This window comes from Streptomyces smyrnaeus, from assembly GCF_017676345.1.
Lineage (GTDB): Bacteria > Actinomycetota > Actinomycetes > Streptomycetales > Streptomycetaceae > Streptomyces > Streptomyces smyrnaeus.
In genome coordinates, this window is record NZ_JAFFZM010000001.1 from 509,391 (window position 1) to 565,582 (window position 56,192).

Annotated in this window: 51 protein-coding genes (1 of these 51 only partly in view); 30 read left to right on the forward strand and 21 right to left on the reverse strand. The window is 71.9% G+C overall.

All coding sequences use genetic code 11. From position 1 onward, the window contains the following. A protein-coding gene (locus JW613_RS02250; RefSeq protein WP_209208972.1) for an AMP-dependent synthetase/ligase crosses the window boundary here: on the reverse strand, positions 1-507 show its 5' portion. 1,332 nt of this gene lie to the left of the window's left edge; the window shows 507 of its 1,839 coding nt (coding positions 1-507); it begins with the start codon at positions 505-507; its stop codon lies off the left edge, out of view. A 165-nt stretch (positions 508-672) separates the two neighbouring features. Here JW613_RS02250 and JW613_RS02255 point away from each other — a divergent pair, with 165 nt between their 5' ends. Next, positions 673-1,497: a MerR family transcriptional regulator gene (locus JW613_RS02255; protein ID WP_245224784.1), complete on the forward strand. Its 825-nt coding sequence runs from the start codon at positions 673-675 to the stop codon at positions 1,495-1,497. A 21-nt stretch (positions 1,498-1,518) separates the two neighbouring features. Here the strand turns inward: JW613_RS02255 and JW613_RS02260 are convergent, their stop codons facing one another. The 4 genes from JW613_RS02260 to JW613_RS02275 all read right to left on the reverse strand — a co-directional run bounded on the left by JW613_RS02260 (position 1,519) and on the right by JW613_RS02275 (position 7,473). Then, positions 1,519-3,705, reverse strand: a complete 2,187-nt coding sequence (locus JW613_RS02260) for a 3-hydroxyacyl-CoA dehydrogenase NAD-binding domain-containing protein (protein ID WP_209208973.1) — start codon at positions 3,703-3,705, stop codon at positions 1,519-1,521. A 67-nt stretch (positions 3,706-3,772) separates the two neighbouring features. After that, positions 3,773-4,987: an acetyl-CoA C-acetyltransferase gene (locus JW613_RS02265; RefSeq protein WP_209208974.1), complete on the reverse strand. Its 1,215-nt coding sequence runs from the start codon at positions 4,985-4,987 to the stop codon at positions 3,773-3,775. Between the two features lie 93 nt (positions 4,988-5,080). Beyond that, positions 5,081-6,223 (reverse strand): acyl-CoA dehydrogenase family protein, encoded by a 1,143-nt coding sequence (locus JW613_RS02270; RefSeq protein WP_209209212.1) that lies wholly within the window; start codon positions 6,221-6,223, stop codon positions 5,081-5,083. A gap of 32 nt (positions 6,224-6,255) precedes the next feature. Then, positions 6,256-7,473, reverse strand: a complete 1,218-nt coding sequence (locus JW613_RS02275; protein ID WP_209208975.1) for a CaiB/BaiF CoA transferase family protein — start codon at positions 7,471-7,473, stop codon at positions 6,256-6,258. A gap of 210 nt (positions 7,474-7,683) precedes the next feature. On the opposite strand from JW613_RS02275, the gene JW613_RS02280 reads away from it, so the two are divergent. From JW613_RS02280 to JW613_RS02295, 4 genes are all read left to right on the forward strand, one after another. After that, positions 7,684-8,199 (forward strand): DUF1203 domain-containing protein, encoded by a 516-nt coding sequence (locus tag JW613_RS02280; RefSeq protein WP_209208976.1) that lies wholly within the window; start codon positions 7,684-7,686, stop codon positions 8,197-8,199. 172 nt (positions 8,200-8,371) lie between these two features. Beyond that, positions 8,372-9,265, forward strand: a complete 894-nt coding sequence (locus JW613_RS02285; protein WP_209208977.1) for an SIS domain-containing protein — start codon at positions 8,372-8,374, stop codon at positions 9,263-9,265. A 124-nt stretch (positions 9,266-9,389) separates the two neighbouring features. Continuing rightward, entirely contained in the window at positions 9,390-10,262 is an 873-nt protein-coding gene (locus JW613_RS02290) for a class II fructose-bisphosphate aldolase (RefSeq protein WP_209208978.1), read from the forward strand. Then, positions 10,249-11,052: a DeoR/GlpR family DNA-binding transcription regulator gene (locus JW613_RS02295; RefSeq protein WP_307865755.1), complete on the forward strand. Its 804-nt coding sequence runs from the start codon at positions 10,249-10,251 to the stop codon at positions 11,050-11,052. The genes JW613_RS02290 and JW613_RS02295 overlap by 14 nt, the downstream gene beginning before the upstream one ends. A 98-nt stretch (positions 11,053-11,150) precedes the next feature. Here JW613_RS02295 and JW613_RS02300 read toward each other — a convergent pair whose 3' ends face one another. Then, positions 11,151-11,690, reverse strand: coding sequence for a hypothetical protein (locus tag JW613_RS02300; protein ID WP_209208979.1), 540 nt, complete (start codon positions 11,688-11,690; stop codon positions 11,151-11,153). Positions 11,691-12,000: 310 nt separating this feature from the next. Between JW613_RS02300 and JW613_RS02305 the strand changes: the two genes are divergently transcribed. Next, a complete protein-coding gene (locus JW613_RS02305) occupies positions 12,001-13,551 on the forward strand; it encodes an acyl-CoA synthetase (protein WP_209208980.1) in 1,551 nt (516 codons plus the stop codon). 48 nt (positions 13,552-13,599) lie between these two features. Here the strand turns inward: JW613_RS02305 and JW613_RS02310 are convergent, their stop codons facing one another. After that, positions 13,600-14,808: a beta propeller repeat protein gene (locus tag JW613_RS02310; protein WP_245224786.1), complete on the reverse strand. Its 1,209-nt coding sequence runs from the start codon at positions 14,806-14,808 to the stop codon at positions 13,600-13,602. Between the two features lie 145 nt (positions 14,809-14,953). Between JW613_RS02310 and JW613_RS02315 the strand changes: the two genes are divergently transcribed. Next, on the forward strand, positions 14,954-16,729 hold the full coding sequence (locus tag JW613_RS02315) for a CoA transferase (RefSeq protein ID WP_245224788.1): 1,776 nt from the start codon (positions 14,954-14,956) through the stop codon (positions 16,727-16,729). A gap of 18 nt (positions 16,730-16,747) precedes the next feature. Here the strand turns inward: JW613_RS02315 and JW613_RS02320 are convergent, their stop codons facing one another. Together JW613_RS02320 and JW613_RS02325 are read right to left on the reverse strand one after the other, a co-directional pair. Next, positions 16,748-17,269 (reverse strand): hypothetical protein, encoded by a 522-nt coding sequence (locus tag JW613_RS02320; RefSeq protein WP_209208981.1) that lies wholly within the window; start codon positions 17,267-17,269, stop codon positions 16,748-16,750. Positions 17,270-17,338: 69 nt separating this feature from the next. Then, positions 17,339-17,908 carry a glycoside hydrolase family 25 protein gene (locus JW613_RS02325; protein ID WP_099885273.1) on the reverse strand — a complete coding sequence of 190 codons (570 nt, stop codon included), beginning with the start codon at positions 17,906-17,908 and terminating at the stop codon, positions 17,339-17,341. 277 nt (positions 17,909-18,185) lie between these two features. Here JW613_RS02325 and JW613_RS02330 point away from each other — a divergent pair, with 277 nt between their 5' ends. From JW613_RS02330 to JW613_RS02345, 4 genes are all read left to right on the forward strand, one after another. After that, positions 18,186-18,611 carry an OsmC family protein gene (locus JW613_RS02330; RefSeq protein WP_099885272.1) on the forward strand — a complete coding sequence of 142 codons (426 nt, stop codon included), beginning with the start codon at positions 18,186-18,188 and terminating at the stop codon, positions 18,609-18,611. Positions 18,612-18,708: 97 nt separating this feature from the next. Next, complete coding sequence (locus tag JW613_RS02335; protein ID WP_209208982.1) at positions 18,709-19,590, forward strand: Fpg/Nei family DNA glycosylase; 882 nt, start codon at positions 18,709-18,711, stop codon at positions 19,588-19,590. A gap of 45 nt (positions 19,591-19,635) precedes the next feature. Beyond that, positions 19,636-20,865: a saccharopine dehydrogenase family protein gene (locus JW613_RS02340; protein WP_209208983.1), complete on the forward strand. Its 1,230-nt coding sequence runs from the start codon at positions 19,636-19,638 to the stop codon at positions 20,863-20,865. An 18-nt stretch (positions 20,866-20,883) separates the two neighbouring features. Further along, the gene (locus JW613_RS02345; protein ID WP_209208984.1) at positions 20,884-21,297 is read left to right on the forward strand and encodes a VOC family protein; all 414 of its coding nucleotides are present in this window, start codon (positions 20,884-20,886) and stop codon (positions 21,295-21,297) included. 9 nt (positions 21,298-21,306) lie between these two features. Here the strand turns inward: JW613_RS02345 and JW613_RS02350 are convergent, their stop codons facing one another. Further along, a complete protein-coding gene (locus JW613_RS02350) occupies positions 21,307-21,741 on the reverse strand; it encodes a YchJ family protein (RefSeq protein ID WP_209208985.1) in 435 nt (144 codons plus the stop codon). Positions 21,742-21,854: 113 nt separating this feature from the next. On the opposite strand from JW613_RS02350, the gene JW613_RS02355 reads away from it, so the two are divergent. Next, positions 21,855-23,549, forward strand: coding sequence for an L-lactate permease (locus JW613_RS02355; protein ID WP_209208986.1), 1,695 nt, complete (start codon positions 21,855-21,857; stop codon positions 23,547-23,549). 97 nt (positions 23,550-23,646) lie between these two features. Here JW613_RS02355 and JW613_RS02360 read toward each other — a convergent pair whose 3' ends face one another. After that, positions 23,647-23,850, reverse strand: a complete 204-nt coding sequence (locus JW613_RS02360; RefSeq protein ID WP_030405997.1) for a cold-shock protein — start codon at positions 23,848-23,850, stop codon at positions 23,647-23,649. A 234-nt stretch (positions 23,851-24,084) separates the two neighbouring features. Next, the gene (locus JW613_RS02365; RefSeq protein WP_209208987.1) at positions 24,085-25,077 is read right to left on the reverse strand and encodes a multicopper oxidase domain-containing protein; all 993 of its coding nucleotides are present in this window, start codon (positions 25,075-25,077) and stop codon (positions 24,085-24,087) included. A gap of 206 nt (positions 25,078-25,283) precedes the next feature. On the opposite strand from JW613_RS02365, the gene JW613_RS02370 reads away from it, so the two are divergent. Continuing rightward, complete coding sequence (locus JW613_RS02370) at positions 25,284-27,791, forward strand: ThuA domain-containing protein (RefSeq protein ID WP_209208988.1); 2,508 nt, start codon at positions 25,284-25,286, stop codon at positions 27,789-27,791. After that, on the forward strand, positions 27,788-29,761 hold the full coding sequence (locus JW613_RS02375) for an OmpL47-type beta-barrel domain-containing protein (RefSeq protein WP_209208989.1): 1,974 nt from the start codon (positions 27,788-27,790) through the stop codon (positions 29,759-29,761). The genes JW613_RS02370 and JW613_RS02375 overlap by 4 nt, the downstream gene beginning before the upstream one ends. A gap of 95 nt (positions 29,762-29,856) precedes the next feature. On the opposite strand, the gene JW613_RS02380 is transcribed toward JW613_RS02375, so the two are convergent. Both JW613_RS02380 and JW613_RS02385 read right to left on the reverse strand, forming a co-directional pair. Next, complete coding sequence (locus JW613_RS02380; protein ID WP_209208990.1) at positions 29,857-30,399, reverse strand: TerD family protein; 543 nt, start codon at positions 30,397-30,399, stop codon at positions 29,857-29,859. Between the two features lie 65 nt (positions 30,400-30,464). Then, positions 30,465-31,109: a TetR/AcrR family transcriptional regulator gene (locus JW613_RS02385; RefSeq protein WP_209208991.1), complete on the reverse strand. Its 645-nt coding sequence runs from the start codon at positions 31,107-31,109 to the stop codon at positions 30,465-30,467. Between the two features lie 147 nt (positions 31,110-31,256). On the opposite strand from JW613_RS02385, the gene JW613_RS02390 reads away from it, so the two are divergent. The 4 genes from JW613_RS02390 (at position 31,257) to JW613_RS36535 (ending at position 37,386) form a co-directional block, all read left to right on the forward strand. Next, positions 31,257-32,612: an NAD(P)/FAD-dependent oxidoreductase gene (locus JW613_RS02390; protein WP_209208992.1), complete on the forward strand. Its 1,356-nt coding sequence runs from the start codon at positions 31,257-31,259 to the stop codon at positions 32,610-32,612. A gap of 118 nt (positions 32,613-32,730) precedes the next feature. Then, entirely contained in the window at positions 32,731-34,044 is a 1,314-nt protein-coding gene (locus tag JW613_RS02395; RefSeq protein ID WP_245224793.1) for a DUF1266 domain-containing protein, read from the forward strand. Between the two features lie 178 nt (positions 34,045-34,222). Then, positions 34,223-35,146, forward strand: coding sequence for a bis(hydroxyethyl) terephthalate hydrolase (gene bdeA / locus JW613_RS02400; RefSeq protein ID WP_209208993.1), 924 nt, complete (start codon positions 34,223-34,225; stop codon positions 35,144-35,146). A 104-nt stretch (positions 35,147-35,250) separates the two neighbouring features. Continuing rightward, positions 35,251-37,386, forward strand: coding sequence for a LuxR C-terminal-related transcriptional regulator (locus JW613_RS36535; RefSeq protein WP_307865757.1), 2,136 nt, complete (start codon positions 35,251-35,253; stop codon positions 37,384-37,386). Positions 37,387-37,396: 10 nt separating this feature from the next. Here JW613_RS36535 and JW613_RS02410 read toward each other — a convergent pair whose 3' ends face one another. Both JW613_RS02410 and JW613_RS02415 read right to left on the reverse strand, forming a co-directional pair. Continuing rightward, the gene (locus tag JW613_RS02410) at positions 37,397-37,831 is read right to left on the reverse strand and encodes a RidA family protein (protein ID WP_372447886.1); all 435 of its coding nucleotides are present in this window, start codon (positions 37,829-37,831) and stop codon (positions 37,397-37,399) included. A gap of 119 nt (positions 37,832-37,950) precedes the next feature. After that, positions 37,951-38,916, reverse strand: a complete 966-nt coding sequence (locus tag JW613_RS02415) for a TIGR03557 family F420-dependent LLM class oxidoreductase (protein ID WP_209208994.1) — start codon at positions 38,914-38,916, stop codon at positions 37,951-37,953. 146 nt (positions 38,917-39,062) lie between these two features. Here JW613_RS02415 and JW613_RS02420 point away from each other — a divergent pair, with 146 nt between their 5' ends. Then, entirely contained in the window at positions 39,063-39,989 is a 927-nt protein-coding gene (locus JW613_RS02420; RefSeq protein WP_209208995.1) for an SDR family NAD(P)-dependent oxidoreductase, read from the forward strand. A 114-nt stretch (positions 39,990-40,103) separates the two neighbouring features. Beyond that, on the forward strand, positions 40,104-41,294 hold the full coding sequence (locus JW613_RS02425; RefSeq protein WP_209208996.1) for a zinc-dependent alcohol dehydrogenase: 1,191 nt from the start codon (positions 40,104-40,106) through the stop codon (positions 41,292-41,294). A gap of 83 nt (positions 41,295-41,377) precedes the next feature. Here the strand turns inward: JW613_RS02425 and paaK are convergent, their stop codons facing one another. Then, on the reverse strand, positions 41,378-42,649 hold the full coding sequence (gene paaK / locus JW613_RS02430; protein WP_209209218.1) for a phenylacetate--CoA ligase PaaK: 1,272 nt from the start codon (positions 42,647-42,649) through the stop codon (positions 41,378-41,380). Positions 42,650-42,855: 206 nt separating this feature from the next. Between paaK and JW613_RS02435 the strand changes: the two genes are divergently transcribed. Beyond that, entirely contained in the window at positions 42,856-43,167 is a 312-nt protein-coding gene (locus tag JW613_RS02435) for a hypothetical protein (RefSeq protein WP_209208997.1), read from the forward strand. A 54-nt stretch (positions 43,168-43,221) separates the two neighbouring features. On the opposite strand, the gene JW613_RS02440 is transcribed toward JW613_RS02435, so the two are convergent. Both JW613_RS02440 and JW613_RS02445 read right to left on the reverse strand, forming a co-directional pair. Continuing rightward, positions 43,222-43,431, reverse strand: coding sequence for a DUF397 domain-containing protein (locus JW613_RS02440; RefSeq protein ID WP_209208998.1), 210 nt, complete (start codon positions 43,429-43,431; stop codon positions 43,222-43,224). Then, positions 43,428-44,294 (reverse strand): helix-turn-helix domain-containing protein, encoded by an 867-nt coding sequence (locus JW613_RS02445; RefSeq protein ID WP_209208999.1) that lies wholly within the window; start codon positions 44,292-44,294, stop codon positions 43,428-43,430. Before JW613_RS02445 ends, JW613_RS02440 begins: the two co-directional genes overlap by 4 nt. A 205-nt stretch (positions 44,295-44,499) precedes the next feature. On the opposite strand from JW613_RS02445, the gene JW613_RS02450 reads away from it, so the two are divergent. From JW613_RS02450 to JW613_RS02460, 3 genes are all read left to right on the forward strand, one after another. Beyond that, the gene (locus JW613_RS02450; protein ID WP_209209000.1) at positions 44,500-44,901 is read left to right on the forward strand and encodes an ATP-binding protein; all 402 of its coding nucleotides are present in this window, start codon (positions 44,500-44,502) and stop codon (positions 44,899-44,901) included. Between the two features lie 85 nt (positions 44,902-44,986). After that, entirely contained in the window at positions 44,987-45,430 is a 444-nt protein-coding gene (locus tag JW613_RS02455) for a MarR family winged helix-turn-helix transcriptional regulator (RefSeq protein WP_209209001.1), read from the forward strand. A gap of 88 nt (positions 45,431-45,518) precedes the next feature. Next, entirely contained in the window at positions 45,519-46,046 is a 528-nt protein-coding gene (locus JW613_RS02460) for a copper chaperone PCu(A)C (RefSeq protein ID WP_209209002.1), read from the forward strand. Between the two features lie 7 nt (positions 46,047-46,053). Here JW613_RS02460 and JW613_RS02465 read toward each other — a convergent pair whose 3' ends face one another. Continuing rightward, a complete protein-coding gene (locus JW613_RS02465; RefSeq protein ID WP_209209003.1) occupies positions 46,054-46,752 on the reverse strand; it encodes a hypothetical protein in 699 nt (232 codons plus the stop codon). Positions 46,753-46,888: 136 nt separating this feature from the next. Beyond that, the gene (locus JW613_RS02470) at positions 46,889-47,641 is read right to left on the reverse strand and encodes a MerR family transcriptional regulator (RefSeq protein WP_209209004.1); all 753 of its coding nucleotides are present in this window, start codon (positions 47,639-47,641) and stop codon (positions 46,889-46,891) included. Between the two features lie 235 nt (positions 47,642-47,876). Here JW613_RS02470 and JW613_RS02475 point away from each other — a divergent pair, with 235 nt between their 5' ends. From JW613_RS02475 to JW613_RS02500, 6 genes are all read left to right on the forward strand, one after another. Continuing rightward, entirely contained in the window at positions 47,877-48,404 is a 528-nt protein-coding gene (locus tag JW613_RS02475) for a hypothetical protein (protein WP_209209005.1), read from the forward strand. A 21-nt stretch (positions 48,405-48,425) separates the two neighbouring features. Beyond that, positions 48,426-49,127 carry an endonuclease V gene (locus tag JW613_RS02480; protein ID WP_209209006.1) on the forward strand — a complete coding sequence of 234 codons (702 nt, stop codon included), beginning with the start codon at positions 48,426-48,428 and terminating at the stop codon, positions 49,125-49,127. 148 nt (positions 49,128-49,275) lie between these two features. Continuing rightward, on the forward strand, positions 49,276-51,186 hold the full coding sequence (locus JW613_RS02485) for a methylmalonyl-CoA mutase family protein (protein ID WP_209209007.1): 1,911 nt from the start codon (positions 49,276-49,278) through the stop codon (positions 51,184-51,186). Next, positions 51,183-53,444 carry a methylmalonyl-CoA mutase gene (scpA, locus tag JW613_RS02490; protein ID WP_209209008.1) on the forward strand — a complete coding sequence of 754 codons (2,262 nt, stop codon included), beginning with the start codon at positions 51,183-51,185 and terminating at the stop codon, positions 53,442-53,444. Before JW613_RS02485 ends, scpA begins: the two co-directional genes overlap by 4 nt. A gap of 4 nt (positions 53,445-53,448) precedes the next feature. Next, positions 53,449-54,435 (forward strand): methylmalonyl Co-A mutase-associated GTPase MeaB, encoded by a 987-nt coding sequence (meaB, locus tag JW613_RS02495; protein ID WP_209209219.1) that lies wholly within the window; start codon positions 53,449-53,451, stop codon positions 54,433-54,435. Positions 54,436-54,699: 264 nt separating this feature from the next. Continuing rightward, a complete protein-coding gene (locus JW613_RS02500) occupies positions 54,700-56,070 on the forward strand; it encodes a GntP family permease (RefSeq protein ID WP_245224794.1) in 1,371 nt (456 codons plus the stop codon). Positions 56,071-56,192 lie beyond the last annotated feature (122 nt).

Here is a 56,192-nt window from a genome sequence, read left to right on the forward strand (position 1 = left end):
CGGCAGGGAACGCCATCCGGTATGCGGTCCCACGGCGTCGTCGTCGGCCACCACGAGCCGCCGGATCCGGCCGGGGGCCTCCCCGGCGGGGGCCAGCAGCGGCTGGCAGCGGGCTCGTTCGTCCGCTCCCCCGACGACGGCGAGACGGGCCCTGGAGTGCCGGACGACATGGGCGAGCTGCTCGGGCGCGGCAGTGCCGTAGACGGAGACGGGGACGGCGCCGAGATGGACGAGGGCCAGGTCGGTCAGCCAGTGTTCGGGGCGGTTGTCCATCATCAGCAGCACATGTTCGCCCCGGGCGACGCCCAGCGCCGCGAGCCCGGCGGCCAGTTCGGCGATCCGGTGGCGGGCCTGGGCCCAGGTGAGGGTGGTGCGCCCGGTGCCGGGGCTGGTGCCGGAGTACCAGGACAGCGCCGGGCGGTCGCCGTGGTCCTGGGCGTTGCGCAGCAGCAGGTCCGGGACGGTCAGCTCGGAGGCGTCCTTGGGCAGTCGCAGGATCGTGGTCATGGCGCCTCCGCACGAGAAGGTGGACCGAAGAGGTGATGCCGTGCTGCCGCCGCCGAGGGTCCGGGCGGCTCGAAGGTTTCACAGGAGTGGTGAGACAGCAATACTGTTGAACATGATCGGTATGGACGGCACCCCCGTGGTGCCGCGGTGAGAGGGGCGCGGCAGATGGAGCGACAGGACGGCGTGGGCGAGCCCACCGACCAGCTCACCGTCGACCAGCTCGCGGCCCGCGCCGGCGTGACCGTGCGTACGGTCCGTTTCTACAGCACCCGCGGGCTGCTGCCGCCACCCACGATCGGCCCCCGCCGTGTCGGCCGGTACGGTCCCGAGCATCTCTCCCGGCTGGCGCTCATCGAGGAACTGCAGAACCAGGGCATGACGCTGGCCGCCATCGAACGCTATCTGCAGCGGCTCCCCGACGACATCAGCGCCCACGACCTGGCGATCCACCGCGCGGTCGTCGCCTCCTGGATGCCGGACACCGTGGACGAGACGACGCGCACCCAGCTGGAGGGCCGCGTCGGGCGGGAGCTGACCGACGACGACATCGAACGGCTGGCGGCGATGAGCGTCCTGGCCCGCACGAAGGACCCGGACGTCTTCCGCGTCGACCCGGCGCTGGTGCAGCTCGGGGTGCGGCTGCTGGACGTCCCCATCTCGCAGGAGGCGATCCTCGCGGCGCGCGAGGTGATGATGGAGCACACCCGCTCGGCGGCCCGTGAGCTGAGCCGGCTGTTCAAGCGCGAGGTGTGGGACCCCTACCGGGAGGTGGAGTCGGACCCGGAGCGGCTGGAGCGGATGAAGTCGCTCTCCGCCCATATGCAACCGATGGTGGTGCAGGCCCTGGTGACGGCGTTCCAACGCTCCATGAAGGAGGAGCTGCGGGCCGTCTTCCCGCTGGACCCCGCGCCCGGCAAGGGGCACGGGGAACTGCGCGAGCGACCACGAACGACCCGCAGCCCGCGAACGACAGCCAGGGGCACCCCCTGACCGGAAGAGATCCGCGGCCCCTCAGTCGCTGAAGGTCTCACCCAGGGCGGCTTTCTCCGCAAGGAGCGAAGGCACCGCGAACCGCTCCCCGTAGCGCTCCTCCAACTGGCGGGCACGGGCCACGAACCCGGGCGGCCCGCCCTCGTAGCCGTTGATGTACTGGATCACGCCACCCGTCCAGGCCGGAAAGCCGATGCCCATGATGGAGCCGATGTTGGCATCGGCGACGGTGGTGAGCACGCCCTCCTCGAACAGCCGGACGGTGTCCAGCGCCTCGGAGAAGAGCATCCGCTCCTTCATGTCCTCGAACGGGACGTCGCCGCCCGCGCCCTCCCCGGTGAAGTGCTCGCGCAGGCCCGGCCACAGCCCGAGGCGCTTGCCGTCCTCGTCGTAGTCGTAGAAGCCCGCGCCACCGCTGCGCCCGGTGCGGCCGAACTCGTCCACCATCCGGTCCAGTACGGCGTCGGCCGGGTGCGCGGGCAGCTCCTTGCCCTCCGCGCGCAGGGCCTGCCGCGTCTCGTCGCGGATCTTGCGCGGCAGGGTGAGGGTGAGCTCGTCCATCAGGGAGAGGACCTTCGCGGGGTAGCCGGCCTGCGCCGCGGCCTGCTCCACGGTGGCAGGGTCGACTCCTTCGGCCAGCAGGGCGACGCCCTCGTTGATGAAGTGGCCGATGACCCGGGAGGTGAAGAAACCGCGCGAGTCGTTGACGACGATGGGCGTCTTGCGGATCTGGCGTACGAGATCGAACGCGCGGGCCAGTGCCTCGTCCCCGGTCCGCCGGCCCTTGATGATCTCGACCAGCGGCATCTTGTCGACGGGTGAGAAGAAGTGCAGTCCGATGAAGTCGTCCTGCCGCTCGACGCCTTCGGCGAGCGCGGTGATCGGCAGGGTGGAGGTGTTCGAGCACAGCAGGGCGTCCGGGGCGACCAGCTGCTGGATCTCCTGGAAGACCTTGTGCTTGAGCGCGGGGTCCTCGAACACCGCCTCGATCACGGCGTCGCAGCCCGCCACCGCCTGCGGGTCGGCGGTGGGGACGATCCGGGCCAGCAGCGCTTCCCGCTCGGCCTCGGTCGTCCTGCCCCGGGAGAGCGCCTTGTCCAGCAACCCGGCGGAGTAGGCCTTGCCCTTCTCCGCCGCCTCCTGCGAGACGTCCTTGAGCACCACCTCGATACCCGCCTTGGCACAGGAGTAGGCGATACCGGCACCCATCATGCCCGCGCCCAGCACCGCCACCTTGGTGACCTTGCGCTCGGCGATGCCCTCCGGCCTGCTGCGGCCCGCGTTGACGGCCTGCAGGTCGAAGAAGAAGGCCTGGATCATGTTGGTGGAGATCTGCCCGCAGACCAGCTCGACGAAGTAGCGGGCCTCGATCACCTGCGCGGTCTCGAAGTCCACCTGGGCACCCTCGACGGCGGCGGCCAGGATGTTGCGCTGCGCCGGACAGGGGGCGCCGGCCGTCTGCTTCTTGAGGTTGGCGGGGAAGGCGGGCAGGTTCTCCGCGAACCTGGGGTGGGCGGGCGTGCCCCCGGGGATCTTGTACCCCTTGACGTCCCAGGGCTGCTGGGAGGTGGGATTGGCCTCGATGAAGGCACGGGCCGCCGCCAGCATCTCCTCGGGCGTCTGCACGACCTCGTGCACCAGGCCGATCTCCTTGGCCTTTCCCGGGCGGTACTGCTGCCCCTGGAGCAGCACGTTGAGCAGCGCGTCGGTGATGCCGAGCAGCCGCACCGTGCGGGTGACGCCGCCACCGCCCGGGAGCAGGCCCAGTGTCGCCTCCGGGCAGCCGATCCTGGAGCCCTGGGCATCGAGCGCCACCCGGTGGTGGCAGGCGAGCGCGATCTCCAGCCCGCCGCCCAGCGCCGCACCGTTGATCGCCGCCACGACCGGCACCCCGAGGGTCTCGATCCGGCGCAGATCGCGCTTGACCCGCATTCCGTAGTCGAAGACCTCCTGGGCGCCCTCCGGCCGCGCCTGGACGAGCAGTCGCAGGTCTCCGCCCGCGAAGAAGCTCTGCTTGGCGGAGGTCACGATGACCCCTCGCACGCTCTCCCGCTCGGCCTCCAGCCGGTCGGCGACGGCGGTGAGGGAGGTCCGGAAGGCGGCGTTCATGGTGTTCGCGGACTGGTCCGGGTCGTCGAGGGTCAGGGTGACGATCCCGTCGCTGTCCTGGTCCCAGCGGATGGTCGTTGCTGCGGTGGGTTCAGACATGGGTTGGTCTCCAGGGTGAAAGCCGGTTCGGGCGGGGCAGGGAGGCGGTCGCGGCGGGCGCGGGCGGCTACAGCCGCTCCACGACGGTGGCGACGCCCATGCCGCCCCCCACGCACAGCGTGACCAGCCCGTACCGCTGGTCCGTCCGCTCCAACTCGTCGACGCACGTACCGAGCAGCATCGCGCCGGTGGCCCCCAGCGGATGCCCCATGGCGATGGCGCCGCCGTTCACGTTCACCTTCTCCAGGGGCAGCCCCATGTCCTTGGCGAACCTCAGCACCACGGCCGCGAAGGCCTCGTTCATCTCCGCGACGGCGATGTCCTCCACCGTCAGCCCGGCCTTGGCGAGGGCCTTGCGGCAGGCCGGGGCCGGGCCCGTCAGCATGATGGTCGGATCGGCGCCCGAGACGGCTGCGGAGACGATCCGCGCCCGGGGGCGCAGCCCGTACCGCTTGCCGACCTCCTCGCTGCCGATGGCCACCAGCGCCGAACCGTCCACGATGCCCGAGGAGTTGCCTGCGTGGTGGACGTGGTCGATCTTCTCCACCCAGTGGTACTTCTGCAGCGCGACGGCGTCGAAGCCGCCCATCTCCCCGATGGTGGCGAACGACGGCTTGAGGCCCGCGAGGGTCTCGGCGGTGGTGCCGGGGCGGATGTGCTCGTCATGGTCGAGCACGGTGAGCCCGTTGCGGTCCCGCACGGGCACCACGGAGCGCTCGAACCGGCCCTCCTTCCACGCCTGCGCGGCCAGCTCCTGCGAGCGCGCCGCGTACTCGTCCACGTCGCGGCGGCTGAAGCCCTCCAGTGTGGCGATGAGGTCGGCGCCGATGCCCTGGGGGACGAAGCCGGTCTCGAAGCTGGTCATCGGGTCGTTGAACCAGGCGCCGCCGTCCGAGCCCATCTTCACCCGCGACATGGACTCCACACCGCCCGCCAGCACAAGGTCCTCCCAGCCGGAGCGGACCTTGGCCGCGGCCAGGTTGACGGCTTCCAGACCGGAGGCGCAGAAGCGGTTCTCCTGGACTCCTGCGACGGTGTCGGGCAGTCCGGCCGCGATGGCGGCGATCTTGGCGATGTCCGAGCCCTGGTCCCCGACAGGGCTGACGACGCCGAGCACGATGTCGTCGATGGCCTGCGGCTCCAGGTCGGGCAGCCGGCGGCGCAGCTCGTCGATGAGGCCGACGACCAGATCGACGGGCTTGGTGCCGTGCAGGGCGCCGTTGGCCTTGCCGCGCCCGCGCGGGGTGCGGATGGCCTCGTACAGATACGCTTCTGGGCTCACGAGGGTGCCTTTCGTACGGGTGCGGAGGGGAACCGGGGGCCGAGGGCGGCGCGGCGTCTCAGTTCGGCAGCGACATCTCAGTTCAGCAGCGACTCAGTTCAGCAGCGACCGTCCGATGATCTCCTTCATGATCTCGGTGGTACCGCCGTAGATGGTCTGGATACGGCCGTCGGTGAAGGCCTTGGCGACCCGGTACTCGTTCATGTACCCGTAGCCGCCGTGCAGCTGCAGGCAGCGGTCGGCGGCGCGCTTTTGCAGCTCGGTCGCCCACCACTTGGCCATGGACGCGTGCACCGCGTCCAGCTCTCCCTTGGCGTGGTCCTCGATGCAGCGGTCCAGGAAGGAGCGGGTGACGGCGCACTCGGTGGCCAGTTCGGCGATCTCGAAGCGGATGTGCTGGAGCTTGGCCAGCGGCCGGCCGAACGCGGTGCGCTCCTTGACGTACGCGGTGGTGAGCTCCAGCAGCTGCTCGGCGGCGGCGATCCCGGAGACGGCGATGGCCATCCGCTCCTGCGCGAGGTTGGTCATCAGATGCACGAAAGCGCCGTCGAGCTCACCGAGCAGATTCTCCTTGGGGACGCGTACGTCGGTGAAGAACAGCTCGGCGGTGTCCTGCGCCTTCTGGCCGATCTTGTCGAGGTTGCGCCCGCGTTCGAAGCCGTCCATGCCCCGCTCGACCACCAGCAGGCTCATCCCGTGCGCACCGCCCTCGGGCCTGGTCCTGGCCACGACGACGACCAGGTCGGCCAGGATGCCGTTGGAGATGAACGTCTTCGAACCGTTCAGCACCCAGTGGTCGCCGTGGTCCTCGGCCGTGGTGCGGATCGCCTGCAGGTCGGAGCCGGCGCCGGGCTCGGTCATGGCGATGGCCGTGATGGTCTCGCCCGAACAGAAGCCCGGCAGCCAGCGCTGCTTCTGCTCTTCGGTCGCCAGCGAGGTGAGGTACGGGCCGACGATGTCGTTGTGCAGGCCGATCGCCAGGCCGGGAGCGCCCGCCCGGGTGAACTCCTCGGCGAGTACGGCGGCGTAGCGGAAGTCCGGCTCTCCCCCGCCGCCGTACTCCTCGGGCACGGCGAGCCCGAGGAGCCCCTGCCGCCCGGCCGCCCGCCACACCTCGCGGGAGACGACGCCGTCGTGCTCCCACTGCGCGTAGTACGGCTCCACCTCCTTGGCCAGGAAGGTGCGCACGGTCTGCCGGAACGCCTCATGGTCGTCGGTGAAGATCTGCCGCTTCAGCTGATGATTCAGCTGCTGGTTCGTCTGCTGCTTCATGGCGTGGGGTGGTCTCCTTCGCGCGGGCGGGAGGCTGCTGGGCGTGGCCGGTCCGCCTCGGCCGGCCCCGCGGTCGCGGTCAGGGCCGGGACGTCCCAGTCGCGGGCGACCTCGGCGGTGTGCGCGCCGGGCCGGGCCGGGCCGGAGGCGACCCGGGTGGGTGTCGCGGAGAACCGGGGAGCGGGCGCCGGCTGCGTGATACCGCCGTGCTCCACATAGGTGCCGCGTGCCGCCAGCTGCGGATGGGAGGGCGCCTCGGTCAGCGAGAGCACCGGGGCCACGCAGGCGTCGGTGTCCTGGAAGACCGCTGTCCACTCCGCGCGCGTACGGGAGGCGAACCGGGCGGCGATCAGCTCCCGCAGCGTCTCCCACCCGGCGAGGTCGTCGCGCGGCGGCGCCTGGTCGGCGACGCCGAGCAGCCGGACGAACTCCGCGTAGAACGCGGGCTCCAGGGCGCCGACGGCCATGAAGCCGCCGTCGGAGGTGGCATAGGTGCCGTAGAAGGGGCAGCCGCCGTCCAGCAGATTGGCGGCGCGCCGGTCCTGCCAGCGGCCCGCGGCGAGCAGTCCCTGGAGCATCGCCGTCAGATGGCTCGTACCGTCCACGATCGCCGCGTCCACGACCTGTCCGGCGCCCTGCGGGCCGCGCGCGTGCTGCAGCGCCGCCAGCACGCCGATGACCAGGTAGAGGGAGCCTCCCGCGTAGTCGCCCAGCAGATTGGCGGGCGCGACGGGTGGGCCCTCGGCCGGTCCGGTCATCCCGAGGGCTCCGGTGACGGCGATGTAGCCGATGTCGTGCCCGGCCCGCTGCGCCAGCGGCCCATCCTGGCCCCAGCCGGTCATCCGGCCGTAGACCAGGCGCGGGTTGCGGGCGAGGCAGACCTCGGGGCCGACTCCGAGGCGCTCGGCGACTTCGGGCCGGAACCCCTCGATGAGCACATCGGCGCGCTCGACGAGCGAGAGGGCCGCGGCGACCCCCGCCCGCTGTTTGAGGTCGAGGACCACGGAGCGCTTGTTGCGGTTGGTGACGTCGTACTCGGCCGGGACAGCGAGCGAACCGCCGCCGGGCCGGTCGACCCGGACGACATCGGCTCCGAGGTCCGCGAGCGTCATGGCGGCGAACGGCCCCGGACCTATCCCGGCGAGCTCCACGACACGCACCCCGGCCAGCGGGCCCCCGGCTGGGGGTCCGACGTGCTCTTCCGCTGCTGCCATCGGGCCCCCAGCACTGTGACACAACTGATGTAACACCGGCGATGCTATGGACAGTGCCGCCAATCCACAAGCCCCCACGAGGGCTCCACGGAGGCTCCACGGCGTGGCCGCCACTGCTCCCCGGCGCGGCCCGAACCCCTCTTCGCGCCCGTCGAACGCCACGACCGAAAGCCGCCAGCATCCGGGCCACGGCCGACCGAGCCTGGGTGCATGAGCACGGACTACGAGATACGAGCGATTCCGGCGCAGACGCTGGAGGAACTGCGCACCCGCGACGACGCGGGCGCGCCACCGCGCCGGGTGGTGGACGAGGAGGGCGGCAACCCGCTGCGCTGCTGCCTGGAGCGGAGCAGGCCGGGCGAGACCCTCGCCCTGGTCTCGTACGCGCCGTTGCGGCGCTGGGCACGGGAGACCGGCGCGGACCCGGGCGCGTACGACGAGGTGGGGCCGGTCTTCATCCACCCGCACGACTGCGGCGGCTGGGCGGGCGCCGCGGACGGCGGCTACCCGGAAGCGATGCGCGGCGAACGGCGCACCCTGCGCGCCTACTCCGCCGACGGCCGCATCCTCGGCGGACTGCTGCTGGACGGGACGCGGGAGAAGACGCCGACCGTCGAGGAAGGGCTGGCCCAGCTGTACGCCGACCCGCTGGTGGCCGCGGTGCATGTCCGCGCGGTCGAGTTCGGCTGCTTCCTCGCGGAGACGCGGAGGGTCGTAGCGGGATGAGCAGCTGCTGATCGCGGTGAGCGCCCGCTGATCGCCCGGCGGGCGCTCACCGTCACCCGGGAGTGGGATGGACAGCCGTCGGCAGGCTGCGTAAAGTTGCGCGAAAGACAGAGATTTCACGCAACTTTGCGCACCGGGCCGAGGGGCTCCGGTCCAGGAGGGGGTCCCACTCATGGGCGAGACGGCATACATGGAGCAGGAGTTGCGCAGCCAGCCGGAGACCTGGCGGGCCGCGGCGAAGATCGGCTCCGGTGACACCCCCCTCCCGGCGGCGGGCGCCCGGGTGGCCGTGGTCGGCTGCGGAACCTCCTGGTTCATGGCCCAGTCCTACGCGGCGCTGCGCGAGGGGGCCGGTCTGGGAGTGACGGACGCGTTCGCCGCGTCGGAAGCCTTCCTCGGCGCGGCCCGGGGATACGACGCCGTGGTCGCGATCACCCGCTCCGGCACCACCACGGAGGTGCTGCGCGTGCTGGAGGCAGTGCGGGGCCGGATCCCGACCATTACGGTGCTGGGCGACGCGGACACCCCGGCCACCTCGCTGTCGGACGAGACGGTCGCACTGCCCTTCGCCGACGAGAAGTCCGTGGTGCAGACCCGCTTCGCCACCTCCGCCCTCGCGCTGCTGCGCGCACACCTCGGTGAGGACCTGGCAGGCCCGGTGAGTGACGCGCAGGAGGCGCTGTCCTGCCCGCTGGAGCAGGAGTGGCTGGACGCCGAGCAGTTCTCCTTCCTCGGCACCGGCTGGACCTTCGGCCTGGCCAACGAGGCGGCGTTGAAGATGCGGGAGGCGTCCCAGAGCTGGACGGAGTCCTACCCGGCCATGGAGTACCGGCACGGGCCGATAGCCATCGCCGCCCCTGGGCGGGTCACCTGGCTCCTCGGCCAGGCACCGGAAGGGCTGGAGGCCGAAGTGACCGCGACCGGCGCCCGGTTCGTGTGCCACCCCAGGGACCCGCTCGCCGATCTGGTGCTGATCCACCGGGTCGCGCTGGAGCGGGCACGCGTCCGGGGCCTCGACCCGGACAACCCCCGCAGTCTCACCCGCTCGGTGATGCTGGACGGCTGACCGCGAGCGATGCGGGCGGCCGACCACGAGCCTCAGCCGCCCCCGTCCTGCCCTGCCGCCGTACCGGTCCGCCGCCGTGCCGGTCGCCGTCCCGCCGTCCCGCCGCCCGACCAAGGAGCCCGCGATGCCCCTCGTTCCCACCGCCTCGATCCTCGCCGACGCCCGTGCGGCGGGCACCGGCGCTGCCGCTTTCAACGTCATCCATCTGGAGACCGCCGAGGCACTGGTCGCAGCCGCCGACCAGACCGGCCGTCCGCTCATCCTGCAGATCAGCGAGAACTGCGTGCGCTACCACGGCAGTCTGCTGCCGATCACCCGCGCCACCCTCGCACTGGCGGAGGCCGCCGGGACCGAGGTCTCGGTGCACCTGGACCACATCACCGACCCCGAGCTGATCCGGCAGGGCGTCGCGGCGGGGGTCGGTTCGGTGATGATCGACGCCTCCACGCTGCCGTACACCCAGAACGTCGCGACGACCGCGCGGCTGACGGCCTGGTGCCACGACCGGGAGGCGTTCGTTGAGGCGGAGCTGGGCGAGGTGGGCGGCAAGGACGGGGTGCACGCGCCGGGGGTGCGGACCGACCCGGGCGAGGCGCTGGAGTTCGTCGCGGCCACGGGCGTGGACGCGCTGGCCGTCGCGGTGGGCTCCTCACATGCGATGCGGGAGCGTACGGCGAAGCTGGATCTGGAACTGATCGGTCGGCTGCGGGAGAAACTGCCGGTGCCGCTGGTGCTGCACGGCTCCTCGGGGGTCCCGGACGAGGAGCTGCGGGCGGCCATCGCCGCCGGTATGACCAAGATCAACATATCGACGCATCTCGTCTCGGTCTTCACGCGGGGCGTGCGTAAGGTACTGGAGGCCGAACCCGCGCTCATCGACTCGCGCAAGTACGTGGCCCCGGCGCGGGACGCGGTGCGCAGCGAAGCGGCGCGGCTGCTGCAGATACTCGGGGGCGAGGGGCCGGAGAGGGAGACGACACCAGGTGAAGCGCCATGAGCGGATGAATGCCCTGCTCGAACTGCTGGGGCAGCGCGGCAGCGTGGAGGTCGAGGAGGCGGCCACCGCGCTGGAGGTCTCGGCGGCGACGATGCGGCGCGACATGGACGCGTTGGCAGAGCAGCAGTTGCTCACCCGTACCCGGGGTGGCGCGGTGCTCAGCGCGGTGACCTACGACCTGCCGATCCGCTACAAGCGTGGGCACCACGTGGGCGCGAAGCAGTCGCTGGCGCGGGCCGCCGCCGCAATGGTGGAGCGCGGCAGCGTGGTCGGCCTGAGCGGCGGCACGACGACCACGGAGATCGCCCGTGCGCTGACCGACCGGCCCGACCTGGCCGAGCCCGGCCCGCAGCCGCGTCTGACCATCGTCACCAACGCCTTGAACATCGCCTACGAACTGGCGGTACGGCCGCAGATCAAGACGGTGCTGACGGGCGGGGTGGCGCACTCCCGGACGTTCGAACTGACCGGCCCCTACAGCGAATTGGTACTGGGCGAGATCACCGTGGACATCGCGTTCATCGGCGCCAACGGTATGGATCCCCAGGAGGGGGCCACCGTGCACGACGAGTCGGAGGGGCGCATCAACGGGCTGATGGCCCAGCGGGCGGAACGGGCCGTGGTGGTCACCGACTCCTCGAAGGTCGGCGTGCGCTGCTTCGCCCGCATCGGCGGCCCGGACCTGTTCGACACCTTCCTCACCGACAGCGGTATCACGGACGCCGACCGCCACCGGTTCGAGGAGCAGGGGCTGACCACGGTGCTTGCGGAGCCGGACCCGGACGACTGACGACCGACCGCTGCCGAACCGACCGCTGCCGAACCGACTGCTGACGAAGGGAGAAGGGGCGGGAGGGGAAAGAGCGAAAGCGGGTGACGCCGCGTCGCCTACTGCTCCGCGGGGAGGGCGGCGGAGGCACGGCTCCGACGGGCAGTGGTGAAGTACGCGTTCGCCGCCGGGAGGAACATCAAGGTCACCGCGGTGAGAACGGCCAGTACATGCAGGGTGCGGCTGACGGCGAAGGCGAGATCCAGTGCGCCGACATCGGAGAGCAGCGCTCCGACCGACACCCCGTCGGCCAGGCGACCAAGGGGCTCGGCCACCATCGACGCCGTTCCCCCGATGCCCAGAGCGAGAGTGAGGGCGAGGCGGGCCCAGCCCTGGCCCCGGCGCATGCGTACGGCGCACCACCACGCGGCGGTGAAGACGGTCAGCCGAATGGCCAGACCCACCCCGATCCCGCCTGCCGATCCAGAACCGTCGGCGGCCATCTCGCTGACGGCGAGCACCGTCTCGAACGCCCCGGCCGCCACCGCGATCATCCATAGCGCGAAGGCGTGCCGTACGGGTGCGGGCGTCGGGACCGGCGACGCCGGCGCGGGCGGGACGGTACCGGGCGCGGCGGAGGAGCTGCTCGGCGAGTTCATGGAGCTGCCTTTCTCGGAGTGGTGCGGGGTCGGCCGCGAGGCGTGGGGCGGCGGTCACCAGCGATCCTCCGACTACCTGGGCACCTGGGCACGCCGTCCACCCGGTGCGGCACCGTGCACCTGCCACCACCCTGCCGAGGAGTGCTCGGCCCCCCTCGGCACCCCAGCCCCTTGGCCCCCTCGGCCCCGTCGGCCCCCTCGGCCCGGCGGGGGCCGGAAGCCGTGGCGTGAAGGCGGCGTGTACGAGGTGGCGGAACGGCGCGACACTGTATTGACGCGCTGTCAGCAGCACCGTGGGAGGGACATCGCCATGTACCCCGGAGTGCACGCGTCCGCGGAGCCGGACAAACCCGCCGTCCTCACCGCCCGCACCGGAGCGGTGCTCACCTACGGCCAGTTGGAGGAGCGCTCGGTACGGCTGGCGAACCGGCTGCGCGGGGCGGGCCTGCGCCCCGGCGACCATCTCGCCCTGCTGTCCGACAACGACCCGCGCTGTCTGGAGGTGTACTGGGCGGCGCTGCGCTCCGGCCTGTACATCACCGCCGTCAACAGCCATCTGACCCCCGACGAGGCCGCCTACATCGTGCGGGACTGCGGGGCGCGGGCGCTGATCGTCTCGGCCGCCCTCCCGGAGGTGGCGACCGCGCTGGTGCCGCGTACGCCCGGGGTGAGGGTGCGGCTGGCGTACGGCGGCCTCCCGGGCCACGACGACTACGAGGAGGCGCTGGCCGGCTCCTCGCCCCGGCCGCCCGCGCGCCAGCCCCGGGGCGCGGACATGCTCTACTCGTCCGGCACCACGGGGCAGCCCAAGGGCATCCAGCCACCGCTCCTCGGCGAGGACCTCACCGAGTCCGCTTCCCCGCTCGTCACCCTGTTCTGCGCGCTCTACGGGTTCGACCCCTCGACCGTCTATCTGTCCCCCGCCCCCCTCTACCACGCGGCGCCGCTGCGCTTCTGCGCGGTGGTCACCGCGACCGGCGGCACCGTGGTGCTGATGGACGCCTTCGACCCGGTAAGGGCGCTGGAGTTGGTCGAGCAGCACCGGGTGACGCACAGCCAGTGGGTGCCGACCATGTTCGTACGCATGCTGAAGTTGCCCGAGGAGGTGCGGAACCGCTACGACCTCTCCTCGTTGCGGGTGGCGATCCACGCCGCCGCGCCCTGCCCGGCCGAGGTGAAACGGCGGATGATGGCCTGGTGGGGACCGGTGCTGTACGAGTACTACGCCTCGACCGAGGGCAACGGACTCACCGCCATCACTCCGCAGGAATGGCTGCGCAAGCCCGGTTCGGTCGGCAGGTCGGGGCCGCTGGGTGAGGTCCGGATCTGCGCGGACGACGGCACCGAGCTACCGGCCGGGACGACGGGCACCGTCTACTTCGCGCGCGACGAGCTGCCGTTCACGTACCACAACGACCCGGCGCGCACCGCCGAGGCCCAGCACCCCGAGCACCCGGCGTGGACGACCACCGGCGACATCGGTCACCTCGACGAGGACGGCTATCTCTTCCTCACCGACCGCAAGGCGTTCACCATCATCTCCGGTGGGGTGAACGTCTATCCGCAGGAGATCGAGGACTGTCTGACACTGCACCCGAAGGTCGCCGATGTCGCCGTGATCGGGGTGCCGGATGCGGAGATGGGCGAGTCGGTGCACGCCGTTGTCCAGCCCGAGCCGGACGTGGTGCCCGCTGCGGGCGAGCAGTTGGTCCACGAGCTGCTGGCGTACGCGCGCGAACATCTGGCCGGGTACAAGACCCCCCGCACCCTGGAGCTCACCGACCGGCTGCCCCGCACTCCGACGGGCAAGCTCGCCAAGGGTCTGCTGCGGCGCCGGGGCACCGCGGACGTCGGCCGTTGAGGGGGCAGCGCTGCGGTCTGCGGCGGCCTCGGCACGCGGCGGCATCCCTCATCGCGGGTGGATCGCCCGCGTGCCGGGGCCTGGCAGGGGTACCAGGTCCGGCAGCGGAGCGCGTGCGGATCCGGTCGGGGTGGCTCTCACCTCCAGCCGCGCCACCCGCCCTTTCTCACCGGCCGCCCAGCAGCCGAAGTCCGGGGCGCAGTCGACGGTGTCGTAGGAGCCGTGGTCGAAGGTGCGCCAGTTGCGGCCGCCGTCGACGGTGAGATCGGAGCCGGTGGGGCCGACCGCCACCGCGGCCCGGCCGGTGTGCGGCAGCCAGGTGACGCCCGAGCGGTAGGCGGGTACGGGGCGAGCACTGACCCGCCAACTCGAACCTCCGTTCCCCGTCACCGCCGAGGCCCGCGGGGAGGGTTGCCCGGGTCGGTAGTCGCCGCCCACGGCCAGCCCGTGCCCGGGGTCGCGGAAGGCGAGCGCGAAGACGCCCCGTGCGGGCGCGGCGGCGGGTACGGGGGTCTCGGCGGCGCGCCAGTGCCGTCCCCGGTCGGTGGTGCGGAAGACGCGTGAGGTCTCGGCGCCGCCGGTGGCGAACCACGCGTGCCGCCCGCCCGCGCTGGTGAGGCACTGGCCGCCGGCGGCGAAGTTGGCCTCACCCTGCCGGGCGGCGGGCATGCCGTCCGAGGGCAGCGGCCGCCAGTGCCGGCCGCCGTCGCGGGTCGCCAGGACGCGGAACTTCCCGTCCACCGGGTCGCCGACGATCAGCCCGTTGCGGCGGTCGAAGAAGGTGACGCAGTTGTAGAAGGCCGCCGGATCGGTGTTGCGGAAGGTCTCGCGCCAGTGCGCCCCGCCGTCCTCGGTGCGGAAGACCCGCGAGGCGTCGCCCGCCCCGATCGCCAGCGCCACGGCACCGCGCGTACCGAAGGTCTCGATGTCGCGGAGTTCGAGCCCGGCCGCGCCCGGTGGGGAGACGTCGCGCCATGTCCGGCCGCCGTCCGTGGTGCGCAGCACGCTGCCGCCGCTGCCCGCCACCCAGGCGGCGGACCGGCTGACGGCGGACAGTCCGCGGAACCGCTCGGTGCTGCCGCTGTCCTTGTCGGACCAGCCGATCCCGGCAGCCCGCTCGCCGGGGCCGGCTGCCGTCGGCGACGCCGTCTGCGATGCCGTCGGTGTCCCGTCCCGCTGACCGGCTGTCGCCGGCGCGCCGCTCACGGCCGTGCACACCGTCACCCCGGCCAGCACCACGGCCCACGTCCGCCGCATCGTCCCCACCCGCTTCCTTCTTCCGACGCCCGCCCCGACGGCCGGCACCGGCCGCCCGCCGAGCCGACGATCCGACAACCGGCCGCCGTAACCTAAGGCCACCACCGCCCCGCCGTCACCCGGTCCCGCGCCCTCGGGTGCCAAAATGCGCGTTATGGATCAGTTTTCTGCGGCTGGGAAGCCGACGGAGGCTCGGGACCTCGCAGCACGCGACTCCGCGAGCGGCGCGGGATTCGACACCGAGTTCGTACCGGGCGAGTTCGAAAGCAGCGGCGAGCCCGGCGGAGTCCTGCCCGGCGGGGGGCCGGGCGGGGGGCCGGGCGGTGCGTCCGGCGGTACGTCCGACTCGTCCGCACCGGCCACCGGCCCGGCGCCCTCCGCCGCAGGACGCGCCGTACCGCAGTCGGGAACCGCTCAGGCGTGGGCGGCGCTCGGCGGCGACCCGGCACTGCTGGCCCGCGTCTCCCGCGAGCGCCGCCCGGGTCTGCTCCCCTCCGCGCTGCCCGTGCTGGAGCTCGCCTCCGCCACGGTGGCGGCGTGCTCGCTGGCAGCCGCCGAGTTCTCGTGCGTACGGGCCCGCAGCGCGCTGCTGCCGCCCGTCCGGGTGGACGACGGCGCCGTGGCCACCGCCTTCCACAGTGACCGGCTGGTACGCGTCGACGGCAGGGCTCCGGTGACCTTCGCACCGCTGTCCCGGTTCTGGCGTACCGCCGACGGCTGGGTACGCACCCACGCCAACTATCCGCACCACCGCGCCCGGCTGCTGTCCGCGCTCGGCATGCCCGACCACGGGCCGGCGGAGGACGAGGCGGCGGCGGGCCGGATGGCCACCGAGCTGGCGGGCCGTCAGGCGTGGGACGTCGAGGAGGCGGTCTACGCCGAGGGCGGGGTGGCCGTCGCCGTCCGGACCCCCGAGGAGTGGGCGGCGCACCCGCAGCGGGCGGCGGTGACGCCCACCCCGCTGGTGGCCCTCAGCAGGCTGGACGGCGCGCCGACGCTCGCGCTGGAGGGCCCGCACGGGCCGGGCGGACTGCGTGGCTTGCGCGTCCTGGACCTCACGCGCGTCCTGGCGGGCCCGGTCGCCACCCGTACGCTCGCGCTGCTCGGCGCGGACGTGCTGCGCATCGACGCGCCCGAGCGGCCGGAGTCCCTGGACACCCACGCCGACACCGACCTGGGCAAACGTTCGACACTGCTCGACCTGTCGAGCCGCGCGGGACAGGCCACGTTCGAGGAACTGCTGGCCTCGGCGCACGTGGTGGTGACCGGCTACCGGCCCGGCGCGCTGGACCGGTTCGGACTGGCACCCGAGTCGCTGATGGACCGTCGGCCCGGCCTGGTGGTGGGCCAGCTCAGCGCGTGGGGGGCCGCCGGTCCCTGGCAGCGCAGGCGGGGCTTCGACAGTCTGGTGCAGGCGGCGACCGGTATCGCCTGTCTGGAGGCGGCGGGCGAGGCCGGCACGGCCAAGGTGACGAACTCGCCCGACCTGGCACCCGGCGCGCTTCCGGCCCAGGCGCTCGACCACGGCACCGGCTATCTGCTGGCCGCCGGGGTGCTCCGGGCCCTCACCGAGCAGCGCACCGGCAGCCCGGGGTCCCGGCTGGTACGTCTCTCGCTGGCCCGTACCGCGCACTGGCTGCAGCACGAGCTGCCACCCGTGTCGGGCACGTCGTCGGCGCCCGGTTCCGGTGGCCGCGGCAAAGGGGACGCGGAGCCGTCCGCAGACGCGTTCGACCCGGCTCCGTGGCTGACGGAGACCGACAGCCCACTGGGACGGCTGCGCCACGCCCTGCCCCCGGTCGGATTCGGCCCGACGGCCACCTCCGGCGGCGCGGGCGGCGCCCCGGGAACGGCCCGCTGCCCCCACGACTGGCTCCGGCCGCCGGGCCAGGTGGGCGGCGATCCCGCCGAATGGATCTGAGGGCCGCCGCTTCGCGGGTCAGGGCCCGCCCGAGAAGCCCAGCAGCCACTCGCCGAACACGACGAGGACGAAGCCGAGCCCCAGCACGGCCGTCGCCACGCGGGTGCGTCCCCTGCGGCTGAGCGCGATGGCCGTGCCCGAGAGGATCAGTGCGATGCCGTAGAAGCCCACGGTGAGGACCGAGGGCGCCGAGCCCAGCCGGACGACCAGGGCGACGGCCACGGCGAGCATGACGACGGCGGAGAGGACTATGCGTATGCGCCGCGCCTGGCGTGGCGTCAGCGCCGGTCGCTCCTCCTCGCGCTCGTACGACTCGCCCTCGTACGACTCGCCCCCGTTCGGCTCGCCCTCGTTCGGCTCGCCTCCCTGCCCGGCCTGGTCGCCCTGCCCGGCCGGCTCGCCGTCCCCGGTCCGCTCGCCCTGCCCGGTCGGCTGTTGCGGTCCGGACTGCTCAGGGGGCGCGGACCCGGCGTCTTCGGCGGGGGTGCTGTCATCGGTACGGGCGCGGGCTGGAGAGGAGGGGGAGTTGGCTTCCGGCATGCCGGGAGCGTATCCCTCCCCGGTTTCGGGCGGGACCCCAGACCACCGCCCGCGCGGACCGCACCTTCCTCACTTCTTGTCCGAGTCGCTCTTCTTGCCGCCCGCCCAGGCACGCAACGCCTCACGGCTGTCGAACTCGCCCAGGTTGGTGTCGATCGGGTCGCTGGTGTACTGGTGGAAGCGCCAGCGGTGCTTGATGTCGGGCTCGCCCGGCTTGCCGTTGTACTGCGCGATCCACAGACCGTCGCCCGCGAACGACGTCTTGTCGCGATTCAGCCAGAAGTCGCGGTTGCAGTACAGCAGGACCTTGTGGCCGTCGGCCTTCTTCTGCACATACTTGATCCACTCGTCCTTCTCGTCGTTGCTGACCTTGGGGTCCTCCCAGTCCAGCACGAGCATGTCGCCGGCGACGAGGTCGATCTTCGAGAGGAAGTAGTCGGCCTGGGCCTTCATGCTGCCCGGCCTGACGAAGTGGTAGAAGCCGGTGACCAGTCCCGCGTCACGACCGGTCTTGCGCTGCGCCACCCACTTGGGATTGGTGTAGGACTTCCCCTCGGTGATCTTGATGAAGACGAACTCCATGCCCCGGGTGCTGTAGTCCTCGGGCTGGTACGAGGAGACGTCGATCCCCTTGATCATAACTGTGCGCCACCCACTTTCTTTTCACTCTCCGCATGAGGTCGATTACTCTTTGATACCCGCTGGACGGCACACCGTACCCCCGCACGCCCCTTCGTCCGGCCCGAAGTTGTTGAACGGTGTGCGTGCGTACGGCACCGGCGCGTCATGAGGTGCGGTGGGCGTGGCGAGGGCGCAGGATCGGGTACTGCGAGACTTGCCTGCGGCACGCCGTCCGGCCCCTCCAGGCCGGCGGCGGGCCTCACCCTTGACGTCGACGTTACGGAGAGAGATCACGATGGCGACCACACGCACCGCCCACACGGTCTGGAACGGCAACCTGACGGAGGGGTCGGGCACCGTCACCCTCGACTCCTCGGGCATCGGCCAGTACCCGGTCTCGTGGGCGTCGCGCGCCGAGGAGCCGGGCGGCAGGACCAGCCCCGAGGAGCTGATCGCCGCCGCGCACTCCAGCTGCTTCTCGATGGCGCTCTCCAACGGCCTCAACAGTGCGGGCACCCCGCCCACCAGGCTGACGACCAAGGCCGCCGTCGACTTCCAGCCGGGTACGGGCATCACCGGTATCCATCTGACCGTGGAGGGCGAGGTGCCCGGCATCGACCAGGACGCGTTCGCCGCCGCCGCGGCGGAGGCGGCCCAGAACTGCCCGGTCAGCCAGGCGCTGAAGGCCACCCCGATCACCCACGAGGCCAAGCTGGCCTGACGCCCGTCCCGTCGCGGCCCGTCACGTCCCCACGCGTTCCGGCGCATACCGTCGCGTACCGTCGCAGCCGCCGCTCCGGAGGCCAGGAGGAGTCACCATGCCGGAACTTCCCGAAGTCGAGGCGCTGAGAGGCTTCCTGGCCGAGCGGCTGACCGGCCGCGCCGTCCGTCGCGTACTGCCGGTCGCGATCAGCGTGCTCAAGACGTACGACCCGCCGCTGGACGCCCTGGAGGGCCGCGCCTTCACCGGGGTGGCGCGCCACGGCAAGTTCCTCGATCTGCAGTTGGCCGGCGCGGGGGACAGCGACCTCCATCTGGTCGTCCATCTCGCCCGGGCGGGGTGGTTGCGGTGGCAGGACACACTGCCCGCCGCGCCGCCCCGCCCCGGCAAGGGCCCGTTGGCCCTCCGCGTGGAGCTGGCGGGCGAGCCCGCCGAGGGTTTCGAGCTGACCGAGGCCGGCACCCAGAAGCGGCTCGCCGTCCATGTGGTGCGGGACCCGGCCGAGGTGCCCGGTGTCGCGCGGCTCGGCCCCGAGCCCCTCTCCCCCGCCTTCGACCGCGCGGCGTTCGCCGCCGTACTGGCGGGCCAACGCCATCGGATCAAAGGTCTGTTGCGGGATCAGTCGGTCATCTCCGGGATCGGGAACGCCTACTCGGACGAGATCCTGCACGCGGCACGGATGTCGCCGTTCCGGCTCGCCGCCGACCTGTCCGACGCGGAGGTGACCACGCTGTTCACCGCGCTGCGGGAGGTCCTCTCCTCCGCCGTGGAGCGGGCACAGGGACTGTCGGCCGCCGAGTTGAAGGCGGGCAAGCGGCTCGGGCTGCGGGTGCACGGCCGCGCGGGCGAGCCCTGCCCGGTGTGCGGGGACACCGTCCGCTCGGTCTCGTTCCGCGATTCGACGCTGGAGTACTGTCCCACCTGCCAGACCGGCGGGAAGCCCCTCGCGGACCGGCGGCTGTCGCGTCTGCTGAAATGAGGGACACGAGCACTACCCGTCGGTAAGGGCCCTTCGCCGCCAAGGATGCTGCGGCCCGGAGAGGTTGCTGTGGTGAACACCGAGGCCCCGGAGCGGAATGCGCGCGAGTTCGATGTCGTCCTGTTCGGGGCGACCGGATTCGTCGGCGAACTGACCGCACGGTATCTGGCCGCACACGCGCCCCGAACCTGCCGGTGGGCGCTGGCCGGGCGCAGTCCGCAGAAGCTGAAGGCCATGCGCGAGCGGCTGGCCGCCGCACATCCGGGCGCCGCCGAGGTGCCGCTGGTGACCACCGACGCCGACGACGCCCGCTCGGTGGCCGAACTCGCCGCCCGCGCCAGGGTGGTGGCCAGCACCGTCGGCCCCTATCTGCGCCACGGCACCCGGCTGGTGGCCGCCTGCGCGGCGGCCGGCACGGACTACCTCGATCTGTCGGGCGAGCCGGAGTTCGTGGACCTGATGTATCTGCGCCACCACTCCCGTGCCAAGGAGACCGGCGCACGGCTCGTGCACGCCTGCGGCTTCGACTCGGTGCCGCACGATCTGGGTGCCCGGTTCACGGTGGAGCAACTGCCCGAGGGGGTGCCGCTGAGCGTCGATGGTTTCGTCCGCTCCAACGCGGCCGTCTCCGGCGGTACGTACGCGAGTGCGCTGCTGTCCTTCTCGCGTGCCGACCGGATGGCCCGCACGGCCAAGGCCCGCCACGCCGCCGACCCGCGCCCGGCGGACCGCGTCGTGAGGACGCCGATCGGCGGGGTGCGGCACGAGGAGGAGCTGGGGGTGTGGGCCGTGCCGCTGCCGACGATCGATCCGCAGATCGTGGGCCGCTCGGCTGCCGCGCTGGAGCGGTACGGGCCGGCCTTCACCTACCGCCACTACGCGGCCGTACGGCGGCTGCCGACGGTCGTCGGCGGTATCGCGGGTGTCGGTGGGCTGTTCGCCGCCGCACAACTGCCGCCGCTGCGGCGGCTGCTCGCCTCCCGGCTGGCCTCGGGCGAGGGCCCCGACGAACGGCGGCGGGCGCGCAGCTGGTTCTCGGTGCGGTTCCTCGGCCGCGGCGGCGGGCGCCGGGTGCTCACCGAAGTGGCCGGCGGCGACCCCGGCTACGACGAGACGGCCAAGATGTTCGCCGAGGCGGCGCTCTGCCTGGCCCACGACGATCTGCCGCCCACCTCGGGCCAGGTGACGCCGTCGGTCGCGATGGGCGAGGCGTTGACCGCACGGCTGGTCCGCGCCGGACTGGAGTTCCGCGTACTGCAGGACTCCGAGGACTGAACAAGTGGAGGGCTGCCCATGAAGGTCAAGGACTTCGACCATCTCGTGCTCAATGTGCGGGACGTTGAGCGCGCGCTGGAGTTCTACTGCGGGCCGCTGGGCCTGGAGCCGGTCCGGGTGGAGGAGTGGCGGGCCGGGCGGGTCCCGTTCCCCTCGGTGCGGGTCAGCCCCACCACGATCATCGATCTGCTGCAGCACCCGCGTGGGGGCACCTCCCGGCCGGAGGCTGGGGGAGAGTCGAACGTCGACCACCTCTGCTTGGTCGTCGAACCGCTCGACTGGCAGACGGTCATCGACTCGGGCGACTTCGAGGTGCTGGAGGGGCCCGTCACCCGCTTCGGTGCGCGCGGCTCGGCGCAGTCGATCTATGTGCGGGACCCGGACGGCAACACCGTCGAGCTGCGCTGGTATCCGCAGGACGCGCAGGGCTGAGGCCCGGCCTCAGGCAACGGTTCCGTCCACATACATCCAAACACCGTCCACCCTTGCGAACCGGCTGCGCTCCTCCTGCGTCCCGGGCTCGCCGCCGGTCCCCAGGTGGTGCGCCCGGAAGGTGACGGTTCCCTCGCGGTGGAAGGCGCTGCCGCCGGTGGTGTCCAGGATCTCCAGCCCCGTCCAGCGGGGGCCGCCGGTCAGGTCGAGGGTGGCGGGACGGGTCTCAGGATGCCAGGTGCGCAGCAGATAGGCGGTGTCCCCCAGGACGAAGGCGCTGTAGCGGGAGCGCATCAGCTCCTCCGGGGTCGCGGGGGCCGCCTCCCCGCGGTGCGCACGGCCGCAGCACTGCGCATAGCGGCCGGCGCCGCAGGGGCAGTCGGTGAGTGATGTGGTGGGGGTGGCTCGGCGCGGTGCCGCGCCGGCGGGTTTGCGTCGGGGCATACGTTCATGATGCCGGACCTCTGGACAGCGGGCTGTTCTCGCACCAACCTTGCGGAACGATCAGTACAGGTCGCCGTGTTCGCAACGCAGGTGTTCGAGGACGAGGGTGATGCATGTACCGTCCGGACCTTTCCCCCGTGGGCGACAGCCTCGCGCTGTCCGCGCTGGTCGGAGCGTTGCCCCTGCTCACCCTCTTCGTCCTGCTGGGCGGTCTGCGGCTGAAGGCCCACTGGGCGGGGCTCGCCGCGCTGGGCACCTCCGTCGTGGTGGCGGTGTGGGCCTATGACATGCCGGTGGATCTGGCCCTCCTCGCAGGGACGGAAGGCGCGGCCTTCGGGCTGTTCCCGATCATGTGGATCGTGCTCGCCGCGCTGTGGGTGCACCAGCTCACCGTCACCAGCGGCCGGTTCGCGGATCTTCGGCGGGCGTTCAACCTCGTCAGCGACGATCCCCGTATCCAGGCCCTGATCATCGCCTTCTGCTTCGGCGCGCTGCTGGAGGCGCTGGCCGGGTTCGGCGCCCCGGTGGCGATCACCGGCGTGATGTTGCTGGCGCTCGGGTTCTCCCCCGTACGGGCCGCCGTCACAGTGCTGGTGGCCAACACCGCGCCGGTGGCGTTCGGGGCGATCGCTACGCCGATCATCACCGCCGGGACCCTCACCGACATCGACTACGCGGACATCGGCGCGTACGTCGGCCGCCAGACTCCGCTGCTGGCGCTGTTCGTCCCGCTGCTGCTGGTGGTGCTGGTGGACGGGGTGCGGGGGCTGCGGCAGACGTGGCCGGCCGCCGTGGTGTGCGGGGGCGCGTTCGCCGTGGCGCAGTTCGTGAGTTCCAACTACATCTCCGTCGAGCTCACGGACATCGTCGCCTCGCTGGTCGCACTCGGGGCCGTCGTCGCATTCCTCCGCGTGTGGCGGCCGGCCGAGGGCGAGCGGGTACGGGAGGACCTGCGGGTGGCGGCCGAACGCGAGCACCGGGAGGCGGGTGGCAGCGGGCCGCCTCCCGCGGAGGCGCAGCGGGCCGGTGCGGCGGAACAGGCCGGTACGGCCGGGGCACTGTCCCGGGGGCGGATCCTGCAGGCGTTCGTGCCGTATCTCGTCGTCATCGCCGTCTTCTCCGTCGCCAAGCTGTGGGACCCCGCCGAGGAGTTCCTCGCCGACAGTGATGTGTCGGTGTCCTGGCCCGGGCTCGACGGGGAGGTGCTGACGGCCACCGGTGAGCAGTCGTCCACCACCGTCTACGTCTTCCCCTGGCTCTCCTCCCCCGGCTCGCTGCTCGTGCTGTGCGGCATCCTGGTGGCCGTCGTCCACCGGGTGCGCGCGCTGGACGCGGTGCGGGAGTTCGCACGCACGGTGCTGACTTTGCGTTGGGCCCTGCTCACGGTGGGTTCGGTGCTGGCGCTTGCGTATGTGATGAACCTGTCCGGGCAGACCATCACCATCGGCACCTGGATCGCCGGCGCGGGGGCGGCCTTCGCCTTCCTCTCGCCGCTCCTGGGCTGGCTCGGCACGGCCGTGACCGGCTCGGACACCTCGGCGAACGCGCTGTTCGCCACTCTCCAGCAGACCGCGGCCGGCGAGGCCGGACTGGATCCGACACTGCTGGTCGCCGCCAACACCTCGGGCGGGGTCGTCGGCAAGATGATCAGCCCGCAGAATCTGACCATCGCGGCGACCGCCGTGGGGCTGCTCGGCAATGAGGCCGTTCTCTTCCGCAAGACCATCGGCTGGAGTGTGCTGCTCCTGCTGACCCTCTGCCTTCTGGTGCTGCTCCAGTCGCACGTCCTCGCGTGGATGCTGCCGTAGCCCCTGGGTGCCTTGCCCCGACAGCACTGGGGCCCGCACCGTCGAACAGTGCGGGCCCCAGTGGTGGTACTACGCGTCAAGCTGTGTGCGCTGTGCGTCAGGCAGGAGTGATGTTCTCCGCCTGCGGGCCCTTCTGGCCCTGCGTGACGTCGAAGTTGACCTTCTGGCCTTCGTGGAGCTCACGGAAGCCCTGGGCCGCGATGTTCGAGTAGTGGGCGAAGACGTCGGCGCCGCCGCCGTCCTGCTCGATGAACCCGAAGCCCTTTTCCGAGTTGAACCACTTCACAGTGCCGGATGCCATCTTCTTCTCCTTCAGGGTGGCTGGGAGCCGCACACCTCGTGGGCTCCGCGTCGCCGTCATGACCCCCATCCAGAAAAGCTCCGGATAAACAGTACGCGCCTGAGCCACAAAGCTCAGGCGCGCATAAGTATGGGTACCAAAACTGCAACGTCTTCAACGCTATCACGCTGGAGCGAAGCGGCGGAAGTGTTGCCGTGGACGGTTGTTCTCGCAGCGCAGCAGCGGTGCGAGGGGTCAGTGATGATCTTCGTGCCCGGGCACGGTGCCGTCCGGTTTGGCGATGAGGAGCAGACCGGCCATGCCCATGTCGGAGTGGCTCTGGACGTGGCAGTGGTACATCCACGCACCCGCCCCCACGCCCTCCCCGGCGATGAACTGGAAGCCGAAGGAGTCCGCGGGGCCGGTGATCTTGTTGTCGATGATCCGGCTGGTGTCCTCGGGGCCTTCCAGCAGCCCGGTGCGGTTGTCGGCCCAGCGGTGACCGTGCACATGGAAGGTGTGGTAGTACTCGCCGTGCGTGATCATGATGATCTCGACGCGGTCGCCCACCGTCGCCTTGAAGTCCGGCCCCTTGGTGAGGTTGTTGGTGGTCATGTCGTTGAAGACGATGGTGAACTGCCGGTCGGGATCGGGCAGGATGTCGCCCTCGCGCCGCACGATGACCGGCCCGTAGAGACCGTTGCGGATGCCTCCGGTGCCGTGTTCGGTCCCGACGACGTGATCGTGGTAGTGCCAGTAGCCGGCGCTGCCGGGACGCCAGGTGCCGTCCTTGCGGCGGCCGGGCGCATGGGTGCGCCAGGTGTAGGTGCGCCTGCCGCCGGGCTCCACATGGCTCTTGTTCATCTTGGTGCCGTCGTTGGCGATGTCGTAGTCCACACCGTGCGGGTGGAGGCTGGCGGCGACGTCCATGGTGTTCTCGAACTCGATGTGCAGGGTGTCGCCTTCGACGAGTTCGATCAGCGGGCCGGGGATGGTGGCCTTGCCCTTCTCCAGGCCGTAGCCCATCTGACCGTCCGGCAGCTTCTCCGCGTACATCTTGATCCGCCGGGTCTCACCGCCCTTGCCCGCGCGGCGGATGGCCGCGGAGCGGGCCGGCGCCGCCTGTGCGGGCCGGGTTGCGGCCGTCAGCGAACCCGTGCCGACCGCGGCGACGGCGCCGGAGGCCAGCAGGCCCCTGCTGAAGGCGCGACGGGTGTGGGTGCTCGACTCTCGGTTCTCTCCGGTCATCGTTCTCGTTCTCCCCGGGGGCGATGGCGGGTGGAGGCTGAACGGTGCGCCGCGCATGGCGAGTTGTGGGGGACGGTAGCGCCGACCGCAGTGTTTATCCACACTCAGGACAAAGTTCGTCGAGTTGTGGTCATAGACCTTGGCGAACCGCCGAAAGAGGTCTAGCTTCTGCCACGTTTCTGTGACAGAAGAGGGGTGGATCACGCATGCGGCTCCAACCGCACCCGAAACGGGCGAGACCCCGACGTTCCCAGCGGTCCCGACGCACCAGGATCGCCACACTGCTGGCCGGCGCGCTCACCGCCGGGCTGCTCGGCGCACCGGCGCTCGCGGCGCCGCCGCCCGGGGCGCCCGCGCCCAAACTGGCACTGCCGAGCCCGCCGGGCGGTGAGGACGTGCGCGTCCTGGTCTTCCACGGCGCGACGGGCGAGGAGTCCCCCACCGTCAACGCGGCGATCGAGGCCATCGAGAAGATCGGACAACAGGGCCCGGCCCAGGAGCACTTCACCATCCGGGCCACCGACGACCCCGCGATCTTCACCAAACCGCGGCTGGGCCGCTTCAACGCCGTCGTCTTCCTCACCGGCGACGGCGATGTGCTCGACCCCGAGCAGGAGGCGGGGCTGGAGAGCTTCATGGAGGCGGGGGGCGGGTTCCTCGGCATCCACGACGCGGCGCGCGCCGAGCCCTATTCGGACTGGTTCACCGGGCTGATCGGCGCCCGGCCCGCGGACAACGGCCCTCAGAAGGTGCAGCGCGCCACCGTGGAGGTCGGCGACCGGCAGCACCCGGCGACCCAGGACCTGCCCGTGGAGTGGAAGCGCCCCGACAAGTGGCTCAACTGGAAGGAGAACCCTTCCGGGAAGGTGCACACCGTCGCGCGGGTCCGCACCAACAGCTACGACCCGGGCAAGGACGCGGGCAGCTGGGACCACCCCGTCTCCTGGTGCCGCGACTACGACGGCGGCCGGTCGTTCTACACCGCCATGGGCGGCACCCGGTCCAGCTTCGCGGAGACCGATTTCCGCAGCCATCTGCGGGGCGCACTGATGTGGACGACACGGCTGGCGCGTGCCGACTGCCAGGCGGCGATCTCCTCCAACTACGAGGCCGAGCGGCTCACCCGGCCCAACCAGCCGGGGCAGTCCGACCAGATCGGCGAGCCGCACGGGCTGGTCACGGCCGAGGACGGCCGGGTCTTCTACATCGGCCGGGGCGGCGGTGACGCGTCCCAGCCGGTGGTCACCGACTGGGACGACCCGGACATCGGCAAGGGCAAGGGCCAGGTGCACATCTGGGACCCCAAGACCGAGAAGGTCACCCTGGCGGGCGAGCTGACGGTCTTCGGCAACAAGGGCGGCGGCGACGAGCTGGTCAAGAACGAGGAGGGGCTGCTCGGCATCGAGCTGGACCCGGACTTCGACAAGAACGGCTGGGTCTATCTGCACTACACGCCGCACAGTGAGATCAACCGCGACACACACATGGCCGAGCGGCGGGTCTCCCGCTTCACCCTGGACGAGGAGACCGACAAGCTGGACCTGGACTCGGAGAAGGTGCTGCTCAAGTGGCCGGTCCAGATCCACAGCTGCTGCCACGCCGGCGGCGGCATGGCCTGGGACTCGAAGGACAATCTCTACATCGCCACGGGTGACAACAACTCCTCGCGGTTCAGCGACGGTTACTCGGGCAACAACCCGGAGCCGAACTTCAAGGGTGTCTCCTTCGCCGACGCGCGCCGCACGGCGGGCAACACCAACAACCTCAACGGCAAGATCCTGCGCATCCACCCCGAGGACGACGGCACCTACACCCTCCCCGAGGGCAATCTGTTCACCGGGGAGGAGACCGCCGAGGGCGGCGGCAAGACCCGCGGCGAGATCTATGTGATGGGTGTCCGCAACCCGGCAAGGATCGCCGTCGACAAGAAGACCGACACCCTGTACGCGGGCTGGGTCGGCCCCGACGCACAGGACCCGAGCCCGACCTGGGGCCCGGCCAAGTACGACACCTTCGCCAAGATCACCAGCGCGGGCAACCAGGGCTGGCCGTACTGCATGGGCAACAAGCAGCCCTACCGGGACCGCAATCTGCCCGATCCCAGCAAGCCGCTGGGCTGGTACGACTGCGACCATCTGAAGAACGAGTCGCCCAACAACGACGGGCTCGTCAACATCCCGCCCGCGCGGAACAACAACATCTGGTACTCGCCGCAGGGCGGCGCGCCGGACTTCCCGCGCGACGAGAACGGTGTGCCCAGCTACAAGCTCGACGAGCAGAAGCTCACCCTCTCCTGGCTCAAGGGCGGCGGGCAGGCGGCGATGACCGGGCCGCTCTACCGGTTCGACGACGAGCTGTCGGCGAAGGGCAAATGGCCCTCCTACTGGGACGGCAAGTGGTTCGTGGGCGACTTCTACGACGGTGACCAGCCGCGGCACGCGCTGGTGATGCCCGAGGGCGACACCGTGGGCGCGCGGCCCGCGCACGCGGAGAGCCTGGATCAGATCGTCCCCGTCGGAGAGGGCGGCATCCGCAACCTCATGGACTGGAAGTTCGGCGCCGACGGCGCGCTGTACGTCCTCGACTACGGGCGCGGATTCTTCACCTCCGACGACAAGTCGGCGCTGTGGCGGGTGACGTACAAGGGCGGCGAGCCGACCCCGAGCGCCGAGGACATGGCCGAACCGGCACTGCGGAAGGAGACGGGCCGATGAGGGCGAGCGCACGGCCGGGGCGGCGGCGCAGACAGGAGCGGCGCAGGCTGCTGACGGCCCTGCTGGCGGCGCTGCTGATGGTGCTGGGACTCACCTCCGCCACGGCGTGGGGCAAGGGCACCGCGCCGGCCGCCGACGCCACCGCGCAAGGCGGCGGCACGGCAGCCGATCAGGTGCTGACCTGGACGGCCGACGACGACATGACGAAGTACGCCTCCGCTCCGGCGACCGCCGTGGCGGGCAAGGCGACGATCGTCTTCGAGAACAGCGCGGCGACCGGCAACACCACCGGGATGTCGCACACCCTCACCTTCACCACCTCCGACCCCGACTACAACCAGGACGTCGATCTCAACATCCTGGCCTCCCCCAACGACTCGAAGGGCGGCAAGCACACGGCGGAGGTCACCCTGACCCCGGGGACCTACAAGTACTACTGCACCATCCCGGGACATCAGCAGATGCAGGGCACCCTGGTGGTGACCGGGGACGAGCCGGGTGAGGACACCACGCCGCCGCAGACCTCCGCCACGGTGGACGGCGACAAGGACGAGGACGGCAACTACCTGGGCAGCGCGACGGTCACGGTGACGGCCTCGGACGCCGACTCGGGCGTGGACGGCATCGAGTACGCCCTCGACGGCGGCGCGTACCAGGCCTACACGGCGCCGGTGACGGTCACGGACGCGGGTGAGCACACCGTCCGCTACCGGGCGAAGGACAAGGCGGGCAACACGGCGGAGGAGAAGTCCGTGAGCTTCACCGTCGTCGAGCCGCCCGACGTGGACACCACCCCGCCCACGACCGAGGGCAAGGCCGAGGGCAGCAAGAACTCCGACGGCCACTTCATCGGCAGGGCGACGGTGACGGTGACCGCGACGGACGACAAGTCCGGCGTCGAGACGATCGAGTACTCGCTGGACGGCGCGCCGTATCTGCCCTACTCCGACCCGCTGGTCGTCGACCGGGCCGGATACCACGCGGTGACCTACCGGGCCACCGACAAGGCGGGCAACACCTCCGAGCCGCAGAAGGTCTCCTTCCGCGTGGTGGCGGGCGGCGGGGTGCCCGCCCCGGCCTGCCCGGAGTACGACGAGCGGGAGACCGTGATCGTCGGCACCGTCGACACCGGGGTGCCCAACCGGATGACGATGCGCCGCTGCACCGTCAACGAGCTGATCGAGGACGAGAAGGAGTGGACCTCGCAGGCGCTGTTCCTCAAGCATGTGCGCGCTGTCACCGCGCGGCTCGTCAAGGAGGGCGTGATCGTCGTCCGCGAGCAGCGGCTCATCAACCGCGCCGCCAAACGCTCCGGCATCGGCACACCCGGCCAGAACACCGGCTACCGCGATCTGTTCGACGGCAGCAAGGAGTCCTTCGCCGACTGGGAGCAGGTCGGCGGCGGCCGATTCGGACTGAACGAAGACGGCACCATGACCAGCGACGACGAGGTCGAGGGCATGGGGATGCTGTGGTACCCGAAGCGGAAGTACGGGGACTTCTCCCTGAAACTGCAGTTCCGCGACGACGCGCCGGGTGACGGCCGGACCAACAGCGGCGTCTTCGTCCGGTTCCCCGATGTGCACGACCACCCGGAGGAGTCACGTCCGGAGTGGGTGGCCATCAAGTACGGGCACGAGCTGCAGATCCTGGACCGCCCGGACGGGGACATGTACAAGACCGGCTCCGTCTACGGGTTCGACCGCGTCGGCCTGGCGGGCGCGGGCGTCACCCCGAAGGGCACCTGGAACGACTACGAGATCCGGGTGATCGGCCAGCACTACGAGATCTATCGCAACGGCACGCTGATCAACGAGTTCGACAACGACCGCGGTCAGGTCTTCGAACCGCCGCGCGGCGACGACCCGGGCACCGACGGGCGCCGCTACGCCTCGGGCTATGTGGGCCTGCAGGTCCACGGGACCACTGACGTGGTGTCGTACCGCAACGTACGGATCAAGGAACTGTAGGACGGGCTCCTGCTGCGCTCGGGCAGTCTGCTCCCCGGCCCACGGCGGGGAGCAGACCTCCCGAGCGCGGCCTCCCGAGAGCGGGCTCCGGCGTCTCAGTCGGTGCGCTGCTGCGGGATGCCCATACGGGAGGCGAACTCCTCGGGGGCTCCCTCGTAGCCCCGCAGCAGCACCTTGTGGTGCCACTCCCCCGTCTCGCCGCGGACGAACTCGGCGACCGTGGCCGCCGTGGCCCGCGGGACGCCGGAGAAGTCGTTCGCGGACAGCTCCTCATACCCCTCGCAGATCCGCACGGCCGTGTTGGGGACCTGGTCGAAGGTCTTGTGGCCCTCGCCCTGCTGGATGGCGACCCCGACGACGACACGCGTGTACTTCTCGGCCAGCCGCTCCAGTTCGAGGGTCATCACCTCGTCGGAGCCGAAGCCCTGACCGGTCTTGCTGTCCCGGTTCAGGGTGATGGTGCCGTCCGGTGAGCGGCTGTCGAAGTGGACGAGGTAGGCCGGCTCGCCGTGCGGAGCGTCCGCGGTGTATGTGGCGGCCACTATGTCGAGGTCGTGCGGCGGCTCCCCCATCGCGCTGGGGTCCCACTTGAGGGTGACCTCCACCTTGCCGAGTCCTTTGTTGAGACTGCTGCTCATCCTGCCCCCTCCTCCTCGGACCGCCCTGCGAACAGCTCCATCGTGCCACGTCAACAGTGCCGGGATCAGGGGGAGTCCGGGGAGCTTCGGCGGGTGGCGCTGGAGCGTTCGAAGCCGGTCCAAACGGCGTCCACCGCCGCCGCCACCACTTTGCCGCGCGGCACCTCGGGGTGGTCGAGCCACCACAGGGCCAGCCCTTGGAGCGCGCTGCGGCACACCTCCCAGGCCATCTCGGCCTCGATCCGGGTCTCCTCGTCGGGCGCTTCGAGCAACGGGATACCGACCAGCCGGGCGAAGAAGGGCAGCAGGGCGTCGCGGCTCGCCTCGATGACTTCCCGGTGGTCCTCGCGTACCGCCGTCTCCCCGGTGGTGTCGCGGAAGAGCATCCGCCAGGCGTAGGGGTGGGTCTCGATGTGGTGGAACCACGCGTCGAAGGCGCTCGCCACCTCCTCGGTGCTCAGCTGGTCGTGCACATCGCCGCTGCCGGTCTTCGAGAGCCGCTCGCGCCACAGCTGCCGGAGAGCGGCGAAGTGCTTCTCCAGCAGGCGGCGGTGGAGCCGGCGCTTGGAGGGGAAGTGGTCGTAGACCACCGGCACGGAGACTCCGGAGCGCCGGGCGATCTCCTCCATCGAGGCGCGCTGGTAGCCGTGCGCGGCGAAGACCTCGGTGGCGGCCTCCTCGATGACGCTGCGGCGCTGCTGGGCGCTCATGCGCTTATGGGGCTTGTCGGTTGACAACCTAGCGGTCCTTAGGTTTAGGCTGGGGCGAGGTTAACCTAGTCGTGATTAGGTTATCCGTCAGGCTACGGCCCGCCGAGCACTCCCACAAGGCGTATCCGCACGACGTGAGGGGCAGCCATGAGCAGCGGTGACGAGCGGTACGACGTGGTCGTGGTCGGCGCCAGGTGCGCCGGGGCGCCGCTGGCGGCACTGCTGGCCCGGCAGGGGTTCGAAGTGTGCCTGGTGGAGAAGGCACAGCTGTCCGGCGACACCCCTTCGACCCATGTCTTCGAGGCCGACGCGCTGGCCTTCCTCGACTCGCTCGGCGTCCTGGACGGGCTGCGTGCGACGGGCGCGCCGCTGGTCGCACGGGCCGACGCGCGCGTGGGCGAGGTGCGCTGGCCGGCTGTCTGGCCGGTGCGGGCCGGCGACCCCGGCGGCGTGATGTCGGTGCGCCGCTTCCGGCTCGATCCCCTCCTCGCCGAGACCGCCCGGGATGCGGGCGCCACGCTGCTGACCGGCACAGCGGTGACGGAGTTGGTCAGGGCCGAGAACGGCAGAGTGACGGGGGTCAGGGTCTCCTCGGCCACGGGGGGCGAGGAGACCCGCGGCGGCACGGCGGACGAGCGGGTGCTGAAGGCCCGGCTGGTGGTGGGCGCGGACGGCCGCGCCTCCACCGTCGCCCGGCTTGCCGGCTCCCGCTCCTACCACGTGACCCGCAACCAGTTCGCGCTGTTCTGGGGCTACTTCGAGGGAGCGCAGATCGGCGAGCCGACCTTCGTCTTCCACCGCTGGGCCGACCGCTTCGTGCTCGGTATCCCCACCGACGGGGGGCTCTACCAGGTGCAGGTCGGCGTGGACCCGGCCCGGGTGGGCGAGTTCCGCGCCGGGCTGCCCGGCAGCCTGCTGGAGTACGCGCGGGCCGCCGAGCCGGTGGCCGAGGCGCTGGCGGGCGCCCGGCCGGTCGGCACGCCACGGGGGACGACGCACTGGAAGGGGTACTTCCGCGAACCCACCGGGCCCGGCTGGGTGCTGGTGGGCGACGCGGGCCACTTCAAGGACCCCACGGGCGGGCGCGGTATCGGCGACGCCTTCCTCCAGGCCGCCGAGCTGGCGCGGACCCTCGCCGGGCGGCTCACCGGGGAGGCGGCGCAGCTGGACGAGGCGCTGCGCCGGTGGGGCACGTGGCGGGACGCCGAGTTCGTCGAGCCGTACTGGTTCGCAGCCGACCTCGGCTCTCTCGCCCCGCTGCCGGCCGTTCTGCCCGAGGTGCTGCGCGGGATGCGCCGCGCCGGGGTCGCGGACAGCCTCTTCGAGCTGGTCAACCACCGAGCCGCTCCCACCGACATCCTCACCGGACCCCGGCTGCTCGCGGCGGTCGGCCGGCTGCTGGCCCGGGGGCGGATCGGCGTACTGCGGGAGGTCGCCCGACTGGCCGCCGCCGACCGGCGCCGCCGCGCCCTGGCCGCCCGCCCGTGCTACGAGACGTGCTGAGCCGTCGCTCGCCCGCCGCCCGCAGGCGGCGGCCTGCGGGAAGCCGCCGGACGGAGCCGGACGAACCCGACCCGGCGCCCTGCCGCACCGCCGAAGGCGGTAGCGTGACCGTTCGATCATGGTCAGGCGCCTCGGCACGGCGACGGGCGGGGGCCGGGAACGGGGCACGAGGGTGTACGCGGTAGGCGAGCAGGACGAGCACGACGACATCTTCCCGGTCATCGAGTACACGGGGGACGAGGGCTGTTGGCAGGCCCCGGCCGACCTGGAGCGTCGGCTGTACAAGCTGCACGAGGTCGACGAGAGCTACACCTATCTGCGCACTCTGGCCGAGAACGGCGTCTACCACCCGGTGCCGATCGAGCAGGCCACCCGGAATCCGGCCGAACGGCAGCTGCTGACCAGCGAGATCACCGGTTCCGACGGCATCACCCGGACCATCACCCAGGTCTACACCGACGGGCTGCTGCCGCGCCCGCACCCCTATGTCGTCTTCGAGTTCATCACCCTGGGCACTCTCGCCGACATCCTGCCGCCCGAGGTGGACGTGCTGGTCGTCAACGCCGCGACACCCTGCCAGGAGATGTTCCAGGTCGACGACGAGGAGCGGGAGGTGTGGGCGGATCTGCACGAGGAGCTGTTCGACCCGCGGGCGCTCACCGACCGGCTCGTCACCCGCCGCACCGGCGCCCCTCAACCGGGTCCGCTGCTGCACGGCCTGGCCTGCGGAGCGCACCTGTGCTACGGCAACGGCGACCCGTGGAACACCCTGGACTGGCACGGCGCCGGCTACAGCGCCGAGGTCGAACGGCTGGAGGAGAGCTGGGGGATCAGCAGCCGGGAGGACTGGCTGGAGACCCAGCAGCGGCTGCTGGAGTGCGAGGTGAGCCCCTGGTTCTGGGACTTCGTGCTCGGTGCCCGGCTCGCGCTGGAGAAGGAGCACGGCGGTCGCGGCCCGGTGGACGCCGGGCGGTGGCGGGACTGCGTGGAGGCGACCCTGCGGCGGGTCGTCGAGGCGCCCGAGGGGCCCCAGTTCGACGAATTCCTCGTGGAGATGCGCGGGATGGTCGGCAAGATCCTGCGGTACGAGGCGCGGTTCCGGGCCGACGAGCTGCTCGGGCCCGACGAGGTGGTCCGTACGGTCGCGGCCTGGGACCTGGGGCGGGCCTCGAAGATGGCCCGCTGGGGCCGGGGCGCCCGCTATGCGACCCGCGCGGAGATGTACGACGCGATCGAGCGGGTGAGCGCGGGCGTTCGGAGTACCTACCGCTCCTGGGCCGAGTTCTCGGCGGCGTATGTGATGGGCCGCTGCCTGCACTTCGACGAGGAGCGGTTCGGCGAGTGGTACACCGAGGTGCTGGAGGCGCACCGGGTGCTGCTGCGGGCGCCGGCCGGCCCGTGGCGGACGGTGCCGTTCCAACTGCCGGACTGAGCGGCCGTTCCCACCGGGGCCGGCCCGCAAGCAGCAGTAGGAGACCGGTGGTTTCACCGATGCGCACCTCGGGTGTGCGCCGGGACAGTGGCCTGCGCAACCGCCCCGGACGGGCGCGGCCGGCCACGACGTGCCAGGCCGTGCCGTGTCCTTCGCCCAGCGAGAGGACGCACCCTCCATGCCGCACAAACCCCGACCCCGCCTCCTGCCTACGGTGCTCGCCGCGCTGTTCACGGTGGCCGGACTCACCGCGACCCAGGCCGTTCCGGCCGCGGCGCACACCACGACCCCGACAGCGGCCGCTACCGTCGCGGCCGAGAATCCGTACGAGCGCGGCCCCGACCCCACCGAGGACAGCATCGAGGCGGTACGCGGCCCCTACGCCGTCTCCGACACGAGCGTCTCGCGGTTGTCCGTCAGCGGCTTCGGCGGCGGCACCATCTACTACCCGACCACGACACGGGACGGCACGTTCGGTGCGGTGGTGATCTCACCCGGCTTCACCGCCACCCAGTCCTCGATCGCCTGGCTGGGGCCGAGACTCGCCTCGCAGGGGTTCGTGGTCATGACGATCGACACGCTCACCACCCTCGACCAGCCCGACAGCCGCGGACGGCAGCTCCTGGCGGCGCTGGACTACCTGACCGACCGCAGCAGGGTCCGGGACCGCGTCGACAGCAGCCGGCTCGGTGTGATGGGCCATTCGATGGGCGGCGGGGGCTCGCTGGAGGCCGCCAAGAGCCGCCCCTCGCTCCAGGCCGCCGTTCCGCTCACCGGGTGGAACCTGGACAAGAGCTGGCCGGAGCTGCGCACCCCCACGCTCGTGGTGGGCGCCGACGGTGACACCATCGCCCCGGTCGCCACCCACTCCGAGCCCTTCTACGAGAGCCTGCCGCGCTCGTTGGACCGGGCCTACCTGGAGCTGAACAACGCCAGTCACCTCACCCCCAACACCCCCGACACGACGATCGCGAAGTACAGCCTGTCCTGGCTGAAGCGGTTCATCGACAACGACACCCGCTACGAGCAGTTCCTCTGCCCCCTTCCCCGGCCCTCGCTGACCATCGAGGAGTACCGGGGCAACTGCCCCCACACCTCTTAGCCGAACGTGACCGGGCGCCGCGGTGCCGGCCCGGGGGCGCGGGGCTTCGTCCCCGGGCCCCCGGGCCCTTCCCCGGTAACTGACTCCGCAGTAACCTGCGGAGCGTGACCGGACCGCCGACCGTCCGTGAACCGACCCGTTCCTGCCGTCTGCTGCCGCTGCTGATCGGCGCCGAGCAGCAGCGCGACCCCGGCCAGGACGGGGCGGAGCTTGCCGTCGTGCTGCGCGCCGCCGGTGCGGCGGGGCTGGGAACGGACGCCTTGCGGGCCGCCGAGCAGGCGGGAGTCGTCCGCCCCGAACAAGACCTCCTCCGACTGGGACCGGCGCCGGGCCGCCACAGCTACGACCAGGCGCCGCTGTCCGAACGGCAGGCAGCGCACCGGCTGTTGGCAAGCGCGTACGAGGACGGCACCCGGCCGCTGCCGCTGCTCTACCACCGGGCCGCCGCGGTACTCGGGCCCGCCGGGCCGCTCGCCGACGCGCTGGCCGAGACCGCGGCCCGGCTGGCCGGGCGGCAGCGGGCCGGACACGCGGAGTGCTCGGCGGCGCTCGCGAGGTCGGCCGAGCTGACGGCCGACCGCGCGGTGCGCGCCCGGCGACTGGTCGCGGCCGCCGAACAGGCCCGGCTGGCGGGCTCTCCCACCCGGGCGCACGCCCTGCTGGCCCGCGCCGACCGCACCCCCTCGCCCGAGTCGGCCCGCGGCCCGGCCGAACTCGTGCGTGGCCTGCTGTGGTTGCGCGACGGGCCGGTGGCCGACGCACAAGAAGCGCTGCTCCTCGCCGCCGAACTGCTGGCGGCCGCCGCGCCCGAGGACGCCGCCACGGCGCGGCTGGCCGCGATGGAGGCGGCCTGGGAACTCGGGGACGCGCCGGGATATCTGGCGGCCGTCGACGGCTTCGCACCGCTGGGCGGCGCAGACGGCCCGACAGCCCGCCGCGCGGCCCCCGAGACGGACCCACCGGAGCCCCTGCGGCCGCAGCGGCCGGCGAGCACGGCGGCACGGGCCCGGCGCCAGGTGCGCACCCCGCAGCCGACCCGTTCGCTCATCAGTTACCGCACCGGCATGTCGGCCGTCCTGCGGGGGCGCCCGGCCGAGGGCCGTGTTCCGCTGCGGCGGCTGCTCACCGCCGGGGACGGGCCGGGGGACGAGCCCGAAGAACTGCTGCGCGCGGGCGCCGCCGCGCTCGTCGTCGGAGATGTCGCGGCCGCCGCCCGGCTCAACGCCCGTGCGTCCGCGGTGGCCCGCGCCCGGGGGCTGCACGTGCTGGTGGCCCGTACGTTGGAACACCTCGCCTACGCCGAGCTGCGGGCGGGCCGGCACGCCCGGGCCAGGGCACACGCCGAGGAGGGGCTGCGCGCCGCCCACCGCACCGGCCAGCGGAACATCGCGGCCCACCAGCACGCGATCCTGGCCCTGGTCGGGTCGGTGGAGGGCGACACGGCCGGGGTGGCGGAGCACGCGCACGCGGCGCAGGAGGTGGCGGGCCGGCACGGTCTGGCGCAGGCGGCGACCTTGGCGCAGTGGGCGCTGGCGCGTGCGGAGCTGAGCCGGGGCCGGGTGGCCGAGGCGGCGGCCCGGCTCGGACCGCTGGTGGGCACCGGGCCGAGGCGGGGCCACTTCGCGGTGCGGATGCTGGCCGTCCCCTGCTTCGTGGAGGCCGCTGTGCGCTCGGGCCGTGGCGGGGCGGCCGAGGCGGCGGTGGCCGAGTTCGCCGACTGGGTGGCGCAGGGCATCGACCCGCAGGCTGCGGGCCAACTCGCCCGCTGCCGCGCCCTGGTGGACGAAGCGCCCGGCAGCGAGCCGCTGTACGCGCGGGCGCTGGCCGAGCACGAGCGCTCCGGCGGGGACTTCGAACGCGGCCGCACCCAGCTGCTGTTCGGCGGCTGGCTGCGGCGCCGGCGCCGGCCCCGCGACGCTCGCGGGGTGCTCACCGACGCGCTGGTCTCCTTCGAGCGGTGCGGGGCGCGGGCCTGGGCCGAGCAGACCCGCGCTGAGCTGCGGGCGGCGGGGCAGGCCGCAGCGGACCCGGTGCCGGGGCCGCTGACCCGGCTCACCCCGCAGCAGGTGCGCGTGGCCCGGCACGTCGCCGAGGGCGCCACGAACCGGGAGATCGCCCTCCAGCTGTCGGTGAGCCCCCGCACCGTCGATCACCATCTGCGCAACATCTTCGCCGCGCTCGGGGTGCGGTCGCGGGTGGAGCTCTCCCGGGTGATGACGTTCGGCGACGGTGCCGGGTGAGCGACCGCGGTCAGTCCCGGACCGCCGCGACCGCCTCGATCTCCACCAACTGGTCGGTGTAGCCGAGCACGGTGACCCCCAGCAGCGTGCTGGGGACGGCGTGGTCGCCCATCGCGTCGCGGTAGACCTCCCAGGCGATCCCCAGGTCCTCCTGGCGGGCGGTGGCCACCAGGACCCTGGTGCTGATCAGGTCGCCGAGGTCGGCGCCCGCCGCACCGAGGGCGGTGCGCAGGTTCTCGACCGCCCGGGCGGCCTGCCCCGCGTAGTCGCCGACGGGGGTGACGGTGCCGTCGGCGGCCAGCGGGCAGGCCCCGGCGAGGAAGATCAGCCGGGCGTCGGGGGGCGCCGTGGCCGCGTAGGCGTACTCGGCCACGTCGGAGAGTGTCTGCCGGGGCTGGCTCCCGGGCGGAGTCGGAGGGAGGATCAGGGACACTGCTCGCGGCACGGGGTTCCTCTCGCAGGGTAGGGCTGGGCCCGACCGACTTCAGCGCAGTGCCGCCGCCCCCGCAACCGGTTATTCGCGCCCGGCGGGTGCCGGCGCCCGCCTTCCGGGGCGGCCCGGCCTCAGCTGCCCAGATCCTGCTTGAGACGGCCGATCAGGTCCGCGTCGCAGAAGTCCAGGAAGCCCCTGGGGTCCGGTCCGGCGTTCATCAGGACCAGGCGGTCGAATCCGGCCTCCGCGAAGGGCTTGGCGACCTCCACGAAGCGCTGCGGGTCGTTGCCGCAGGCGAAGCGCTGCCGGATGTCCTCTTCGCGGACCTGCGCCGTGGCGGCCTCGAAGTTGACCGGGTTGGGCAGTTCGCTCATCACCTTCCAGCCGGCGAGTGCCCACCGGAAGTACTTGAGCGCCGACTGGGCGCCCTCGCTCTCGCTCTCCGCCCAGGCCATCGGCACCTCGGCGTAGCCGGGACCGGTGCCGCCCGCCTCCCGGTAGTGGCGAACGATCTCGGGTTTCTCCTCGGTGGCGAAGATCGCGTCACCGAGTTCGGCGGCGATCCGGCTGGAGGCGGCACCGCTGGCGGCGACCGCGATCAGCGGCTGCTCCGCGGGCAGGTCGAAGATCCGGGCGTCCTCCAAGCGGAGGTACTTGCCCTCGTAGGAGCGGTAGCCGCCCTGCCACAGCAGGCGGATGATCTCCAGCGCCTCCCGGAACCTGACGTGCCGTTCGGACACCGCGGGCCAGCCGTCACCGGTCACATGTTCGTTCAGCCGTTCGCCGGAGCCGACGCCGAGCACGAAGCGGCCCTCGGAGACGAGCGCCATGGTCGCGGCGGCCTGGGCGACGACGGCCGGATGGTAGCGCATGCTGGGGCAGGTGACCCCGGTGACCAGCTGGATGCGTTCGGTCTTGGCGGCGATGGCCCCGAGCACGCTCCAGGTGAAGGCGGAGTGGCCCTGCTCGTCCAGCCATGGATGGTAGTGGTCGCTCATCTCGACGAAGTCGAATCCGGCGGCCTCGGCGGCGATGGCCTGGCGGATCAGTTCCTGGGGGCCGTACTGCTCGGTGGCGAGCTTGTAGCCGATCTGCATGTGTACTGCTCCTTGGTCGCTCTCCCCCCTCGGGTACCTCCACTTCCTTTCGCACACTCCCACCGTCCCTGGGCCCGCGAGGGGTGTGACACGGCGGATGCGGGGAACCGCCGGATACCGACACCTCCGTCCGAAGGAGACCGGGCATGGACACACTCTCCGACCTGTCGGTGCTGGTGACAGGCGGTTCGCGCGGGCTGGGGCTGCTGTTGGCCCGGCAATGCGTGGAGCGGCGCTGCGACGTCACGATCGCGGCACGTGACCAGGAGGAGCTGGACCGCGCCGTCGGGCTGCTGCGGCGCAGGGCACGCGACACCAGCGTGACCGGGCGGGTGTGCGACGTGACCGACCGGTCCGCCGTCCATGAGCTGGTGGAGAACACCGCGGCCGACCAGCGGGGCCTGGACGTGGTGATCGCCAACGCCGGGAACATCCAGGTGGGGCCCGCCGAGGAGTCGGGCACCGAGGGGTTCCGCAGCGCGATGGACACCATGTTCTTCGGCGCGCTCCACACCGCGATGGAGTCCCTGCCGCAGCTGCGGGAGAGTCCGGCCGGCGGTCGGCTGGGGCTGATCGGCTCGGTGGGCGGCCTGCTGCCGGTGCCGCATCTGCTGCCGTACTCGTGTGCGAAGTCCGCCGTCGCGGCGCTCGCGGAGGGGCTGCGCGCCGAGCAGGCCGAGCACGGGGTCAGCGTCACCGCCGTCCACCCGGGTCTGATGCGGACCGGCTCGCACCATCAGGTGGAGCTGTCCGGCGACGAGGGCAAGGAGTTCGCGTGGTTCGCCACGCTGGCGGGGCTGCCGGGGCTGTCCATGGACGCGCTGCGGGCTGCCGAGCGCATCGTACGGGCGCTCGAACAGCGCCGTACGCGGGTGGTGCTCACCCCCGCGGCGCAGCTGGGCGCCAAGGCGTACGGGGTCGCCCCCACGCTGGTGACCCGCACCAATGAGCTGGTGTCCCGGCTGCTGCCCGAACCGGACGACTCCGGCCGCGAGGGCCGCTCCCGCTGGCAGTCCGCGGTGAGCGCACTCAACGACCGCGCGGCGCGGCGCCTCAATCAGACAGGCGCGTAGGACCGCGTCCCGAAGGGGCGCGGGGAACCGCGCGACAAGCCACAAGCAACGCGCACCCGGGCAGCCGCCGAGACCCCGACGGCGGAGCCGCGCCCGTACGGACCTGGAGGACACATGAGGGCTCTCACCTATCAGGGCAAGCGCAACGTCAGCGTGGAGACGGTGCCCGATCCGGAGATCACCGAGCCGGACGATGTCATCGTCCGCGTGACCACGAGCGGCATCTGCGGCTCCGACCTGCATCTGTACGAGGTGCTCGGGCCGTTCCTCGACGAGGGCGACATCCTCGGACACGAGCCGATGGGAGTGGTCGAGGAGGTCGGCCCCGAGGTGGCCGGGCTCTCGGCCGGGGACCGGGTGGTGGTGCCGTTCAACGTCAGCTGCGGCACCTGCTGGATGTGCGGCCAGGGGCTCCAGTCGCAGTGCGAGACCACGCAGGTACGCGAGTACGGCACCGGCGCCGCCCTGTTCGGCTACAGCAAGATGTACGGCCAGGTGCCCGGCGGCCAGGCGGAGTTCCTGCGGGTGCCGTTCGGCAACCATCTGCCGGTGAAGGTGCCGGACGGGCCGCCGGACGAGCGGTTCGTCTATCTGTCCGACGTGCTGCCCACGGCGTGGCAGGCGGTCACCTACGCCGACGTTCCCCAGGGCGGCAGCGTCACCGTGCTGGGGCTGGGCCCCATCGGGGACATGGCCACCCGTATCGCGCAGCACCAGGGCGCCGAACTGGTCATCGGTGTCGATCTGGTGCCCGAGCGGCTGGAGCGGGCCCGCGCCCACGGCGTACACACCCTGGACCTGCGCGAGCACCACGACCTCGGCGCCGCGGTGCGGGAGCTGACCCAGGGCCGGGGTACGGACGCGGCCATCGACGCGGTCGGCATGGAGGCGCACGGCGCGCCCGTCGCCAAGGCCGCGCACCAGGCGGTCGGCCTGCTGCCGGACGCGGTGGGCGCCAAGATGATGCAGCGCGCCGGTATCGACCGGCTGGCAGCGCTGAGCGCGGCGTTCGACGTCGTACGGCGCGGCGGCACCGTGTCGATCTCAGGCGTCTACGGGGGCGCCACCGACCCGCTGCCGATGCTGAAGCTGTTCGACAAACAGCTTCAGCTGCGCATGGGCCAGGCGAACGTCCGCAGCTGGGTCGACGACATCCTCCCCCTGCTGACCGACGACGACCCGCTGGGTGTGGACCACTTCGCCACCCATTCGCTGCCGCTGGAGCAGGCGCCGAGTGCCTACGGCACGTTTCAGCGCAAGGAAGACGGCATGGTGAAGGCCCTCTTGAAGCCTTCAGCGACCTAGCTTTCTGTTGCGCTTGGGCAGTCTGCGCCAGGGGCGCAGGGTGGGCAAGCGCAGCACCCATGCGGGGTACGCAGCCCATGGTGCTACCGCAAGTCGCGGAGGCGGCGGAACTTGCCGACCGAGCGCTCGATGGTCTCCGGGTCGACGACCTGGGCCTCCACCGTCACGCCGATGCCCTCCTTGACGCGGCGCACAAGAATTTCCGCCGCATCCGCGCGCTGAGCACCCGTGGCGGCGGCCCGCGCCTCCACCAGCACGCTGAGGTGGTCCAGCCGGCCCTGCCGGGTGAGCTGCAGCTGGAAGTGCGGGGCCAGCGCCGGGATCTCCAGCACGATCTCCTCGATCTGGCTGGGGAAGACATTGACGCCACGCAGAATGATCATGTCGTCGCTGCGGCCGGTGATCTTCTCGATACGCCGGAACGCGGGCCGGGCCGTCCCCGGCAGCAGCCGCGTCAGATCGCGGGTGCGGTAGCGGATGACGGGCAGCGCCTCCTTGGTGAGCGTCGTCAGCACCAACTCGCCCCGCTCCCCCGAGGCGTACGGCTCCTCCCCCAGCGGGTCGACGATCTCCGGGTAGATGTGGTCCTCCCACAGGTGAAGACCGTCCTTGGTCTCCACGCACTCCTGGGCGACGCCCGGCCCCATCACCTCCGACAGCCCGTAGATGTCCACCGCGTGCAGGGCGAACCGCTCCTCGATCTCGCGCCGCATCGCCTCCGTCCACGGCTCCGCCCCGAAGATGCCGACCCGCAGCGAGGTGCCGCGCGGATCGATGCCCTGCCGCTCGAATTCGTCGAGCAGGGTGAGCATGTAGGTCGGCGTCACCATGATGATCTCGGGCCGGAAGTCCTGGATCAGCTGGACCTGCCGTGCCGTCATCCCGCCGGAGGCCGGAATGACGGTGCAGCCCGCCCGCTCGGCGCCGTAGTGCGCCCCCAGCCCACCGGTGAACAGCCCGTAGCCGTAGGACACATGCACCTTGTGGCCGGGCCGCCCACCCGCTGCCCGTATACAGCGCGCCACCAACTCCGCCCAGGTGTCCAGGTCGCGCTGGGTGTACCCGACGACGGTCGGGCGCCCGGTGGAACCGCTGGAAGCGTGGATACGGCGTACGTCCTCCATGGGCACGCCGAACATCCCGAACGGGTAGGTGTCGCGCAGGTCGGCCTTGGTGGTGAACGGGAACTTCGCCAGATCGTCAAGGGTGCGGCAATCCTCGGGTCGCACCCCTGCCGCGTCGAACTTCTTGCGGTACAGCTCCACGTCCTCATACGCGTGCCGCAGTGTGCCCTGGAGCCGCTTCAGTTGCAGCTGCCGCAGCTCGTCGGCCTCCAGCCGCTCGCCGTCGTCCATGAGCCCGCCGTCCGGCGTCGCGGCCACCGGCCGGGCCCCGGTTCCCGCGCCGTTCCCCACCTGCGACCTCCCGCCTCCGGCGAACACCGACCGACCATTCGGTGCGCCCAGTAATCCAGCGCGGGGACCGGGCTGTCAAGACGGCTGCGGCGACCTCTTCGGCCGCATCCCGTACCTTGCGTCCCGGTCTTCGTCACGGAGGTGAGATGAGGGTGGAGCGCGTCGACGCTGCGCTGCTGCGCCGTAACGCGCAGGTCGCGTATCTGGACCTGAGCACGGAAGACGCCGTACGGCGCTGGGGCGAGCCCGAGGTCACCTGGGATGACCTCGGGCCGTGGAACACCTTCGCCTTCCGCCTCGCGGACGGGACCCTGGCCGGGCTGGTACGCGAGGTCGAGAACGCGCCGAAGCCGGGGTACTTCCTGATCTCCGACGGTGACCCCGCCGAGGTGCTGCCGGTCTTTCTCTCGGAGGCCGACTTCGATGAGGCCCGCGTGCTGGAGCGGTACCCCGGGTGATCCCGGGGAGGGGGTGCCCCTGCCTGCGGCTTGCAGACTGCGGGTGTGTTGTGGCTAGTCGCGCAGTTCCCCGCGCCCCTGGCGGGGCGCGTGTGCGATGAACGCCGACCAGGCGGCCGGCGTGATGCAGAGGGAGGGGATGGTCGTGTCCTTGGAGTCCCGGACGTGGACCCCTCCGGGGGTGGTGGCAACCTCCACGCAGTCGTCGCCCTGAGAGCCGCTGTAGCTACTCTTGAACCAGCTCAGCTCTGCTTGGTTGCTCATAACGCTCCTCGCATTCGCTTCAGCAGGCTCAGGGAATCTGCCGGGGTCAGAGCCTGTGAGCGCAGTTTTGCATACACCATCTGCAACCTGCTGAGCGCTTCCGGTTCGGAGATCAGTTGGCCTGTTTGCTGCCCCTCGGAGTAGCCGAACCACCGGTGTTCGGGCGTCTCCAGGAGTCGTAACGGGCCGTCCAAACCGGCATGCTGTGGCTGCACCAGCGGCATGATCTGCAACTCGATGTTGTCCAGCTCAGCACATGCGATGAGGTGATCCAACTGCCCCTTCGTGATGTCTTCGCCACCCGTGCGCCGCTCCAAGAGAGCCTGTTCGATGATGAAGCTGAACATCACCGGCTTCTTCCGATGCAGCAACTCCTGTCGGTCCAGCCTGAGCGCCAACCGCTCATCGAACTGCTCCTGGGCAGGGATCGGCGGCACCTGGCGCATCACCGTCTTCGTATACGCCTCGGTCTGCAACAACCCCGGGACCACCCGGCACTCGTAGGTGTACAGGCTGAGCGCTGTGAGCTCCATCTTGGCCCACTGGCGGAACCATGCGGCGATGCCGTTGCCCCGCGACAAATGCTTCGCGGCCTCCCGTAGTGCGCCGCCCGCGTCCAGCTCCCTCTCCGCCCGGTCGATGAACAGAGGGGGCGGAAAACGGCGGCCCTGTTCGACGCCCGCGCACGTGCTCAGCGAGTAGCCCGAGCGCTCGGCCCACGCCTCCTGCGTGAACCCCGCACGCTGGCGCAGGGCCTTCACAAACGCGCCGAAGGTCCGGAGACTGTCCGAGCGTTCCGGCTCCTTGCCGCCGCAGCCGCGCTCCTCGTCGTCCTCGTCATAGTCGTCGTCGTAATCGGCCACTTCCGGCCACCTCCCTGTGGCGGGGGAACGTCCCCAACTCACCCAGGGTTACGGGCCATTGCCCGTACTGTCCACACTCCGCACCCCTACGCTTGCGCAGCGTAGGGGTTGCTGAGCTGGTCGCGGGAGACTGCCGAGGGCCAACGTGACGGCCATGTCTCAGCGTCAGCCACTCTCTCCGGCTCGCTCGGCCGCTACCGAGCGTATGTTCGTACAGCGGTTCTCCGCCACCCGGCGGGGCGCCCGCCTGGCGCGACTGCTCGCGCTGCACCAGTTCGACGCATGGGGACTCCCCTACGGCAGCGAGCGCAGCGACAACGCGGCGGCGGTCGTCGCGGAGCTCGCCGCGAACGCGGTACTGCACGGCCGCGTACCGGGGCGGGACTTCGAGCTGGCGCTCAGCCGCCCGCAGGGCTCCGTGCTCATCGAGGTGACGGACACGCTGGGGGAGGCGGCACCGCCGACGACCGCGCCGATGTGCCCGGGGCCGGACCAGGAGTCGGGGCGTGGCCTGCTGCTCGTCGCGACGCTGGCGGCCGACTGGGGCGTACGCGCCCGCACGCCGGCCGCTCCCGGGAAGACGGTCTGGGCCCGGTGCCCGGCCTAGCGGGCCCGGTCCGGTCGGCGCTGTAGCCTTGCTGGCCTGTTGCCGGGGCGGCCCCGCCCACGGCGTGAGACGGCACGAGGGACCCATGCACGACAGCCGCCGCCAACTGCCCCAGCTGCTGACCGAAGCCCGGCGCTGGTTCGAGGACGGCTTGCTGGCGGCGCTGGAGGCGGCCGGTGCCGCGCCGGTCTCCCCGACGCAGGCGCAGCTGTTCTCCGTGCTGGACGAGGCGGGCACCACGGTCTCCGAGCTGGCCCGTCGGATGGGCGTCACCCGGCAGACCGCGCACCAGGCCGTCCACAGCCTGGTCGCGGCAGGTCTTCTGGAGCAGGCCCCCGACCCGGCCTCGGCCCGTCGGCGGCTGATTCGCCGTACCCAGGAGGGCACCCGCGTGCACGCCCGTGCGGAGCGGGTGCTCGCGGCGCTGGAAGGGCAGCTCGCCGAGCGCATCGGTGCGGAGCAGGTCGCGGCGCTGCGGGCGGCCCTGGAGGCGACGTGGGGCCCGCCGCCCGCCGTGCGGCCGGAGTGAGGCCGTCACTCGTACGCCGCCGTCCCGCTTGCATCGGGCCGTGGGCGTACGGAAGGTGGAGGCGAGGGTTCCGGCGAGAGGAGCGTCCATGGCACGCCTTGGCGGGCCGCGTTGCCGAGCCGGTCTGGCAGCCGCCGCACTGGCCCTGGTCACGGCCGTGAGCGGATGCGGCGGCGACGACGACTTCAATCTGCCGGACTGGGACGCCCCGGGCCAGAACGCCCGCGTCGGGGATCTGATGCTCAGGTACGCGCATCTGGCCGAGCCGCGCGGCGGGCCGTGGCGGGCGGGGGACGACGTACCCGGCTATGTCCGGCTCTACAACAAGGGCCAGAAGGACGACGAGTTGGTCGGCGCCAGTTCGCCGGCCGCCGCCTCCGTGCGGATCGTCGGGCCGGACGGTGAGCCGCTCAAGGACGGTGTGCGCCTTCCCACCGGCAAGCTCGTCGAGCTGGAGTCCGGCAAGAACCACTTGCTGCTGCGGGACCTGCGCAAGCAGGTCAGGGGCGGTGACTACATCGAGATCACCTTGCGGTTCCGGGACGCCGGGTCGACGACCTTCAACATCGCGGCGCAGCGGCCGCAGTACGACAAGAGCCCCTCGCCCACGAAGTGACCGCGCCTCAGTGGCGGCTGCCGCGGCGCCGGTCGAGCCGGCGCCACCGCGCCGCTGTCCAGGCGGCGGCGAGCAGCACCAGCAGCCGCACTCCGATCACCACGGGTGGGAGGACGTAGGCCAGGGACGACCATGTGCTGCCCCGTTCGAGCCTGTCGGTGGGCAGCGGGTCGAGCCGGCCACGGGGGTCGTAGGTGACCCGGAGGCGCTCGCCCTTGTCGGCGCGCTTCTTCGCCAGCGTCATGGAGTCGGGCCGCCCGGCGGCGCAGTCGAGCTTGTGCTTGTAGTCGATGGTGGTGGTCGTGTGGGTGATGCCGTTGCTGTCGGTGTAGGTGCTCTCGTGCACCTGCCGGTCGACGTCCAGCACCGTGCAGCGGGTGGACTTTCCCCGGCTGCGCAGGGTTTCGTCGTCCACCACGGCGGCCACCGCGAGTACGGACCCGGCCAGCAGCACGCTGGTCACGATCGCCGCGAGCGGCTGGAAGGGATGGTCCGGGTCGGAGAGGAAGCCGGTGCCGAAAGCGCCGAGGAAGGCGACGATGACCAGCGCGTTGCCGACGTACACGCTGCTGCCCGGTCCCCCGTTGACGGCGTACGAGGCACCCCCGTAGGCCATGCCGACGATGAGCAGGGGCGCGCCGACGGCCCCCATCGTGTGGAAGAGCACAACCGGCCATGTGCGTCGCCGCTTTGTGTGGACGTACACAGCAACCACCCCCTGTCACAGAGGGTTTACCCGGTGTGGCGTTCAACCGCCAGCTTTGGCCAGCTTTTCGTCGGCCTCTGACAACCGCTTCTCGTCCCATCGGTCCGGCGCCAGCGGCGCGAGCCGTCTGATCGTCTCAGGCCGGTTCGCCGCATGAGGGCCCGTGGTCCCGCAGATAGGCGTACAGCGCTCCGGAGCCCTCCAGCATCGCCGTCGTACGCGTCGTCAGCTCCTGGGCGCGGTGGGCGAGCGCCGCACGCAGCTCGGCCGTGCTGCCGGACTCCCGGAGTCCGCCCAGAACGGTGCGGATCTGGGGCAGCGGATAGCGGCTCTGCCGGAGCAGCGCGATGAGGCGGGCGTCGCGGATCTCGGCGGGGCCGTAGCGGCGGTAGCCGGTGACCGGTTCGCGGCGCGGGGTCAGCAGCCCGGCCGACTCCCACACCCGCAGCGCGGAGGGCCGCAGCCTGAGTTGGTGTGCCAGCTCCCCGATGCGCAGGGCGGAGTGGGAAGGTGCCGACTCCTCGGGGGCACGCTCGGCCGTCGCCGTGAGCGCATCGCTCGCCGCGTGCAGGGAGCGGCGCTGTTCGTGCAGGGTCGCATGGCTCTCGTTCACCAACGCCAGCGCGGCGGGCACCTCGCCGGCGTGCACGGCGTGCAGGATGCGCCGGGCGGGGTCGAAGCCGTAGCCCTTCGTCAGGGCGCGGTAGGTGAGGAGCGCCGCGCGGTGGCGGGAGGTGAAGAGGCGGTAGCCGGAGGCGGTGCGGTCGGCGGGCGGCAGGATGCCCGCCTCCTCGTAGTTGCGTACCTGCTGCGTCGAGATTCCGGCGGCCCGCGCGAGGTCCACGGAGCGCAGGGCCCGCCGCTCCTCCCCGGTTCCGCGCTCCCCCATGCCCCGGTCTCCGTTCAGCTGTGCCGCGCTCGCGGCGGCCCGGACGCCGTACTCGCCGCCCTGCGTTCGCAGGTTCGCAGATTATGCGATGCCGCTCGAAGGCCAGGGCGCCGTCATCCAAGAGGGGGATTTGTGGGGGCGCGTTGCGACGTCCCCGTTCCCTGGGCACCGAGGAAGGCGGACGATGCGGTCATCGCTCCTATCCGGGACAGTGCCCGACAAAAGAGGTGTCCGTATGCTCCGTACCGCCGCGCTCCGCACCACCCGTATCCGTCGTGTCCTTGTGCTGTGTGCCGCCGCGGTGGCGGCCGGGGCGCTGGCGCTGGCCGCGCCGGGCGCACAGGCGGCGCCGTCCGGTCAGCCGGCGCCCGGGACGGTGGCGCCGCAGGTGTACGCGCCGCCCGCCGGCGCGCAGGCCGGGCCGGCAGCCGCAGCCGAGCGCCGCCACACCGGGCGGGAGATCCACCGCTTCCTCACCTGGTTCTACGGCGAGCACGGGCCCACCGACTCCCAGCGGGAGCACTTCGTCTCCGACTTCCTCAAGCAGAAGCAGGCGGACAACCCCGACCACGACGTGCTGCTGTGCGCCCAGAACACGCCGCAGAGCATCGAGGTCGGGCCGGTGACCGTGGCACAGTCGGCCGGGTTCGGCTGGGCGACGGTGACCGCGTACTGGGCGGACGGCACGACCAGCACCTTCACCGGCTACGTGGCTCTAGACTCTCACCCGATCGAGTTGCACGACGTCGTGTGTGCGCGGTGACGGTTCGGACAGCGGAGTGACATGGGTGCGGGGACGGGCGGGGAACCGGACGACTGGCCCCGCACCGAGGCGGAGGCCGCCGCCGTGCAGGAGCGGCTGCGCGAGCGCGCCGACCTGGTCGGGCCGGGCCCCGGCCCCGACCAGGTGCGCACCGTCGCCGGGGTCGATGTCGCCTACGCCGACGGCGGCGAGCTGGTGGCCGCCGCCGTGGTGCTGGACGCGGCCACACTGACGGTGGTGGACGAGTCCGTGCACGTGGGACGTACCCGGTTCCCGTATGTGCCGGGGCTGTTGGCCTTCCGCGAACTGCCGTCCGTCGTCGCCGCGCTGCGGGGCCTGTCGCGGCATCCGCGGCCGGACGTCGTGGTGTGCGACGGCTACGGTCTCGCACACCCGCGGCGCGCCGGACTCGCCGTCCACCTGGGCGTGCTGACAGGCATCCCCTGCTTCGGGGTGGCCAAGACGCCCTTCCTCTTCGACTTCGAGGAACCCGGCCCGCAGCGGGGCGCATGGGCACCGCTGACGATGGACGGCGAACAGGTGGGACGTGCGCTGCGCACCCAGGACGGGGTCAAGCCGGTGTTCGTCTCCGTCGGCAGCGGCATCGGCCTCGACAACGCCGCGGCCCTCACCCTGCGGCTGGCCCCCGCCTACCGCCAGCCCGAGACCACCCGCCGGGCGGACCACTTGGCGCGCCGTCGGCTGGCCGAACGCTCCGGCTGAGGCCGCCCGCGGTCGGCGGCCGTGCGTCCCGGGCGGGGCCACGGGCTCCCGGCAGCCGCCGTGGGGCGTCGCCCCGGCGCTCAGGAGAGGGCAAGGTCACACCGATGAGCTGGTGCTACTCGCTGGTCACCTCACCTAATCTGCGGCCATGACGGTCCCGCCTGAAGAAGGGCTCTCCCTCGCGCAGGACTTTCCGGAAGCCACGTACGAGCAGTGGCAGCAGCTGGTCTCCGGAGTTCTGCGCAAGACGGGAGCGACGGTCCCGGACGCCTCCGTGCCCGAGTCCGCCCTCACCACGACGCTCGCCGACGGCATCGACGTACGCCCCCTCTACACGAGGACGGGCGGGGAGAGGGACGAGGGCGGTGGCGCGCGCGGCTTCCCCGGCTTCGCCCCGTTCACCCGGGGCTCCCGCCCGGAGGGCAACGCCGCACGGGGCTGGGACGTGCGGCAGCGGCATACGCGTACCGACGCCGCCGGGACCCGCGAGGCCGTACTCGGCGACCTGGAGAACGGCGTCACCTCGCTGTGGCTGACGGTGGGCGAGGGCGGGCTGCCCGTCGGGGAGCTGGGGCGTGCGCTGGAGGGCGTGTATCTCGATCTGGCGCCCGTCGTGCTGGACGCGGGCGCCGAGTTCGGTCCGGCCGCGGCGGAACTGCTGCGGCTGCGAGGACAGCAGACCGACGGCGGTGCCGCCCCGGACAGTGTGCTGGGTGCCGACCCCCTGGGGTACGCGGCGCGTACGGGCGCCCACGAGGCGGCATCCGAACTGCGCCGCGAGGCCGCCGAGCTGGCGGCCCGGTGCCACGGTGAGCAGCCGGGGCTGCGCACCTATGTGGTGGACACCCTGCCGTACCACGAGGCCGGTGGCTCGCCCGCGCGGGAGCTGGGGTACGCGCTGGCGACCGGGGTCGCCTATCTGCGGGACATGGCCGAGGCCGGGCTGCCGGTGGAGGCGGCCTGCGGGCAGTTGGAGTTCCGGTACGCGGCAACGGCCGACCAGTTCGCCACCATCGCGGCGCTGCGCGCGGCGCGCACGCTGTGGTCGCGGGTGGTGCAGGCGTGCGGTGCCCCCGCGTACGCGGGGGCGCAGCGGCAGCACGCGGTGACCTCTCCGGTGATGATGACCCGCCGCGATCCGTGGGTGAACATGCTGCGCACGACGGTTGCCACGCTGGCGGCCGGGGTCGGCGGCGCGGACGCGGTGACGGTGCTGCCGTTCGACCACGCGCTGGGGCTGCCGGACGCGTTCGCCCGGCGTATCGCCCGCAACACCTCCACCATCCTGCTGGAGGAGTCCCACCTGGCCGGGGTGATCGACCCGGCGGGCGGCTCCTGGTACGTGGAGTCCCTCACCGACGAGCTGGCGCGTACGGCCTGGGCGCACTTCCAGGAGATCGAGGGCGCGGGCGGGATGGCGGCGGCGCTGCACGACGGGCTGGTGGCCGAACAGCTGCGCGTCGGCTGGGCGGAGCGCAGCAGGGCGCTGGCCCGCAGGAGCGAACCGATCACCGGGGTGAGCGAGTTCCCGCTGCTGGACGAGCGTCCCGTCGAGCGGGAGCCCGCGCCCGAGCGGCCGGGCGGTGGGCTGCCCCGAGTACGCAGGGACGACGCCTACGAGGCGCTGCGGGCCCGCTCGGACGCCCACCTGGCGGCGACCGGCGCCCGCCCGAAGCTGTTCCTGGCCGCACTGGGCCCGGCCGCCGCGCACACCGCGCGGGTGTCGTTCGTCGCCAACCTCGCCCGCGCCGGCGGTATCGAGCCGGTGCACGATCCGGTGACGGTGGACGCCGACAGCGCCGCGGAGGCCTTCTCCGGCAGCGGCGCCCGGATCGCCTGCCTGTGCTCCAGCGACGCGCTCTACGCCGAGCAGGCGGCCGGTGTCGCCGCCGCGCTCAAGGCGGCGGGCGCCGCGCGGGTGCTGCTGGCGGGGAAACCCGAGGACGCCGAGCGGCGCGCGGAGTTCCTGGGCGCCGGGGTGGACGAGTTCGTCCACGCGGGCGGCGATGCCGTCGCTGCCCTCACCTCCCTTCTCGACCGCATGGGGGTCGCCGCATGAGCATCCCGGACTTCACAGCCGTCAGCTTCGACCCCGAGCGGTCCGGCGACGACGCCGACGGCGGCACGGCCCGGCGGTGGAGCGAAGCGGTCCAGGAGCGCACCGGTCGCGCCGTGCCGGATCTGGACTGGCACACGCCCGAGGGCATCGCGGTCAAGCCGCTGTACACCGACGAGGATCTGCGTGGGCTCGACTTCCTCGACACCTACCCGGGCATCGCCCCCTATCTGCGCGGCCCGTACCCGACGATGTACGTCAACCAGCCGTGGACGGTCCGTCAGTACGCGGGCTTCTCCACCGCCGAGGAGTCCAACGCCTTCTACCGGCGCAACCTGGCGGCCGGGCAGAAGGGCCTGTCCGTCGCCTTCGATCTGCCCACCCACCGGGGCTACGACAGCGACCATCCGCGGGTGACGGGCGATGTCGGCATGGCCGGTGTGGCGATCGACTCGCTCTACGACATGCGGCAGCTCTTCGACGGCATCCCGCTGGACCGGATGACCGTCTCGATGACGATGAACGGCGCGGTGCTGCCGGTGCTGGCGCTCTACATCGTCGCCGCCGAGGAGCAGGGCGTGCCGCCCGAGAAGCTGGCGGGGACCATTCAGAACGACATCCTCAAGGAGTTCATGGTCCGCAACACCTACATCTACCCGCCGCAGCCCTCGATGCGGATCATCTCCGACATCTTCGCGTACACCTCGCAGAAGATGCCGCGCTACAACTCCATCTCCATCTCGGGCTACCACATCCAGGAGGCCGGGGCGACGGCCGATCTGGAGCTGGCGTACACCCTGGCGGACGGGGTGGAGTATCTGCGCGCCGGGCTGGCAGCGGGGATGGACGTGGACGCCTTCGCGCCACGGCTGTCGTTCTTCTGGGCGATCGGCATGAACTTCTTCATGGAGGTCGCCAAGTTGCGTGCGGCGCGGCTGCTGTGGGCGAAGCTGGTCAAGCAGTTCGACCCGCAAAACCCCAAGTCGCTGTCGCTGCGCACCCACTCGCAGACCTCCGGCTGGTCGCTGACGGCGCAGGACGTGTTCAACAACGTCACCCGTACGTGTATCGAGGCGATGGCCGCCACCCAGGGCCACACCCAGTCGCTGCACACCAACGCGCTGGACGAGGCGCTGGCGCTGCCGACGGACTTCTCCGCGCGGATCGCCCGCAACACGCAGCTGCTGCTGCAGCAGGAGTCGGGCACCTGCCGGGTGATCGACCCGTGGGGTGGCAGCGCCTATGTGGAGCGGCTGACCCACGATCTGGCACGCCGCGCGTGGCAGCACATCGAGGAGGTCGAGGCGGCGGGCGGGATGGCCAAGGCCATCGACGCGGGCATTCCCAAGCTGCGCGTCGAGGAGGCCGCCGCCCGCACCCAGGCCCGTATCGACTCCGGCCGGCAGCCGGTGATCGGCGTCAACAAGTACCGGGCTGCGAGCGACGAGCAGATCGACGTGCTCAAGGTCGACAACTCGGCGGTGCGCACCCAGCAGATCGAGAAGCTTCGGCGGCTGCGTGCCGAGCGCGACGAGGGCGCCTGCCGCGCCGCGCTGGACGCGCTCACCCGGGCGGCCGAGGCGGGCTCCGGGCCCGGCCTGGAGAACAATCTGCTGGCGCTGGCGGTGGACGCGGCGCGTGCCATGGCCACCGTCGGGGAGATCTCGGACGCCCTGGAGAAGGTGTACGGGCGGCACGCGGGGCAGATCCGTACGATCTCCGGTGTGTATCGCGAGGAGGCAGGAGTGTCGTCGTCGCTGGCGCGCACCAGGGAGCTGGTGGACGCCTTCGAGGAGGCCGAGGGCCGCAGGCCGCGGCTGCTGGTGGCCAAGATGGGGCAGGACGGGCACGACCGGGGGCAGAAGGTGATCGCCACCGCCTTCGCCGATCTGGGTTTCGACGTCGATGTCGGCCCGCTGTTCCAGACCCCGGCCGAGGTGGCGCGGCAGGCCGTGGAGGCGGACGCGCACATCGTGGGCGTCTCCTCGCTGGCGGCCGGTCACCTGACGCTCGTACCGGCGCTGCGGGAGGAGCTGGCGGCCGCCGGCCGGGACGACATCATGATCGTCGTCGGCGGAGTGATCCCGCCCGCCGATGTGGAGCCGCTGCACGAGGCGGGGGCGACCGCCGTCTTCCCGCCCGGGACGGTCATCCCGGACGCGGCCTACGATCTGGTGCGCAAGCTGGCCGCCGAGCTGGGCCACGACACTCTCGGCGGCGGCGAGCCCGGCCGGGACGGTTCCGAAGGCCGTGAGGGCTGAGCGGGTGCCCCGGACGATCGACCTCGACAGCTACACCAAGGGCGTGCTGGAGGGCTCCCGCGCCCATGTCGCCCGCGCCATCACGCTGGTCGAGTCCCGCAGGGCCGACCACCGGGAACTGGCCCAGCAGTTGCTGACGATGCTGCTGCCGCACGCGGGCGGTGCCCGGCGGGTGGGGATCAGCGGGGTGCCGGGGGTCGGCAAGTCGACGTTCATCGACGCGCTGGGCACCTTGCTGACCGAGCGCGGGCACCGGGTGGCCGTACTGGCGGTGGACCCGTCCTCCAGCCGTACGGGCGGCTCCATCCTGGGCGACAAGACCCGGATGGAACGGCTGGCGGTCGACCCCGACGCGTTCGTCCGCCCCTCCCCCACCGCCGGGACGCTCGGCGGCGTCGCCAAGGCCACCCGCGAGACGATGATCGTGATGGAGGCCGCCGGCTACGACGTCGTCCTGGTGGAGACGGTCGGTGTCGGCCAGTCCGAGGCGGCCGTCGCGCAGATGGTCGACTCCTTCCTGCTGCTGACCCTGGCCCGCACCGGCGACCAGCTGCAGGGCATCAAGAAGGGCGTACTGGAGATCGCCGACGTGCTGGCCGTCAACAAGGCCGACGGCCCGCACGAGCGCGACGCGCGCTCGGCGGCCCGCGAACTGGCGGGCGCGCTGCGCCTGATGAGGTCTGCCGACGCCGCCTGGACGCCACCCGTGCTCACCTGCAGCGGCCGGGAGGGCATCGGACTGGACCAGGTGTGGGAGCGGCTGGAGCGGCATCGCGCCGTGCTGGAGGCGCGGGGGGAACTGGCCGCCAAGCGCCGTGATCAGCAGGTCGAATGGGTGTGGTCGATGGTCCGCGACGATCTGCTGAGCCGCCTCGAACAGCACCCGGAGGTACGGCGGTTGGCGCCGCTGCTCGAAGAGCGGGTCCGTGACGGGGCGCTGACGGCGACGCTGGCGGCACAGCGCATCGTGGAGGCGTTCGGGCTCAGGTGACGGCCCGCCGCGCCGTCGGCAGCGCAGCCTTTGGAGCGGTCGCGGCCGCTCCAGAGGCTGCATCCTGTTTGCCGTTCTTGGGGTGAATTTCCGGAAAAAACACTCCTTTGAGGGGCGGCGTAGCACTGAGGCACGGGCCGCTCCCTTCGTGGGCATGCCACAGCGTGAACATGGACTCCGCTCCCGAGGTGCCGCGCTCCTTCAACTCCGCCGCGGACGCACGGGGCCGGAGCGTCCGACGCATCGCCACGAGCCCGGCGGGAGATGACGGAGATGGGAAATGTCGTCCCTTTGATCCATACGGCCACCGCCATCGCGGCGGTGGTCTTCCTCATCCTCAAGGCGAAGGTCAATCCCGCGCTCGCCCTCGTCCTGGGTGCGATCTACCTCGGCATCGTCTGCGGCCTCGGCGCCGAACGCACCCTGGAACTGGTCAACCAGGGCTTCGGCGACCTGCTGGCGAAGGTGGGTCTGCTCATCGTCCTGGGCGTACTGCTGGGCACGCTGCTGTCGGCGCTCGGCGCCCTTGAGAAGCTGATGGCACTACTGCTGCGCATCCTGGGCCCCAGGTTCCTGCCCTACTCCTTCGCCGTACTGCTGGGCACCGGGCTCCAGTTCATCTTCACCGACGTGCTGCTGGTGATGACGGCCCCGCTGGCCCGCTCACTGGGCGTACGCATCGGGCCGGGCGGGGCGGCGCGGATAGCGGTGGCCATGGCGGTGGGCCTGGAAGTCGGTGTGACACTGTCCGTGCCCGGTGTCGGCACCCTGGCGCTGGCCGGCCTGCTGGAGGTCCCGCTGGGCGTGATGCTCCTCTACGGCTTCCCGCTGGCAACCGTGACCATCACGCTGACCCTGCTGCTGTTCAGCGCCCTGATCAAGCGCGGCTTCTGGAAGCCCGAGCGCGACGAGAGCCCGGCAGCGCCGGAGGAGACCGCCCCGTCGGCCCAGGCCCTGACGAACCCGGCACAGGCACGCGGGTCGCTGTGTCCGCCGCCGCTGGCGCTCTCCCTGTCTCCGCTGCTGCTCGCCATGGCGATGATCGCCACCGGTGCCTTCAGCGCGGTCGCCGAGTGGCGCTCCCCGCTCGTCGGCTTCCTCAGCGATCCGGTCGCCGGGCTGCTCGCGGGGGTGATCCTCGCCTGTCTGATCGCGCGCCGCCATCTGCCCAAGGGCACGGTCGGTGATGCCTTCGGTCAGGGATACCGGCTGAGCGGCCAGTTCCTGGTGCTGCGGGGCGTGGGCGGGTCGCTCGCGGCGGTGATGGGGGCGGTGGGCCTGGGGGGCATCGTGGAGGGGACCGTCGCCTCCAGCACCTGGGCACCGCTCCTGCTCGTCTGGCTGATCGCCGCCGCCCTGCATCTGGCCATCGGCTCGGTCATCACCTCCGCCATCACCGCGGCGGGCATCCTCGCCCCGGTGGCGCCGAGCCTCGATGTGCAGCCGGTCCTGGTGGCACTCGCCGCGGGTGCGGGTTCCCTGTTCGCGATCCACGCCACCAGCAACACCTTCTGGATGCTGCAGGCCCTGCTGGGCCAGACGACGCGGGGGGCGCTCAAGACGGTCACGATGAGCGTCTCGGCCGCCTCCGTGATCGCCCTGGGGCTGATCCAGGCAGTGAGTCTGATGTCGTGAGCGGCGGGCTCGGGGCCAAAACCTCGAAAACGTGGCTGCGGTTTCCTCATCCGGCGAAATCCTCATCCGGAAGCCCCTCTCTACCACGAAGACATCTGCGGACAGGCTTCCCTGCAACGGAT

Bases quoted from the DNA above. Each gene is read 5' to 3' on its own strand.
- JW613_RS02255 (WP_245224784.1), top strand. From the start codon at position 673: ATGGAGCGACAGGACGGCGTGGGCGAGCCCACCGACCAGCTCACCGTC.
- JW613_RS02260 (WP_209208973.1), bottom strand. From the start codon at position 3,705: ATGTCTGAACCCACCGCAGCAACGACCATCCGCTGGGACCAGGACAGC.
- JW613_RS02275 (WP_209208975.1), bottom strand. From the start codon at position 7,473: ATGGCAGCAGCGGAAGAGCACGTCGGACCCCCAGCCGGGGGCCCGCTG.
- JW613_RS02280 (WP_209208976.1), top strand. From the start codon at position 7,684: ATGAGCACGGACTACGAGATACGAGCGATTCCGGCGCAGACGCTGGAG.
- JW613_RS02285 (WP_209208977.1), top strand. From the start codon at position 8,372: ATGGGCGAGACGGCATACATGGAGCAGGAGTTGCGCAGCCAGCCGGAG.
- JW613_RS02290 (WP_209208978.1), top strand. From the start codon at position 9,390: ATGCCCCTCGTTCCCACCGCCTCGATCCTCGCCGACGCCCGTGCGGCG.
- JW613_RS02300 (WP_209208979.1), bottom strand. From the start codon at position 11,690: ATGAACTCGCCGAGCAGCTCCTCCGCCGCGCCCGGTACCGTCCCGCCC.
- JW613_RS02305 (WP_209208980.1), top strand. From the start codon at position 12,001: ATGTACCCCGGAGTGCACGCGTCCGCGGAGCCGGACAAACCCGCCGTC.
- JW613_RS02310 (WP_245224786.1), bottom strand. From the start codon at position 14,808: ATGCGGCGGACGTGGGCCGTGGTGCTGGCCGGGGTGACGGTGTGCACG.
- JW613_RS02315 (WP_245224788.1), top strand. From the start codon at position 14,954: ATGCGCGTTATGGATCAGTTTTCTGCGGCTGGGAAGCCGACGGAGGCT.
- JW613_RS02320 (WP_209208981.1), bottom strand. From the start codon at position 17,269: ATGCCGGAAGCCAACTCCCCCTCCTCTCCAGCCCGCGCCCGTACCGAT.
- JW613_RS02325 (WP_099885273.1), bottom strand. From the start codon at position 17,908: ATGATCAAGGGGATCGACGTCTCCTCGTACCAGCCCGAGGACTACAGC.
- JW613_RS02330 (WP_099885272.1), top strand. From the start codon at position 18,186: ATGGCGACCACACGCACCGCCCACACGGTCTGGAACGGCAACCTGACG.
- JW613_RS02335 (WP_209208982.1), top strand. From the start codon at position 18,709: ATGCCGGAACTTCCCGAAGTCGAGGCGCTGAGAGGCTTCCTGGCCGAG.
- JW613_RS02340 (WP_209208983.1), top strand. From the start codon at position 19,636: ATGCTGCGGCCCGGAGAGGTTGCTGTGGTGAACACCGAGGCCCCGGAG.
- JW613_RS02345 (WP_209208984.1), top strand. From the start codon at position 20,884: ATGAAGGTCAAGGACTTCGACCATCTCGTGCTCAATGTGCGGGACGTT.
- JW613_RS02350 (WP_209208985.1), bottom strand. From the start codon at position 21,741: ATGCCCCGACGCAAACCCGCCGGCGCGGCACCGCGCCGAGCCACCCCC.
- JW613_RS02355 (WP_209208986.1), top strand. From the start codon at position 21,855: ATGTACCGTCCGGACCTTTCCCCCGTGGGCGACAGCCTCGCGCTGTCC.
- JW613_RS02360 (WP_030405997.1), bottom strand. From the start codon at position 23,850: ATGGCATCCGGCACTGTGAAGTGGTTCAACTCGGAAAAGGGCTTCGGG.
- JW613_RS02365 (WP_209208987.1), bottom strand. From the start codon at position 25,077: ATGACCGGAGAGAACCGAGAGTCGAGCACCCACACCCGTCGCGCCTTC.
- JW613_RS02370 (WP_209208988.1), top strand. From the start codon at position 25,284: ATGCGGCTCCAACCGCACCCGAAACGGGCGAGACCCCGACGTTCCCAG.
- JW613_RS02375 (WP_209208989.1), top strand. From the start codon at position 27,788: ATGAGGGCGAGCGCACGGCCGGGGCGGCGGCGCAGACAGGAGCGGCGC.
- JW613_RS02380 (WP_209208990.1), bottom strand. From the start codon at position 30,399: ATGAGCAGCAGTCTCAACAAAGGACTCGGCAAGGTGGAGGTCACCCTC.
- JW613_RS02385 (WP_209208991.1), bottom strand. From the start codon at position 31,109: ATGAGCGCCCAGCAGCGCCGCAGCGTCATCGAGGAGGCCGCCACCGAG.
- JW613_RS02390 (WP_209208992.1), top strand. From the start codon at position 31,257: ATGAGCAGCGGTGACGAGCGGTACGACGTGGTCGTGGTCGGCGCCAGG.
- JW613_RS02395 (WP_245224793.1), top strand. From the start codon at position 32,731: ATGGTCAGGCGCCTCGGCACGGCGACGGGCGGGGGCCGGGAACGGGGC.
- bdeA (WP_209208993.1), top strand. From the start codon at position 34,223: ATGCCGCACAAACCCCGACCCCGCCTCCTGCCTACGGTGCTCGCCGCG.
- JW613_RS02415 (WP_209208994.1), bottom strand. From the start codon at position 38,916: ATGCAGATCGGCTACAAGCTCGCCACCGAGCAGTACGGCCCCCAGGAA.
- JW613_RS02420 (WP_209208995.1), top strand. From the start codon at position 39,063: ATGGACACACTCTCCGACCTGTCGGTGCTGGTGACAGGCGGTTCGCGC.
- JW613_RS02425 (WP_209208996.1), top strand. From the start codon at position 40,104: ATGAGGGCTCTCACCTATCAGGGCAAGCGCAACGTCAGCGTGGAGACG.
- paaK (WP_209209218.1), bottom strand. From the start codon at position 42,649: ATGGACGACGGCGAGCGGCTGGAGGCCGACGAGCTGCGGCAGCTGCAA.
- JW613_RS02435 (WP_209208997.1), top strand. From the start codon at position 42,856: ATGAGGGTGGAGCGCGTCGACGCTGCGCTGCTGCGCCGTAACGCGCAG.
- JW613_RS02440 (WP_209208998.1), bottom strand. From the start codon at position 43,431: ATGAGCAACCAAGCAGAGCTGAGCTGGTTCAAGAGTAGCTACAGCGGC.
- JW613_RS02450 (WP_209209000.1), top strand. From the start codon at position 44,500: ATGTTCGTACAGCGGTTCTCCGCCACCCGGCGGGGCGCCCGCCTGGCG.
- JW613_RS02455 (WP_209209001.1), top strand. From the start codon at position 44,987: ATGCACGACAGCCGCCGCCAACTGCCCCAGCTGCTGACCGAAGCCCGG.
- JW613_RS02460 (WP_209209002.1), top strand. From the start codon at position 45,519: ATGGCACGCCTTGGCGGGCCGCGTTGCCGAGCCGGTCTGGCAGCCGCC.
- JW613_RS02470 (WP_209209004.1), bottom strand. From the start codon at position 47,641: ATGGGGGAGCGCGGAACCGGGGAGGAGCGGCGGGCCCTGCGCTCCGTG.
- JW613_RS02475 (WP_209209005.1), top strand. From the start codon at position 47,877: ATGCTCCGTACCGCCGCGCTCCGCACCACCCGTATCCGTCGTGTCCTT.
- JW613_RS02480 (WP_209209006.1), top strand. From the start codon at position 48,426: ATGGGTGCGGGGACGGGCGGGGAACCGGACGACTGGCCCCGCACCGAG.
- JW613_RS02485 (WP_209209007.1), top strand. From the start codon at position 49,276: ATGACGGTCCCGCCTGAAGAAGGGCTCTCCCTCGCGCAGGACTTTCCG.
- scpA (WP_209209008.1), top strand. From the start codon at position 51,183: ATGAGCATCCCGGACTTCACAGCCGTCAGCTTCGACCCCGAGCGGTCC.
- JW613_RS02500 (WP_245224794.1), top strand. From the start codon at position 54,700: ATGACGGAGATGGGAAATGTCGTCCCTTTGATCCATACGGCCACCGCC.